The 57,450-nt window shown below is 62.2% G+C and carries 53 protein-coding genes and 1 tRNA gene (1 of these 54 only partly in view); 24 read left to right on the forward strand and 30 right to left on the reverse strand.

All coding sequences use genetic code 11. From position 1 onward, the window contains the following. Nucleotides 1-114 precede the first annotated feature (114 nt). From thiS to VIO10_RS09425, 3 genes are read left to right on the forward strand one after another with little or no spacing between them, the layout of a single operon-like run. Nucleotides 115-333 (forward strand): sulfur carrier protein ThiS, encoded by a 219-nt coding sequence (gene thiS, locus VIO10_RS09415; protein WP_331962834.1) that lies wholly within the window; start codon nt 115-117, stop codon nt 331-333. Between the two features lie 24 nt (nt 334-357). After that, nucleotides 358-1,134 carry a thiazole synthase gene (locus tag VIO10_RS09420; RefSeq protein WP_331962837.1) on the forward strand — a complete coding sequence of 259 codons (777 nt, stop codon included), beginning with the start codon at nt 358-360 and terminating at the stop codon, nt 1,132-1,134. 6 nt (nt 1,135-1,140) lie between these two features. After that, nucleotides 1,141-1,830 (forward strand): thiamine phosphate synthase, encoded by a 690-nt coding sequence (locus VIO10_RS09425; protein ID WP_331962840.1) that lies wholly within the window; start codon nt 1,141-1,143, stop codon nt 1,828-1,830. On the opposite strand, the gene VIO10_RS09430 is transcribed toward VIO10_RS09425, so the two are convergent. The 8 genes from VIO10_RS09430 to VIO10_RS09465 form a co-directional block, all read right to left on the reverse strand. Further along, a complete protein-coding gene (locus VIO10_RS09430) occupies nt 1,778-2,692 on the reverse strand; it encodes a peroxiredoxin family protein (RefSeq protein ID WP_331962843.1) in 915 nt (304 codons plus the stop codon). The two genes, VIO10_RS09425 and VIO10_RS09430, sit on opposite strands and share 53 nt — an antisense overlap. A 32-nt stretch (nt 2,693-2,724) precedes the next feature. Beyond that, nucleotides 2,725-3,630: a cation diffusion facilitator family transporter gene (locus VIO10_RS09435; RefSeq protein WP_331962846.1), complete on the reverse strand. Its 906-nt coding sequence runs from the start codon at nt 3,628-3,630 to the stop codon at nt 2,725-2,727. A 15-nt stretch (nt 3,631-3,645) separates the two neighbouring features. Further along, entirely contained in the window at nt 3,646-4,167 is a 522-nt protein-coding gene (locus VIO10_RS09440; protein ID WP_331962849.1) for an adenine phosphoribosyltransferase, read from the reverse strand. A 54-nt stretch (nt 4,168-4,221) separates the two neighbouring features. Then, nucleotides 4,222-4,941 (reverse strand): M23 family metallopeptidase, encoded by a 720-nt coding sequence (locus VIO10_RS09445; RefSeq protein ID WP_331962852.1) that lies wholly within the window; start codon nt 4,939-4,941, stop codon nt 4,222-4,224. 116 nt (nt 4,942-5,057) lie between these two features. After that, nucleotides 5,058-5,705 carry a protein-L-isoaspartate(D-aspartate) O-methyltransferase gene (locus VIO10_RS09450; protein WP_331962855.1) on the reverse strand — a complete coding sequence of 216 codons (648 nt, stop codon included), beginning with the start codon at nt 5,703-5,705 and terminating at the stop codon, nt 5,058-5,060. A gap of 243 nt (nt 5,706-5,948) precedes the next feature. Then, entirely contained in the window at nt 5,949-6,104 is a 156-nt protein-coding gene (locus VIO10_RS09455) for a DUF3309 family protein (RefSeq protein ID WP_331962858.1), read from the reverse strand. 24 nt (nt 6,105-6,128) lie between these two features. Continuing rightward, nucleotides 6,129-6,308, reverse strand: a complete 180-nt coding sequence (locus VIO10_RS09460; protein WP_331962861.1) for a CsbD family protein — start codon at nt 6,306-6,308, stop codon at nt 6,129-6,131. Between the two features lie 47 nt (nt 6,309-6,355). Further along, entirely contained in the window at nt 6,356-6,757 is a 402-nt protein-coding gene (locus tag VIO10_RS09465) for a hypothetical protein (protein WP_331962864.1), read from the reverse strand. A gap of 403 nt (nt 6,758-7,160) precedes the next feature. Here VIO10_RS09465 and alr point away from each other — a divergent pair, with 403 nt between their 5' ends. The 6 genes from alr to VIO10_RS09495 all read left to right on the forward strand — a co-directional run bounded on the left by alr (nt 7,161) and on the right by VIO10_RS09495 (nt 13,889). Continuing rightward, nucleotides 7,161-8,288 carry an alanine racemase gene (gene alr / locus VIO10_RS09470; RefSeq protein WP_331962867.1) on the forward strand — a complete coding sequence of 376 codons (1,128 nt, stop codon included), beginning with the start codon at nt 7,161-7,163 and terminating at the stop codon, nt 8,286-8,288. 30 nt (nt 8,289-8,318) lie between these two features. Then, entirely contained in the window at nt 8,319-9,887 is a 1,569-nt protein-coding gene (gene purH / locus VIO10_RS09475) for a bifunctional phosphoribosylaminoimidazolecarboxamide formyltransferase/IMP cyclohydrolase (protein ID WP_331962869.1), read from the forward strand. Between the two features lie 14 nt (nt 9,888-9,901). Further along, nucleotides 9,902-11,239 (forward strand): phosphoribosylamine--glycine ligase, encoded by a 1,338-nt coding sequence (gene purD, locus VIO10_RS09480; protein ID WP_331962872.1) that lies wholly within the window; start codon nt 9,902-9,904, stop codon nt 11,237-11,239. 78 nt (nt 11,240-11,317) lie between these two features. Continuing rightward, the gene (locus VIO10_RS09485; RefSeq protein ID WP_331962875.1) at nt 11,318-11,923 is read left to right on the forward strand and encodes an L-threonylcarbamoyladenylate synthase; all 606 of its coding nucleotides are present in this window, start codon (nt 11,318-11,320) and stop codon (nt 11,921-11,923) included. Then, nucleotides 11,920-13,215 carry a DUF1015 domain-containing protein gene (locus tag VIO10_RS09490; protein WP_331962878.1) on the forward strand — a complete coding sequence of 432 codons (1,296 nt, stop codon included), beginning with the start codon at nt 11,920-11,922 and terminating at the stop codon, nt 13,213-13,215. Before VIO10_RS09485 ends, VIO10_RS09490 begins: the two co-directional genes overlap by 4 nt. Before the next feature lie 26 nt (nt 13,216-13,241). Further along, nucleotides 13,242-13,889: a histidine phosphatase family protein gene (locus VIO10_RS09495; RefSeq protein WP_331962881.1), complete on the forward strand. Its 648-nt coding sequence runs from the start codon at nt 13,242-13,244 to the stop codon at nt 13,887-13,889. Between the two features lie 3 nt (nt 13,890-13,892). On the opposite strand, the gene VIO10_RS09500 is transcribed toward VIO10_RS09495, so the two are convergent. Beyond that, on the reverse strand, nt 13,893-14,681 hold the full coding sequence (locus VIO10_RS09500) for a class I SAM-dependent methyltransferase (protein ID WP_331962884.1): 789 nt from the start codon (nt 14,679-14,681) through the stop codon (nt 13,893-13,895). Between the two features lie 138 nt (nt 14,682-14,819). Between VIO10_RS09500 and VIO10_RS09505 the strand changes: the two genes are divergently transcribed. The 3 genes from VIO10_RS09505 to gpmI all read left to right on the forward strand — a co-directional run bounded on the left by VIO10_RS09505 (nt 14,820) and on the right by gpmI (nt 18,995). Further along, nucleotides 14,820-16,031, forward strand: coding sequence for a CoA transferase (locus VIO10_RS09505; protein ID WP_331962887.1), 1,212 nt, complete (start codon nt 14,820-14,822; stop codon nt 16,029-16,031). Between the two features lie 115 nt (nt 16,032-16,146). Continuing rightward, entirely contained in the window at nt 16,147-17,454 is a 1,308-nt protein-coding gene (gene eno / locus VIO10_RS09510; RefSeq protein ID WP_331962890.1) for a phosphopyruvate hydratase, read from the forward strand. Next, nucleotides 17,451-18,995 carry a 2,3-bisphosphoglycerate-independent phosphoglycerate mutase gene (gpmI, locus tag VIO10_RS09515; protein ID WP_331962893.1) on the forward strand — a complete coding sequence of 515 codons (1,545 nt, stop codon included), beginning with the start codon at nt 17,451-17,453 and terminating at the stop codon, nt 18,993-18,995. The genes eno and gpmI overlap by 4 nt, the downstream gene beginning before the upstream one ends. Here the strand turns inward: gpmI and VIO10_RS09520 are convergent. Then, nucleotides 18,982-21,063, reverse strand: coding sequence for a nitric oxide reductase activation protein NorD (locus VIO10_RS09520; RefSeq protein ID WP_331962896.1), 2,082 nt, complete (start codon nt 21,061-21,063; stop codon nt 18,982-18,984). The genes gpmI and VIO10_RS09520 overlap by 14 nt on opposite strands. A 121-nt stretch (nt 21,064-21,184) precedes the next feature. On the opposite strand from VIO10_RS09520, the gene VIO10_RS09525 reads away from it, so the two are divergent. Together VIO10_RS09525 and VIO10_RS09530 are read left to right on the forward strand one after the other, a co-directional pair. Continuing rightward, complete coding sequence (locus VIO10_RS09525) at nt 21,185-22,045, forward strand: DUF3800 domain-containing protein (protein WP_331962899.1); 861 nt, start codon at nt 21,185-21,187, stop codon at nt 22,043-22,045. After that, nucleotides 22,042-22,545 carry an HNH endonuclease signature motif containing protein gene (locus tag VIO10_RS09530; RefSeq protein ID WP_331962902.1) on the forward strand — a complete coding sequence of 168 codons (504 nt, stop codon included), beginning with the start codon at nt 22,042-22,044 and terminating at the stop codon, nt 22,543-22,545. Before VIO10_RS09525 ends, VIO10_RS09530 begins: the two co-directional genes overlap by 4 nt. Here VIO10_RS09530 and VIO10_RS09535 read toward each other — a convergent pair. Next, complete coding sequence (locus VIO10_RS09535) at nt 22,542-22,700, reverse strand: hypothetical protein (RefSeq protein ID WP_331962905.1); 159 nt, start codon at nt 22,698-22,700, stop codon at nt 22,542-22,544. The two genes, VIO10_RS09530 and VIO10_RS09535, sit on opposite strands and share 4 nt — an antisense overlap. A 77-nt stretch (nt 22,701-22,777) precedes the next feature. Beyond that, nucleotides 22,778-23,728, reverse strand: a complete 951-nt coding sequence (locus VIO10_RS09540) for an IS1595 family transposase (protein ID WP_331962908.1) — start codon at nt 23,726-23,728, stop codon at nt 22,778-22,780. Between the two features lie 145 nt (nt 23,729-23,873). Between VIO10_RS09540 and VIO10_RS09545 the strand changes: the two genes are divergently transcribed. The 3 genes from VIO10_RS09545 to VIO10_RS09555 all read left to right on the forward strand — a co-directional run bounded on the left by VIO10_RS09545 (nt 23,874) and on the right by VIO10_RS09555 (nt 27,242). Beyond that, the gene (locus tag VIO10_RS09545) at nt 23,874-25,298 is read left to right on the forward strand and encodes a pitrilysin family protein (protein WP_331962911.1); all 1,425 of its coding nucleotides are present in this window, start codon (nt 23,874-23,876) and stop codon (nt 25,296-25,298) included. A 17-nt stretch (nt 25,299-25,315) separates the two neighbouring features. After that, nucleotides 25,316-26,683, forward strand: coding sequence for a pitrilysin family protein (locus tag VIO10_RS09550; protein WP_331962913.1), 1,368 nt, complete (start codon nt 25,316-25,318; stop codon nt 26,681-26,683). A 70-nt stretch (nt 26,684-26,753) separates the two neighbouring features. Continuing rightward, on the forward strand, nt 26,754-27,242 hold the full coding sequence (locus VIO10_RS09555) for a DUF488 domain-containing protein (protein ID WP_331962916.1): 489 nt from the start codon (nt 26,754-26,756) through the stop codon (nt 27,240-27,242). A 9-nt stretch (nt 27,243-27,251) separates the two neighbouring features. Here the strand turns inward: VIO10_RS09555 and uvrA are convergent, their stop codons facing one another. The 5 genes from uvrA to VIO10_RS09580 all read right to left on the reverse strand — a co-directional run bounded on the left by uvrA (nt 27,252) and on the right by VIO10_RS09580 (nt 36,879). Further along, a complete protein-coding gene (gene uvrA / locus VIO10_RS09560; protein ID WP_331962919.1) occupies nt 27,252-30,086 on the reverse strand; it encodes an excinuclease ABC subunit UvrA in 2,835 nt (944 codons plus the stop codon). Nucleotides 30,087-30,092: 6 nt separating this feature from the next. Further along, on the reverse strand, nt 30,093-31,142 hold the full coding sequence (gene pdxA, locus VIO10_RS09565; RefSeq protein WP_331962922.1) for a 4-hydroxythreonine-4-phosphate dehydrogenase PdxA: 1,050 nt from the start codon (nt 31,140-31,142) through the stop codon (nt 30,093-30,095). After that, complete coding sequence (locus VIO10_RS09570) at nt 31,143-32,330, reverse strand: peptidylprolyl isomerase (protein WP_331962925.1); 1,188 nt, start codon at nt 32,328-32,330, stop codon at nt 31,143-31,145. It abuts the gene before it with no gap. Between the two features lie 49 nt (nt 32,331-32,379). Continuing rightward, nucleotides 32,380-35,955, reverse strand: coding sequence for a transcription-repair coupling factor (gene mfd / locus VIO10_RS09575; protein ID WP_331962928.1), 3,576 nt, complete (start codon nt 35,953-35,955; stop codon nt 32,380-32,382). Nucleotides 35,956-36,105: 150 nt separating this feature from the next. Then, nucleotides 36,106-36,879 (reverse strand): PDZ domain-containing protein, encoded by a 774-nt coding sequence (locus VIO10_RS09580; protein WP_331962931.1) that lies wholly within the window; start codon nt 36,877-36,879, stop codon nt 36,106-36,108. Between the two features lie 131 nt (nt 36,880-37,010). On the opposite strand from VIO10_RS09580, the gene VIO10_RS09585 reads away from it, so the two are divergent. Next, nucleotides 37,011-38,018: a D-2-hydroxyacid dehydrogenase gene (locus tag VIO10_RS09585; protein ID WP_331962933.1), complete on the forward strand. Its 1,008-nt coding sequence runs from the start codon at nt 37,011-37,013 to the stop codon at nt 38,016-38,018. 97 nt (nt 38,019-38,115) lie between these two features. Here VIO10_RS09585 and VIO10_RS09590 read toward each other — a convergent pair whose 3' ends face one another. From VIO10_RS09590 to VIO10_RS09635, 10 genes are all read right to left on the reverse strand, one after another. Then, nucleotides 38,116-39,567 carry a UDP-N-acetylmuramate--L-alanine ligase gene (locus tag VIO10_RS09590; protein WP_331962936.1) on the reverse strand — a complete coding sequence of 484 codons (1,452 nt, stop codon included), beginning with the start codon at nt 39,565-39,567 and terminating at the stop codon, nt 38,116-38,118. Continuing rightward, the gene (locus VIO10_RS09595; protein WP_331962939.1) at nt 39,560-40,690 is read right to left on the reverse strand and encodes a serine hydrolase domain-containing protein; all 1,131 of its coding nucleotides are present in this window, start codon (nt 40,688-40,690) and stop codon (nt 39,560-39,562) included. The genes VIO10_RS09590 and VIO10_RS09595 overlap by 8 nt, the downstream gene beginning before the upstream one ends. A 28-nt stretch (nt 40,691-40,718) precedes the next feature. Continuing rightward, nucleotides 40,719-41,645, reverse strand: coding sequence for an LD-carboxypeptidase (locus tag VIO10_RS09600; RefSeq protein WP_331962942.1), 927 nt, complete (start codon nt 41,643-41,645; stop codon nt 40,719-40,721). 125 nt (nt 41,646-41,770) lie between these two features. After that, a complete protein-coding gene (locus VIO10_RS09605) occupies nt 41,771-42,754 on the reverse strand; it encodes an NAD(P)H-quinone oxidoreductase (protein ID WP_331962945.1) in 984 nt (327 codons plus the stop codon). Next, nucleotides 42,751-43,215, reverse strand: coding sequence for a DUF2141 domain-containing protein (locus tag VIO10_RS09610; RefSeq protein ID WP_331962948.1), 465 nt, complete (start codon nt 43,213-43,215; stop codon nt 42,751-42,753). The genes VIO10_RS09605 and VIO10_RS09610 overlap by 4 nt, the downstream gene beginning before the upstream one ends. A gap of 175 nt (nt 43,216-43,390) precedes the next feature. Next, nucleotides 43,391-44,392: an LLM class flavin-dependent oxidoreductase gene (locus tag VIO10_RS09615; protein WP_331962951.1), complete on the reverse strand. Its 1,002-nt coding sequence runs from the start codon at nt 44,390-44,392 to the stop codon at nt 43,391-43,393. Nucleotides 44,393-44,511: 119 nt separating this feature from the next. After that, nucleotides 44,512-45,192 carry a class I SAM-dependent methyltransferase gene (locus VIO10_RS09620; RefSeq protein ID WP_331962954.1) on the reverse strand — a complete coding sequence of 227 codons (681 nt, stop codon included), beginning with the start codon at nt 45,190-45,192 and terminating at the stop codon, nt 44,512-44,514. Between the two features lie 684 nt (nt 45,193-45,876). Continuing rightward, complete coding sequence (locus VIO10_RS09625) at nt 45,877-46,689, reverse strand: hypothetical protein (RefSeq protein ID WP_331962957.1); 813 nt, start codon at nt 46,687-46,689, stop codon at nt 45,877-45,879. A 60-nt stretch (nt 46,690-46,749) separates the two neighbouring features. Beyond that, nucleotides 46,750-48,045: a diphosphate--fructose-6-phosphate 1-phosphotransferase gene (gene pfp / locus VIO10_RS09630; RefSeq protein WP_331962960.1), complete on the reverse strand. Its 1,296-nt coding sequence runs from the start codon at nt 48,043-48,045 to the stop codon at nt 46,750-46,752. Between the two features lie 709 nt (nt 48,046-48,754). Then, the gene (locus VIO10_RS09635; protein WP_331962963.1) at nt 48,755-49,264 is read right to left on the reverse strand and encodes a hypothetical protein; all 510 of its coding nucleotides are present in this window, start codon (nt 49,262-49,264) and stop codon (nt 48,755-48,757) included. Between the two features lie 229 nt (nt 49,265-49,493). On the opposite strand from VIO10_RS09635, the gene VIO10_RS09640 reads away from it, so the two are divergent. Further along, the gene (locus VIO10_RS09640) at nt 49,494-50,042 is read left to right on the forward strand and encodes a DUF992 domain-containing protein (RefSeq protein WP_331962966.1); all 549 of its coding nucleotides are present in this window, start codon (nt 49,494-49,496) and stop codon (nt 50,040-50,042) included. A 99-nt stretch (nt 50,043-50,141) separates the two neighbouring features. Here VIO10_RS09640 and VIO10_RS09645 read toward each other — a convergent pair. The 3 genes from VIO10_RS09645 to VIO10_RS09655 all read right to left on the reverse strand — a co-directional run bounded on the left by VIO10_RS09645 (nt 50,142) and on the right by VIO10_RS09655 (nt 53,139). Next, nucleotides 50,142-50,219: transfer RNA gene (locus tag VIO10_RS09645), tRNA-Leu, on the reverse strand. A gap of 162 nt (nt 50,220-50,381) precedes the next feature. Then, the gene (locus VIO10_RS09650) at nt 50,382-51,788 is read right to left on the reverse strand and encodes a sigma-54 dependent transcriptional regulator (protein ID WP_331962969.1); all 1,407 of its coding nucleotides are present in this window, start codon (nt 51,786-51,788) and stop codon (nt 50,382-50,384) included. Nucleotides 51,789-51,798: 10 nt separating this feature from the next. Next, on the reverse strand, nt 51,799-53,139 hold the full coding sequence (locus tag VIO10_RS09655) for a sensor histidine kinase (RefSeq protein WP_331962972.1): 1,341 nt from the start codon (nt 53,137-53,139) through the stop codon (nt 51,799-51,801). Nucleotides 53,140-53,218: 79 nt separating this feature from the next. Between VIO10_RS09655 and VIO10_RS09660 the strand changes: the two genes are divergently transcribed. The 5 genes from VIO10_RS09660 to VIO10_RS09680 all read left to right on the forward strand — a co-directional run. Beyond that, entirely contained in the window at nt 53,219-53,410 is a 192-nt protein-coding gene (locus VIO10_RS09660; RefSeq protein WP_331962975.1) for a hypothetical protein, read from the forward strand. A 165-nt stretch (nt 53,411-53,575) separates the two neighbouring features. Continuing rightward, the gene (locus tag VIO10_RS09665) at nt 53,576-54,673 is read left to right on the forward strand and encodes a type III polyketide synthase (protein ID WP_349259240.1); all 1,098 of its coding nucleotides are present in this window, start codon (nt 53,576-53,578) and stop codon (nt 54,671-54,673) included. A gap of 6 nt (nt 54,674-54,679) precedes the next feature. Continuing rightward, nucleotides 54,680-55,831, forward strand: coding sequence for an NAD(P)/FAD-dependent oxidoreductase (locus VIO10_RS09670; RefSeq protein WP_331962981.1), 1,152 nt, complete (start codon nt 54,680-54,682; stop codon nt 55,829-55,831). Nucleotides 55,832-55,838: 7 nt separating this feature from the next. After that, entirely contained in the window at nt 55,839-56,795 is a 957-nt protein-coding gene (locus VIO10_RS09675) for an ABC transporter ATP-binding protein (RefSeq protein WP_331962984.1), read from the forward strand. A gap of 11 nt (nt 56,796-56,806) precedes the next feature. Beyond that, a protein-coding gene (locus VIO10_RS09680) for an ABC transporter permease (protein ID WP_331962987.1) crosses the window boundary here: on the forward strand, nt 56,807-57,450 show its 5' portion. The gene runs 523 nt beyond the window's last position; 644 of the gene's 1,167 nt are visible here — the first part of the coding sequence; the start codon lies at nt 56,807-56,809; its stop codon lies off the right edge, out of view.

Below are 57,450 nucleotides of genomic sequence, written 5' to 3' on the forward strand. Positions count from 1 at the left end.
TCCTGCGGGAACCCCTCGAACCTGATCCGGGTAATGCCGGCGTAGGGAAGCCGACAGCGCAACCTTCACGGTTGCGCCCGGGCCGCTTCCCAATACGAGGGAAGCGGCTCAAAAATGTCAGACTCCATCGCAAGCTCAATCACGCTCAACGGCGACCCGTACCCTCTCCACGCCGACACCCCCCTGACCGCACTGCTGGAACGCCTGAACATGCGCCGCGGCCGCGTGGCCGTCGAGCTCAACCGCGAGATCGTGCCCAGGGCCAGATACGATGAGACTATTGTAAGGGCGGGCGACCATGTCGAGATAATCAACTTCGTCGGCGGCGGATAGCCGCCGAAACCGCAAGGCAAAAAAATGCAGGACACTTCATTTGAACTGGGCGGGATGAAATTCCACTCGCGGCTGATCGTCGGCACCGGCAAGTATCGCGACTTCGCCGAGACCAAGGCCGCCGTCGAAGCCAGCGGCGCCGAAATCGTGACGGTCGCCGTACGACGCGTGAACATCACCGATCGCGGCAAGGAAAACCTGCTCGACTATCTCGATCCCAAGCGCTACCAGATTCTTCCCAACACCGCCGGATGCTCCACCGCCGACGAGGCGATTCGCACCTGCCGCCTCGCGCGCGAGGTCGGCGTGGGCGAGCTGGTGAAGCTCGAAGTGATCGGCGACAACCGCACGCTGTTTCCCGATGTCGTCGCGACGATCGAAGCGGCACGCGTGCTGGTCAAGGAAGGATTCAAGGTGATGCCGTATGTCACCGACGATCCGGTGACTTGCCTCAGGCTCCAGGAGATCGGATGCGTGGCGGTGATGCCGCTGGCGGCGCCGATTGGCTCGGGCCTGGGAATCCGCAATCCATTCAACCTGGCGATCATCATCGAACAGGCGAAGGTCCCGGTGATCGTCGATGCGGGCGTGGGAACCGCGTCCGACGCCGCCGAGGCGATGGAATTCGGATGCGACGGCGTGCTGATGAACACCGCGATCGCGGGCGCGAAGGACCCGCTTGCGATGGCGCGTGCGATGAAGCTCGCGGTCGAGGCGGGGCGCCTGGCGTATCGCGCGGGCCGAATCGAGCGCAAGCTCTACGCGACCGCGTCCAGCCCGCTGACCGGCCTGATAGGGTAGGCGGCCTTGTCGTCGCCCCCGCGCGTCAGCTTTCGACTTTATCTGATCACCGATCGCCGCGTCGTAAGCAGCGGCGATCTCGTGTCGGCGTGCGAAGCCGCGCTGACAGCGGCGCGGGAAGCCGCGCCGCCCGGAACCGTCGCATTGCAACTGCGCGAAAAAGATTTATCCGCGCGCGCGCTCTACGAACTGGCGCTGCGCCTTCGCGAAATTTGCACGCGCGCCGGTGCGCCGCTGATAGTGAACGATCGCGTCGATGTAGCAATCGCCGCGGATGCCGACGGTGTTCATCTTCCTTCCGATTCCATCGGCATCAGCATGGCGCGCAAGCTGCTCGGGCCCGATCGGCTCATCGGAGTATCGACTCACTCGCCCCCCGAGGTAGCCGGCGCCGCGCGCCAGCGCGCCGACTTCGCGGTTTTTAGTCCCGTCTTCGATCCGCTATCCAAGCCGGCCGGCGGGTCCGCGCGGGGTGCGAGCGGTCTTCGGGCGGCATGCGGCGCGGGCGCGATCCCGGTCTTCGCACTCGGCGGCATCACGCCCGATCGCGCGCGCGAATTGTTCGCATCCGCCGACCCGGCCGCGCGGCCCGCAGGAGTCGCATCGATTGGAGCGATATTTGCGGCCGACTCGCCGGCCCTTGCTACTGCGGCGATGCTGTCGGCGCTCGACCCGTCGTGGACTCGCCGGCAATGACTGATTTTGCCGCGTCGAGCAGCGTATCCGGCCACGGCAGTTCACGATAATAGGGCGAAGTAAAAATCCATCGCACGACACCATCTCGATCGACGATAAAAAACGCGGGTATCGCGTTGTCGGGCTCGGCATTGCGATGATGTTGCACGAGGCCGAGCGGTGCGAGGATTGATTCGGGGGTATCGCTCAACAGCGGGATCTTCGTGCGCAGAAATCCCGCGAGCATCTTCGATCGTTCGATGGGATCGGCGCTGATGGCAACGGTATCGACGCCGGCGCGGCGAAAATCGCGGGCACGTGCGGTCAATTCAGCGAGCTCGAACCGCGCGAACGGGCAATAGTCTCCGCGATAGACGTAAACTAAAGTTGCGCGCGCATCGGAAGCCACCGGTCCGCGGCGGATCGAGTCGTTCTGATCGACGAGCGCGAAGCCTGGGAATCGCTGTTCCACCGCGAGCTTCAGCTTAAACGGCGGATTCAGCGTCCCGCGCATCGCGTAGCTGACGAATCGGCCGCCGCCCGCTCCAACGACGATGCACGCCAGGAATGCGAGCAGACCGAAGCCGAGTTTGGCGTGCGGCGAATCGAGTCCCAGCGCGAGCCGCAACCCCGCAATCGAGAACACAATCGCACCTGCCATGATCGCGAACGCCGGCCACGGGATTCGTTCGTGAATGCCCATCCACGGCACCGACCAGAACGACACCAGCACATATTCATAGAGCGCGAAGCCGCACGTGACCAGGATGATCGCGCCGATTGCGCGCAGCGGCTGAAATGGCGGAACCACCCAGGGCTCGTCGTACAACTCCGGCGCGCCCGCGTCGTCCACACCCGGATCGCGCGGTTCCGAGGTGGCCATCAGTCGAGTATTTGCAGCATCATGGGGTTGAATCAAAAGTGTTCCGGCTCGCGTTCGCGGCGATTGTCGCATTCAAGCTGCAAGGTTAGATGGTGGATGTCGAACTTGGTCTGCAGCAGATGGCACATCTCGGCGAGCACTCGATCGCGATCCGCATCCGGGGCGACCACCGCGTGCGCCGAAAGCGCGATCTGCCGGGTTGTCAGACACCAGACGTGAAGGTCGTGAACCTCTTCGGTGCCGCTGACGGCCAGCAGGTCGTTGCGCATTTCGTCCAGGTCAATATGCGACGGCACCGATTCCATCAGGATGTCCATGCCCTCGCGCACCAGACCCCACGAACCGTACAGCACCAAGCCTCCGATCAATATGCTCACGGCGGGATCGGCCTGCATCCATCCGGTAAAATAGTTGAGCGCGCCGGAAGCGAGCACGCCCACCGAGCCAATGAGATCGGAGATGACGTGCACGAACACCGCGCGTATCGCCATCCCGCGCCTTGGGCCGCCGGGCGCGTCGGTCGAGGTCGTCCACGCGGAGAAGGCATTCACGCCGATTCCGACGATCGCGACAGCCATCACGCCCAGCCCTGAAACCGGGCGCGGGTTTCGCAGCCGGCCGACCGCTTCGATCCAGATGAAGACCACCAGCAGCCAGAGAAAAAGCCCGTTGAGCAACGCGCCGAGGATTTCCGCGCGAAGATAGCCGTAGGTTTTCGCCGACGATGCGGGCCGCGCCGATATCCAAAGCGTCAGCAGGCCCAGGCACAACGCTGCGATGTCGGTGAGCATGTGGACCGCGTCGGAAAGCAGAGCCAGGCTGCCGGTCAGATAGCCGCCGACGAGCTCAGTGACGAAATAGACCGACGTGACGCCGAGGACGATTAGCAGGCGGCGCCGATCCGAATCCGCAGCCGCACGCGGTTGGCGATTATCCATCGGGCTCCCCATCGCTTAATCATAGTGGACTAGCGAGAAGCAGTTGACCGGCGCCAGGCGCTCGCGTCCCTTGAGCGCGTCGAGCTCGACCACGAACGCGCATCCGATCACATTTCCACCGATCTTTTTCACCAGTTGCAGCGCCGCCGCAGCCGTGCCGCCCGTCGCCAGCAGGTCGTCGACCAGGAGCACGCGACCCAAGCCTTCGAGCGCGTCCTGATGCATCTGCAACGACGCGCTGCCGTACTCGAGGTCGTAGGCCTGATCCACAGTATTGGACGGCAGCTTGCCGGGCTTGCGAGCAATGGCGAGGCCGACGCCCAATCGATACGCCACGGGCGCGCCGACGATAAAGCCGCGCGACTCGATTCCGAGCACCACGTCCACTTTACCGAGGTAAGGCTGCGCCAACTGATCGACTACTGCGGCGAAACCGCGCGCATCGGCGATTAGCGGGGTGAAGTCCCTGAACATTATTCCGGGCTTGGGGAAGTCCGGGACGTTACGAATCAGTTTTTTGATTTCTTCGGCAGTCATCGTTGATTCCGTCGCACTGGTTTCGGGCAATCCCGCGGGTGACGGTCAAAGATACTAGCTGCCGCCGGCCGCGGCAAAGCTGATTGTGTCGGAGGATGCGGGCTCGGGCAGATAGGCGAGCGGGTCTTTGGCGACATTGTCGCGGCGCACTTCGAAGTGGAGATTGGCTCCGGTGGTGCGCCCGGTGCGCCCGATCTGTCCGATCTCCTGTCCGCGCGCGACCCGGGCGCCCTCGCTGACCAGGTTGCGCTCGTTGTGGCCGTAAACTGTCGCGTAATCGTGGTCGTGACGAATGATCACAGTATTACCGTAGCCGTTAAGCGTGCCCGAAAAAATCACGATGCCGCTGTCGGCGGCATAAACCGGAGTGCCGGCTGGCGCCGCGATATCGACGCCGTCGTGCATCGCGCCGTTGCGGATTCCAAATCCCGACGACACCACTCCCTTTGACACCGGCCACTGGAATTGGCGCGACGCCCGCTCACCGGTGTATGGATGCACACCGGTCGACGCGGTACCGATCGACGCGGCCCGATACGCGCCCGGAATCGTCAGGACCTGGCCGACGCGCAGCTCGCGCGGATCGCTGAGTCCATTGGCCACCATCAAGCGCCCGACGCTGACGCCGAATTCATTCGCTATATGGTAAACGGTATCGCCCGCGACGACGACGTGAGTGACCGGGAGTCGCGAACCGGCGGGAGTGTAGGTCGAAGCTGGCGAGCCGCCACCGCATCCCGCCAGCGCGAGCGACGCGGCGAGCGCGATTGCCACGCTCGCGCGCGAAATCCAGCGCGTCCCTGTCAGCCACTCCCCGATCACATCATCCGCCGTCCGTCACCACCGCTACCCGCCGCACCGCATCCTGCGAGCCGCGCGAAACCAGCGCGCTAAGGTTGAAAGCCGTGCTTGCCCGTCATCTTTACGAATCGGCACTCGCCGAAATACTCCTCGCTCCAGTGTCCGGTCTTGTGGCTGATACGCACCAGGGTCTGGAGTTCATCTTCGCCAATCGGCGCGATCAATCGCCCATCCGGCGTCAATTGATTCAGCAGCGGAAGAGCGATTCCCGGCATCGCCGCCGTCACCATCACGACGTCGAAGGGTGCCTCCTCCGGCCATCCATCCGAACCGTCGGCGCATCGAAGATAGACGTTGGCGAAGCCCATCGAGTTGAGCAGCGCGCGGGCGCGATCGTGAAGATGCGCGTTGCACTCGACGGAATAGACTGCGCGCGCCAGACGCGCGAGCACCGCGGCCTGATAACCTGAACCGGTGCCGATTTCGAGAACTTTCTCCGTGCCTTGGAGCTCGGCGACCTCGCTCATCAGTGCGACCATGTACGGTTGCGAAATAGTCTGCGAGTCGCCGATTGGCAGAGGACCGTCATCGTAGGCGTGCTCGTGAAGTTCCGCGGGAAGGAACCGATGACGGGGGACCGTACGCATCGCGGCGAGCACACGCGGATCTTTTATGCCGCGGCGTTCAAGCTGCTCGAGCACCATCCGCTCGCGCGCGTTTTCGAGATCGATCGCCATAGCCGGCGCTATTATACAGATACGCGAGCCAACGATTAAGACATCCCGAGCAGGCTGTGCTCGAATCCCTCCGCACCGATCGTCGGCCAGGCGCGTGATTTCCGAGCTGACAGGTATTTAGTTGGTCGAGGTGGCCGGACTTGAAGCGGCGACTACACGCACCGCAAGCGAAAACGACGAACGGCTTCTGTTCTTCCCTCGGGAACTCGCCAGAGCCTCGTCGCTTCGCGGCATGCGGAGGTTTCAGGCCTGGCGCAGGACGAACAGCACGAGCCACACGAGCAGGATCGTCCCGATCAGGCCGCTGGGCATGTAACCCCATTGGTTACTGAAAGAATGAATCGGAAGCGCGCCGAATAGTGCGAGTGCAATCACTACGAGCAGAATTGTATATAGCACTTTTTTCGAAAGCCGGCGAAATTACTAGCGCTTGTTGTCGTGATTGACCGCCGCAACCGCCTTGTCGATCGTCTTCCCGATCGCATCCTTGACGTTGCCAGCAGCTTGATCCATCTTTCCGCGATTTTTCAGCTTGCGATCATTAGTCAATACGCCAGCCGCTTCTTCGACGCGTCCCTTAACTTTGTCGGTTGTTCCACTCATTAGTTGTTTCTCCTTTTATTGAACCGCGATTTCGATTTTATGCAACTTTACTTACTCGCCGCAGACGCCAGCGGCGTGATTGTCACCGGTATGAGCAACGGTCCGTCTGACAAGCTTCGGTCTATTGAACCGATGCGTCCCCAATCCTCACGCTGCCAGTGCTCCAGAATCACGCGCATCGACCACCAAACCAGGACGAACACGACCAGCGATACAAGCAAGGTGGGAATGGCGCCGTCGAGGCTGAACACTTCCTGATAGCGGCCGGATACGGTGCGGCGAAAGGAATCCGCTTCGACGAGATATCCGCTGACGGGAGTAAACGTGTTCGCAACAAAGCTCGCGAAGGTCGAGTACACGAGGCCGGCCGTCACTCCGGCGAGCAAGCTCACTTTCTCGGCCCCGGCCGATAGATTCGCGCAGACGGGGTCGCGACGAGGTCGTGCCATGCGGGCCTCCTCAAGCCTTGCGATAGTACGAATGGCGTTGGTCTAGCGCAACGTGGTCAAAGGCGAGCGGAAGGGCCACTGTAAGGCTGGATCAAGTCGGGACTCGACTCTTATATCGATTCCGGCTGTTTCTAGTTTGAAGTAGTAATTTACTAGTGTCAAGCCGGGGAAAATATAATCAACTGAGAAATACTACTAATATGTATTCCGCGGCACCCTTATGGTGTTTCAATGGAGGTGAGTGCGCGCCAGCCTAACCCCTTGCGCCCTCACCCGGGCCGGACACGCGGCCTGTGGCGGTGAAACCTTCCGGGTCAGCAGAACCCTCACCTATCCCCGCCCGTGAAATAAGCGCAGAGGCGGGCTTGCGTCCGTGCGCGCGGAGAGAGAGATTCAGCCTTCGATGGCGATTGAAACGCAACGCCCCACTATCGCCGAGATTGACCTCGGCGCGCTCCGCTCCAACTTCCGCGCGCTGCGGGCCGTGGCCGCGCACGGCGAATTGATGGTCGTGGTCAAGGCCGACGCCTATGGGCATGGCGCGGTGACGGTGGCGCGCACGTTGATCGACGAAGGATGCCGTCATTTCGGGGTTGCCACGCTCGACGAGGGGCGCGAACTGCGGGAGGCGGGAATTCGCACGCGCGTGTACCTGCAGGCGGGCTTCTTCGCCGAGCAGGCAGCCGAGATTGTAGCGCTCGACTTGACGCCGTTCGTCTTCGACGCCTCTATGATCGGACTGCTCGACCGCGCGGCCGCATCGGCCGGCCGCAGAGATTTTCCGATTCACGTCAAGATCGACAGCGGCGCGACGCGGCTTGGAGTGATGCCGGCGGATATTCCCGACGTCATCGAGGCGGTCCGGGCCGCATCGGCGGTGCGCCTGGAGGGCGTGTGCACGCTGCTGGCCAACGCCGGCGACCCGCAGAGTCCGATCACCGACGCGCAACTCCGGGTCTTTAATCAGGCGATCGATACGATGAACGCGGCCGGGATGAAGCCTTCGGTCATCCACGTTGCAAATTCAGCGGCGCTGGTGCTGCGGCACGACTCGCATTTCAACCTGGCGCGGCCCGGACTGGCGATCTACGGGCTGCCGCCGGTGGCCGCCGTGCGCGAGCGCGTCGAGTTGCGGCCAGTCATGACGTTCAAGACCCGGCTGATGCAAGTCAAGCGCGCGCCGGCGGGAAGCGGCGTGGGCTACGGGCATACCTTCGTCGCGCCGCGCGAAAGCCTGATCGGCGTGCTGCCGGTGGGCTACGCCGACGGCTACCGCAGGGGGCTGCAACACGGCGGCGAAGTGATAGTGCGCGGCGCGCGCGCACCGGTGGTCGGCGCGGTCTCGATGGACTTGACGACGATCGACGTCACCGACATCGCGGGCGCGTCGGTTGGCGATGAGGTATTCTTGTGGGGCGAATCGGGCGGCGAGACTATCAGCGTGAACGATGTCGCGCGGCTGGCGCAGACAATTTCCTACGAGATGCTTTGCACGGTCGGCAAGCGGGTGCCGCGCGTCGTTCGTAATTAGTTGCGTAGCTGGATGCGGAGCTAGATGGCGATGAGCAGCGACAGGGTAATGATCAGACGCGCGCTGATCGGCGTCGCGGACAAGTCGGGAGTGGCGGATTTTGCCAGGGTGCTGGAACGGCACGGCGTGGAAATAGTATCGACCGGAGGCACGATGGCGGCTCTGGAAGCGGCTGGCGTCAAAGTCAGATCGGTCGAGAGCTTCACCGGCTCGCCCGAGATGCTCGACGGGCGCGTAAAGACGCTGCATCCGAAGATTCACGGCGCAATCCTGGCGCGGCGCGGCGACCAAAGCCATCAGCGCCAGATGCTGCAGCATCGGCTCGAGCCGATCGACCTGGTGGTCGTAAATTTCTATCCATTCGAAAAAACCGTCGCCAAACCCGGCGTGAGTCTTGACGAAGCGATCGAAAATATCGACATCGGCGGACCCACGCTGGTGCGCGCGGCGGCGAAGAATCACGGCGACGTCGCGGTCGTGGTCGATGCTGCGGACTACGCCGCGGTCGCCGCCGAACTCGACTCGCACCAGGGCGCGATCGCCGCGGACACGCGATGGCGCCTGGCGCGCAAGGCATTCGCGCGCGTGACGGCGTACGACGCGGCGATCTCAAATTATCTGGGCACGCATACCGGAGACGGCGGCGAGTCGGCCCTCGGTGAGACCTTCAACCTTGCGCTCGCGCGCGAACAGGCGCTGCGCTACGGCGAGAATCCGCATCAGACCGGCGCGCTGTACGGCCGCTTTCTGGAGATTGCGCATCAGCTTCACGGCAAGGAATTGTCGTTCAACAACGTGGTCGATATCAGCTCGGCGATGAACCTGATGCTGGAGTTCGAGGGCGAGCGGCGCGCGGTGGTGGCAATCCTGAAGCACAACACGCCGTGCGGCGTGGGGGTCGCCCACACGCTCAAGGGTGCGTGGGACAAAGCGTTCGCGACCGATCCGGACTCGCCGTTTGGCGGTATAATCATCGCGAATCGGCCGTGGGACATGGAGTTCGCGCGCGCGGTCGATGAATTATTTACCGAGGTGCTGATCGGCCCGGCGTATCCGGACGAGGTAATTTCGTTCCTGCGCAAGAAGAAGAATCGGCGCGTGATGACGTTCAATCCCGGCGCGGTGGACCGCAAAGAGCTTGACCTCAAGAAGGTGCTCGGCGGATTGCTGGTGCAGACGCCGGACCTGGCGATCGAAGATCCGCGCACAGGCAAAATCGTGACGCGGCGGCGGCCCACCGACGCCGAGATGCGCGCGCTCACGTTCGGAATCAAGGTCTGCAAGCATATCAAGTCCAACGCGATCGCGTTCGTCGCGGAAGATCGCACGCTGGCGGTTGGCGGCGGCGCGACCTCGCGGATCGATCCGGTGTACGCCGCGCGCGAGAAAGCCGCGCGGCTCAAAGTCGCGCTCGCGGGCTCCGTGCTCGTCTCCGAAGCGCTGTTTCCATTTCCCGACGGCCCGACGCTCGCGGCCGAGGCCGGCGCGACGGCGATCGCGCAACCGGGAGGGGCGGTGCGCGACGATGAGGTGATCGCGGCGGCGGACAAGTACGGGCTCGCAATGGTCTTCACGGGGGTGCGCCACTTCAGGCATTAGCTGCGCACCGGGCGATGAAAGTACTGGTTATAGGCAAAGGCGGGCGCGAGCACTCGCTGGTCTGGCGGCTTCATCAGAGCCAGACCGTGCAAAAAATATTTTGCGCGAGCGGAAATCCGGGGATCGATCAGATCGCGCAAGCGGTGCCGATCGCGCCGACCGACGTTGCCGCGCTGGTGGAATTCGCGAAGTCAAAGGCGATCGATCTGACCGTGGTCGGTCCGGAAGATCCGCTCGCCGCCGGCATCGTCGATCGGTTCACGCGCGAGGGACTTAAAATATTCGGGCCGACCGCGGCCGCGGCGCAGCTTGAAACCAGCAAGTCGTTCGCGAAAACGATCATGCGCGAGGCGGGCGTGCCCACCGCCGGCTTCGCCGCATTCGACGACGCGCAATCCGCGCGGCGTTACGTGAAGGCGCGCACGGGATCGATGGTCGTCAAGGCGGACGGGCTCGCGCTTGGAAAGGGCGTGGTCATCTGCCACGACGCGAAGACGGCGCTGGATGCGATCGCGGATGCAATGGAGCGGCGGCGCTTCGGAGGGGCGGGCAATCGGGTAATCGTCGAGGAATTTCTGAGCGGCGAGGAAGTTTCATTTTTCGCGCTGTGCGACGGCGAAAACGCGATTCCGCTCGGCACGTTTCAGGATCACAAGGCCGTCTTCGACGGCGATCGAGGCCCCAACACCGGCGGGATGGGCGCGTATTCGCCGGTGCCGCAATTCGCGCCCGAGCTCGAAGCGCGCGTGATGCGCGAGGTGGTCGCGCCGACGCTGGCGGCGATGAACGCGCGCGGGAATCCGTTTCGCGGGCTGCTGTTCGTGGGATTGATGATCGACGGCGAAAGAATCAACGTGCTCGAGTTCAACGTCCGCTTCGGCGATCCGGAATGCGAAGCGCTGATGATGCGGCTGGACAGCGACCTGGCGCAGCACCTGCTCGCTGCGGCCGAGGGGAAAGTCGCCAATGCGGCGATCAGGCTCTCGCCCCGCAGCTCGGTCGCGATCGTGCTCGCGTCGGGCGGATACCCCGGCGACTACAAAAAGGGAATTGCGATCAGCGGGCTGGATCGGCTCGAAGGCAAACTCCCGTCGGACATCAAGATCAAATGGGCGATGGGCAGGATTCGAGTGAAGGTTTTCCATGCCGGCACCGCGATGCGCGATGGACAGTTGGTGACGGACGGCGGCCGCGTGTTGACGGTGACCGCGATGGCGCCGGAGCTGGCGACGGCCGTCGATGCGGCGTACCAGGCGGCGGAAATGATCGAGTTTGAGGGACGTCATTTCCGGCGCGACATTGCCCGGCGCGCACTGGTGCGCGCTTCGAGCGGCGGCGCCAGTTCCGTATAATCGCTGTCGCAGGAGTCTGATCGTCACTTGTCGCGCTCATCGCCAATCAAACCAAAAAAGCGGCGCACCCGCGCGGCGATGTTTGGGCTGGCGGATGGAATAGCGGCGTTGGAAGCCGGCGAGCTGGTCGTCTATCCGACCGAGACGTTCTATGCGCTCGGCGCCGACGCGTTTTCATCCACCGCGCTGCGCCGCCTGTTTCGAGTGAAGGGGCGCGAGCCGGGACGTCCGGTCGGATTGATCGCGGCGGACACTGCGATGGCATTTTCGGTAGCGCGCGAAATACCGATCGATGCACGGCGGCTCGCCGGCGCGTTCTGGCCGGGACCGCTGACGATCGTTTTGCCGGCTCGCGACGGCCTGGCGCCGGAGCTGACCGGACCCGACGGCGTCAGCGTGCGCGTATCGCCAAATCCGGTGGCACGCGCACTCAGCGCGGCAATCGGGCGGCCGATCACGGCGACCAGCGCGAACCTGAGCGGGAAGGCGCCGGCCAGCACGCTCGACCAAGCGCGCGCGGGGCTGGGCGAAAAAGTTAAAGTTTACCTTGAAGGTGGAAAACTGGCGGCCTCGGCCCCCAGCACGGTCGTCGCAGTCAAGGGAAGCGAATGTAAAATGGTGAGAATGGGAGCGATTTCAGAAGATCAGATCGCGGCCGTGTTGGCGGGAGACGCACTGAAATGAGCGCGCTCAGCAAACGGATCGAGCCATTTCGCGCGCTGATGTATAATCGTCAAATTGCCGGCGACCCGGCGCAGGTCGTGGCGCCGCCGTACGATTTGATCGGCGCGGCGCGCCAGAAGCAACTCTACGAACGCAGTCCGTACAACGTCGTGCGGCTCGAACTTGGCCGCGAAGCGGATCGCTACGGCGCGGCGGAAAAAACGCTGGCGGAGTGGCTGGCGGCGGGCGTCGTCGAGCGGTCGGCGCGGCCGGCGATTTATCAATACACGCAGACTTTCCAGGTCGAGGGCCGGCTGCTTCATCGCACCGGATTTATCGCGCGAGTCCGGCTCGAGGAATTCGATCGCGGGCGCATCGTGCCCCACGAGCGAACATTCCCAGCCGCGAAGGAGGACCGTCTGCGGCTGCTGACGGCGCTCCAGGTCAACACCAGCTCGATCTTCGCGCTGTACTCGGGCGCGCATCCCGAGCTTGACCGATTGCGCGAGCAGGTGGCCTCGCGCGAGCCGCTGATCGATCTCGTCGATGACCTGGGAATCCGCAACGAGCTGCGGCCGATCGAGGCAGCCGGTGAAATCGCGCTCGTTCAGCGCGAACTCGAATCGCCACGCTTGTTGATCGCCGACGGACACCATCGCTACGAAACCGCGCTGAACTATCGCCGCGCGCGGCGCCACGAGAACGCCTCGAGCGAGCCCGAGCCGTATGACTATACGATGATGACGCTGGTGGCATGCGGCGATCCGGGGCTGGTGATTCTGCCGACGCATCGGGTGGTGAAATCGCTGCCCGCCGGCGCGATCGCGTCGTTCACGCGGCGCGCGAGCGAAGTGTTCAACGTCGAGGAAATCGCGCATCGCGACACATTTCGCGCGCGCCTGAACGATTCGGGCGCCGGCGCAATCGGCGTGACGCTGAAGGGAAGTTCCAACTACCTGATCCTGCGGCTGCGCAGCCGCAGCGCGATGAAGGCCGCGATGCCCGGCGCGGCGGCCGAGGTTCGGCGCCTGGACGTGTCGGTTCTGCACGCGCTGGTGTTCGATCGAATATTCGGCCTCGGCGCCGACGAGATTCGGAAAGGCGGAAACATCGAATACACGATCGAAATCGGCGGCGCGCTCGGCGCAGTCGCGCAGGGACATGCCGACGGTGCGTTCCTGATGAATCCGCCGTCGATCCAGGATGTCGAGCGGGTGAGCGACGCGGGGGCGACGATGCCTGAGAAATCGACTTACTTCCACCCCAAGCTGCTGACCGGCCTGGTGATGAATCCGCTGTCCGACGGCGAATGATTTCCGCCGGGCGCCATCGCAGTTAAATGATCAAACGCCAAAGTCGCGGCTCGCGATTGGTCCTGGTTCGCCACGGCGAGACCGAAGGCGAGTCCAGCATCAGGTATCATGGCCGCACCGACGTGGCGCTGTCGGAACTCGGGCGCGCCCAGATGCGCCTGGCGGGCCGGGCGCTCCGGGCGCATCGCGAGGGCGGCGGAAATTTCGCGTGCATTTTTTCCAGCCCACTCGTTCGCGCCTCCGAAGGCGCGCGAATCATAGCCGGCGACCCGGCGCCGCTGATCACGATCGATGAGTTCGCCGAAGTTCACTTCGGATTGTTCGAAGGACTCACCGCCGATGAGATACGCGAGCGTTATCCCGACGAGTTCGCGCGATGGAACGACGACCGGCTCGCGCCGAGCTACACCTATCCCGCGGGCGAGAGCCGGGCCGGCTTTGCCAATCGCGTCGAGCGCGGCCTGGAACGCATGCTGGCTCTATGGACGCCGCGCGGCGATTCGGACGCTGACGACGCGCTGCTGATTGCGCATCGTGGAGTGATTCGCGCGATCGTGCAAAAGCTGACGAGTCAGGAGCCGGTCGTCGAGTTAGGATCGATTCAGGTTATCCGCTTCGACGGCGGTTGGCATGCCGAGATGCTTGATTTGATCGATCATCTGGGCGGCTCCTGAAGCTCACACGCGGCGCAGCACGCCCGTCCAGCGGTAGCGGCATTTGTCCAGCGGCTTGGTGAATGACAGGTCGCAGTAGGCGGCGGCCATTTTGAACATCCCCGACGCCAGCGCCGCGAGTTCCAGCGTGGATGGGAGCGTGTAGCGCACCGGAATCAAATCGCGAGTGGTCACCGCGCCCGCGGGAAAGTTGATGGTGCATTCGAGTTCGTAGATCGAATGCAGCGGCGAGTGCCACGCGACGGGGCGGTGGAACTCGCGGATGTCGAGTGTAACCCCGGCGGCGCGCGCGGTGCGTTCGCGCCACATCGTCCGCCGCGGCGCACGCGGAATCGGGTCCTGGCGATCGATGTCGATGCAGTACAAGCCGCCGCGCTTGAGCGCGCGGCCGACAGATCTGAGATGCGAGAGCAGATCCACGTTCTCGACGATTACCGGAAATGTTTCGGACATGAAGATTGCGGCGTCGAAGCGGCGCTCGGGAAGAGTGAACTTTTCGATCGGCCGGCGGTAAAAGCGAAGATTCGCAATTGCCTTCGCTTTGCGCCGCCCCGCCGCGATCATCGCCGGTGAACGATCGATTCCGACGACCTCGAATCCGCTGCCGTTGCCCGCCAACAGACGCCCGTGGGGTGAGTCGCCGCACGCGATGTCAAGGATGCGATGCGTCGGACGCTTGCGATGGCGCTTCCATAGCTGTTCCAGGAAAACCACTTCGGCCGGAATTTCGCCGGGACTTTCCAAATGCGCGCGGCGGAAGACGTCGGGATATTGATAGATGCTCGGTTCCATCGGCGATGAGCGTACAAGCGGCGCGCATTCAGGCCAATGGCAGTGCGGGAATGAATCGAGACTTGAGATTGCGCGGCGAACCGCGGGATAATGCCCGCGCGTCCGAGTTCCTGAACGACCATTTCGGGGAAAGCCACGATGAGCAAGCCGCTTGAGGGAATCAAGGTCGTCGAGATCGCGCAGGAAATCCAGGGGCCATTTGCGTCGCTGATTTTGGCCGACATGGGCGCCCACGTAGTCAAGGTCGAGAACAAGGAGACCGGAGATCTGAGCCGCTGGATGCTGGCCGCGCTGATTGGCGGACTGGAGGTCAAGAACGCGCTGCTGTCGCATTACTTTATCGCGATGAATCGCGGCAAACGGAGCATCACCGCCGACCTGAAAAAACCCGGCGCGATCGAGATGATCCGCCGGATGCTGAAATCGTACGACGTGCTCGTCACCAACTATCGGCCCGGCGTGCTGGACAGGCTCGGACTCGGCTACGACGAAGTGCGCAAGATAAATCCGCGGATCGTATACGCGCAAGGCAGTTCATGGGGGCCGAAGGGGCCGTGGGTGACGCGGCCGAGCCGCGACACGCTGGCGCAGGCGGCCAGCGGCCTGATGGCGAAGACGGGGATGCCGGCCGACCCGCCGCTGGCGGCGGGGATTTTCGTCGCGGATCATTCGGGAGCACTGAGCCTGGCGAGCGGAGTTCTGGCGGCGCTGTTCGCGCGCGAGCGCAGCGGCACGGGGCAAAAGGTCGACGCGTCGATCTACGGCACGATGATCGCGATGCAGGGGATGGAGATCAATTACACGTCGCTAACCGGCGTCGAGCCAGAGCGCGCCGGCCGCGGGCATCAGTTTCTGCGCGGGATTTGGGGCGCGTTCCCCACCAGCGACGGGCACATCTGCATTGCGGGCGTGGATGAGCAGCGCTGGCCGTCGTTCTGCAGGATCGTCGGAATTCAGCACCTGGAGAAAGATCCCGAGTACTCGGACAACGTGATTCGTAATTTTCATGGCGACAAGATTCAGAAAGTGCTCGACGAGATCTTTCCGACGAGAACGACCAGGGAGTGGCTCAAGGAACTTATCGACGCCGATATCCTGGCGACCGAGGTCGTCGATTACCGCGCGATGCTGAAAAGCGAGCAGGCGCGCGTCAACGGATACCTGCTCGAACTCGACCATCCGGTGGCGGGCAAAGTGCTCGTGTCAGGCGCGCCGGTGACGATCAACGGTGAAGTTGCGACCGCGGCCGAGCCTGCGCCCGAACTCGGGCAGCATACCGAGGAAGTGCTGCTCGAACTCGGCTACACGTGGGAAGAGATCGGCGCGCTGCGCGACAGCGGCGCCGTTTAACTGTCCGGCGATTCTCGGCATTGGCAGGGTTGTCTCTCCCGGAGCCGCGCGTGACAAGCTGGCCCGGCCTGCTCTAGAATGCGGGACTTCCGCAAATGCGGTGAGGTTTGAGTCGATGGCGGCATCCACGGAAATCGCAGAGATCAAGGCGCGCGAGATTCTCGACTCGCGCGGAAACCCTACAATCGAAGTTGACGTGCGGCTTCGCGGCGGCGCGCTCGGCCGCGCCGCGGTACCGTCGGGCGCATCGACCGGCGTCCACGAAGCGCTCGAGCTTCGCGACGGCGACGCCAAACGCTACGGCGGCAAGGGCGTGCTGAAAGCGGTCGCCAACGTTAACCAGACGATCGCGGCCAGGCTCAAGGGCGCCGACGCGGCCAATCAGAGCGCGCTTGACCGGGCGCTGATCGAACTGGACGGCACCGCGAACAAATCGAAGCTGGGCGCCAACGCGATGCTCGGCGTATCGCTCGCGGCCGCGTACGCATCTGCCGCAGCCAACGGAATGCCGCTGTATCGGCATCTCAATCCTGACGCGCGCGTGATGCCGGTGCCGCAGATGAACGTGGTCAACGGCGGGCGTCATGCGGACTCGAACGTCGATATGCAGGAGTTCATGATCGTGCCGGCGGGCGCGGGAAATTTCGCCGAGGCAATCCGGATGGGCGCGGAAGTCTTTCATGCGCTGGCCGCCGTGCTCAAGAAACGCGGCCATTCGACCAACGTCGGCGATGAGGGCGGATTCGCGCCGAATCTCAAAAGCAACGAGGAGCCGATCGAGGTGATCCTCGAAGCGATCGCGAAGGCCGGCTACCGCCCCGGCATCGACGTGTCACTCGCGCTCGATCCGGCGTCGAGCGAATTTTACGAAGATGGCAAGTACGTGTTCGCGCGCTCGGACAAAAGCGCGCGCAGCGCGGAGCAGATGGTCGAGTTCTACGCGGCGTGGCTGAAGAAGTATCCGATCGTCTCGATCGAGGACGGGCTGGCCGAAGACGATTGGGCGGGATGGAAAATCCTGACGCGCGAGCTCGGGGCGAAGACGCAACTGGTCGGCGATGACATATTCGTCACCAATCCGAAATTTCTAAAACGCGGAATCGACGAGCACGTCGCGAATTCGATTCTGATCAAGCTCAACCAGATAGGCACGCTGACCGAGACGCTCGCCACGATCGAGATGGCGCGCACGGCGGGATACACCAGTGTGATTTCGCATCGCTCGGGCGAGACCGAAGATACGACGATCGCGGACCTGGTGGTCGCCGCCGGCACGGGACAAATCAAAACCGGATCGATGAGCCGGGGCGAGCGCACCGCGAAATACAACCGGCTGTTGAGAATTGCCGAGGAGCTGGGCGCAAAGGCGAAGTATCCCGGCGCCGCGGTTTTCAAACGCGGTACGGCGGGCGGGAAATCGTGATCGCCACGCGGCCGCCGGTTGCAGCGCTGGTGATTTTCGACGGATGGGGAGTCAGCAAGAGCGTCGCGTCAAATGCGATCGCCGCGGCGAAGACTCCCGTGATGAACCGACTCTACGCGACGCAGGCGCATACCGAACTCGACGCGTCGGGCGAGGCGGTAGGCCTGCCGCCGGGCGTGATGGGCAATTCCGAAGTCGGGCATCTCACCATCGGCGCGGGCCGCGTGATCTACCAGGATTTGATGCGAATCACGAAAGCGATCGAGAGCGGGGATTTCGCCCGCAATCCGGCGCTGGCCGATGCGATAAAACAAGTCGTCGCAAACGGCGCCACGCTGCACATCTGGGGACTGCTTTCCGACGGAAGCGTGCACAGTCATATCGATCATTTGATGGCGCTGCTCGACGTCGCTGCTGCGAATGGCGCGGGCAGAATTGCGGTTCACGCCGTGCTCGACGGGCGCGACAAACCGCCGCGCTCGGCGCTTGAGTTTATCGACCAGCTCGAAGCGAAGCTGAAGCAGCTTGGGCGCGGGCGAATCGCGACGGTCACGGGACGCTACTACGCGATGGATCGCGACAAGCGATGGGAGCGAATCGAGCGAGCGTGGCGCGCAATCGTTGAAGGGGATGGCTTGGCCGCGTCGAGCGCGCGCGAGGCAGTGGAGAACTCGTACGCCGCCGGCAAGAGCGATGAGTTCGTCGAGCCGCACGTGATCGGGGAGCGAGCGCCGATGGCGGACGGCGACCAGGTCATCTGCTTCAACTTCCGCGCGGACCGGGCGCGCGAACTGACGGCCGCGGTCGCGCTGGACGGATTTTCCGGCTTTCGGCGTTCGCGCACCCCAAAAGTCGGCTACGTGTGCATGACCGAGTACGACCGTTCGTTCGCACTCGCGTTGGCGTTTGCGCCCGAAGACGTGCGCAACACGCTCGCCGAGGTGCTGGCGCACGCGGGGCTCAGGAATTTGCGCGTCGCGGAGACCGAGAAATATGCGCACGTCACCTATTTCCTCAACGGCGGGGTCGAGCAGGCGTTCCCGCTCGAAGAGCGCGCGCTGATTCCGTCATCGAAGGTCGCGACCTACGACCTCGAGCCGGCGATGAGGGCGGCGGCAATCGCAACCCGGGCCGGCGAGGGAATCGAAGGCGGCAAGTTCGACGTGATCGTGATGAACTTCGCCAATCCCGACATGGTCGGCCATACCGGCAAGTTCGAGGCGACGGTGATGGCGGTCGAGGTGGCGGACGCGGCGTTGGGCGTCGTGATCGAGGCGCTCGCAAAGCGCGGGGGCGTCGCGCTGATCACAGCGGATCACGGCAACGCGGAATTCATGGCCGATCCCGCGACCGGACAGGCGCATACCGCGCATACCACGAATCCGGTGCCGCTGATTCTTTACGATCCGAAATTCAAAGGGCGGCTCAAGGACGGGGGGACGCTCTCGGACGTGGCGCCGACGCTGCTCGCGATGCTTGAAGTGAAAGCGCCGGCCGAGATGACGGGGCGCGATTTGCGGATCGCGGCTACCAGCGGATGACTTGCTCGTAAATCTTGGGCAACTGGCGCGGCAGCGATGCGATGTCCTCGATCACCAGGTAGCGCGACGATTGGCACATCTGGCGCAAGTAGTCGTGGCCGGTTTTGTCGACCGTGATGCAGAACGGCAGCACGCCGGCCAACTCGAGTTCCTTCAACGCGACCATCGTGTCCTGAATGCCGTAGGCGTTCGAGCGGCGATCGTGGCCGTAGTCGAAATCCTGCGGGAAACCGTCGCTGAGCAGGATCATGTGCTTGGCGCGCGAGGACACGTCCTTGAATTTCTCGCGCACGTGGCGAATCGCAGCGCCCATCCGGGTTGAGCGCTTGGGTTCGACGGCGCCGACGCGGGCCTTCACCTCGTCGGTGAGTTCCTGATCGAATTCCTTGATCACGTAAAACTCGACGTTGTCGCGGCCGTGTCCGGAGAAGCCCATGATCGCGTACGAGTCGCCGATTTCCTCGAGCGCCTGCGCCATGATGACGAGCGCTTCCTTGTTTACGTCGATGATGCGGCGGGGACGATTGGCGGTCTGCGGGCGGCGCTGCCACGCCTTCATCCAGTCGTCGGTGTCGTCATCGTCGGTATGCTTGCGCGGCTCGCGATGGACCGGCTCGTCGGTCGAAGCCGACATGTCGAGCAGGAACAGGGTGGCGACGTCGCGCGCCTCTTTCTTGCGCGCCTTGTAGAAGCGGCCGTCGGGCGTCTCGCCCATCAGACGCGCCACGCGAGCCTCGATGGTGCGATCGATGTCGATTTCTTCGCCGTCCTCGAGTCCGCGGACCATCCGGTACGATGCCGGGCGGATGCGCTGGAAGTTGCGCCGGACGCCGGGCAGCATCTCGGCGTAGCGAACGAGCGTGTTCTCGAAAAAATCGCCCTCGTCGCCGGCCAGCGGAATTTCGCGCAGCCGGCACCAGTTGCGGCGGTAATCGTTCAGCACGTAGTCCCATTCGTCGTAGGCGTAGTAGGAATCCTGGCGGCCGCGGCCGATCATCAAGCGTCCCTGACCGGTGACGGAACCGACCTCGCCGAGCTGCTCGCGCATCTGCTCGAGCTCGCTGAGCTGCTTGCCCGTCAGTTGCGTCAGGTACATGCCGTCGCCGTCGGCGCTGCCGTTGCCTTGCGACGGTTTGAGCTCGGCGCCCTGCTCGATGAGCTTGCGCAATTCCTCAGGCGAGAGCGCCCTGCCCTTGCCGCCCTTGGATTGCTTGCCCGAGACGTCCATCTGAACGTTCTGATCGGGCTCGCCGCCGCCGTCGCCATCTTCGCCTTCATCGCCTTCGCCGGCGGTCTGCGTTTCCGACCCCTTGATTCCCTTGATCAGGTCGTTGCGCATCATCTCGGCTTCTTCTTCGCTTAGCGGATCGCCTTCGCCGCGTTCGCGCGCATCCCGAATCAGCTCCTGGAGCCAATTGTAGAGCGAGATGACCTGGCGGACGCTGGTCATGACGTCGGCGCCGCGCTCGCGAACGGGAGCGAACTGTCGCGCGGCCATCCGCACCAGCGGGGAATCCAGCCCTTCGCCGGTCGCCTCGAGATCGAGCGCCGCGCGCACCAGCATCGTACTCAAAGACTCGGGATGAAGCCGAGCCAGCAGCGAGCGATTGAGGCCCGCGATGCGCGGTGCAAGTCCGCGATAACGGCGCGCCAGTTCGGCGTCGATTCGCGCCGACTCCGCCAGCCGCATCAGAGCGCCAGCCAGGCCCGGGTCGTCGAACGACGCGACGAAGCTGTCGATCGCCTCGACGCCGGTCTCGCCGCGCTCTTCGAAGCCTGCGATGTCCGCGAGCTTCAGCTTGAAGGTGCCGAAGTCATGACGCGCCGCCAGATGGGCGGTGGTAACGAAATAGTAGATGTAGGCGTCGCCGCGAGTGCCGAACGGTTCCAGCCGCTCGGGCAGATAGATCATTTCGCCCGGCAGGAGCGGATAGTGAAACGGCAGCATCGGGCCGCTGTTGGCAAGCGAGTCGATGCGGAACTCAAGCGGAAACAACATCCGCATGAACTTCGTCAGCACGCCCTTGATTTCGAACAGGTCCTGCGCTTTTTCGGCAATTTCAGGCATCGTCTTACAACATAATCATTGTTACAAAGAGCGCTCTACCGATGCAATTTAGGGCAATTATATACTTGACTCACCCGCCGTTAAGCGGGTATGGTCAGGGCCAGAACGGGAGGGCCGGTAGATGCCCTCTCTACAAGCTGAGGCAATGCGGGCGCTTCATGGGCTCTTCAATCACTCCTGTTTTGCGATTCCGAGGCGACCGCTGAAAGTGGCCCTATACGTCTATCTAGATGAAAGCGGCAAGTTCCATGATGGAACAGGCTTCATCTGCCTGTGCGGATACATGGGCGAGGATGCGCAGTTAGCAAAGTTCAATGGACGTTGGGCGCGGCTACTTAAGGACTCCCATCTTTCAAGTCTCCACACAACGAAATTTCCTTCTCAAAGCAAAACACTTGGCCTAGACAAAACGGAAGCGGACAAACTTCTGACGAAGTTCGTCGATATAATTCGCGAGTCTGAACTGTTCGGATTCGCCGTGGGTGTGGACGGAAAATACTTCAAACAGAAACTGAAATTGGCGGGCCGTCCAGACGTAGACCCCGCGCTGTTCGCAATTCATCGCATCTTGCGCGAGATGCGCGAGGCGTGCGCACAAGTGCACAACCACCAACCGCGCATCATGCTCACGTTCGATGAATCCGAGGACTATTCGATCACGTGCTACAAACTAATTTCGCGACTACGAAAGGCAAATCCAGAAGTCAGAGAAATGATTTTGGCAATCACCTTTGCCGACGATGAGCATTTTTCTCCGCTTCAAGCCGCCGACCTGCTCGCAAACCTGACGAACAAATATTGGCGCGATAGTCTGACTGAGGCATCGCCAAAAGTGCCTGAATTGCTTAAGCGGCTTCTGACTCCGCCAGCACCTGGTAAGGGTGTAGCCATGTGGCATAAGCCCGAATTTTGGAACGCCGCAGAGATCGATGCGCACTTGGCGGCCATCGTCGCTGCCAAGGGGATGCCGAATAAGCTGTGACCAAACCACGACCACCGCTATCGAAAGAATTGCAGTTGCGCGTTTTTCGGCGCGACAAATGGGTCTGCCGCTGGTGCAACCGGCCCGTGATCTTCGCGCCGGTCATGCGACTCATAGAAAGCAAGGTGAGAAACGCGGGCAGGGTTGAACCGCTTTCGTATTATCACACCCATTGGACACGCGACGGCGCGCCGCTGCTCGACGAACTGGGCGCGGTGATTGATCACATCGAAGCGCACTCCACTGGCGGATCGAGCGAAGAACCGAACCTCGCGACGGCGTGCTGCAGATGTAACGTGCGGAAAAGCGCCGCTTCGATGCACGAATGGGCCAAGCGCCCTCAGCGAAAACCGATCAAGGGAAAGTACGGAGAACCGCAACACTGGGACGGCCTGTCGGCGTTGTTCGTCGTTCTCGCAAAACGTGATCGGAGTGGCCTGACAGCTTCCGAGAAAGATTGGCTGAGAGTTCTCGCCGGAGCGACTGCCGATGCGCGCTAAGCGATCTTCTTCGATGCTTTGCGCTTTCTGCGCTTGCGCCGATGCTCAGCGGCCTTCGCGTCCACTTCCGCTTTCGGAACCGCGAACAGCGCCTTTCCCAGCTTCTCGAATCGCTGGAAAGGCGAGAGGGAACTGGACGGGTCGGCTTTTGTCACGTTTCCAGATTACCTATGTTCCGCATGCCGTTGGAAGCTGCTCGCGCTTTTGTTTTTTCCCGCGTTCTTGCCGACGCTCAACTAAGCGCGCTGGCCGATTCGTCCTTGCCGGTCAAGTGCTGATAGGTCAGACGCTTTCCAGTAACGCCCGCAAGCGTTTCGACGAAACGGCTACCGTCATCGGTCTTACGATTGTTGTATCGGAACGCCTGCTCATCCAGATAGCGGAACAGATGGAACGGCTCGACGCTGACGTAAGTTCCCTTCAATCCGCGCTTCAACAGCGACCAGAAGTTTTCAATCGTGTTCGTGTGCACGTTGCCCTGAACGTAGGCTTCCGCGTGATCGATTACGTTGTGTACGTACTCGCGATCCAAACCGTGGTATCCAAGCCAAGCATCGGTGAAAACGTAGGAACCGCCCTGAACGTATTTTCTCACCTGAGTCTGCAAGGTATCGCGCTGAACATTGGGCACGTGCACTACGCGAACCTGCTTGCTCTTGCGATCCACCAATCCCATCACGACCGCTTTACCGGCCCCGCCCGTGCCCGTGATCTTGACCTTTTTGTTCTTGTGCATATTTCGGGCGAGGCCACCGATAAAAGTTTCGTCTGCTTCCACTTCTCCGGTCAGCTTTTCAAAGCTGCCAGTGTTCATCGCCAAACGGATGCGATGCAGCATGAACCAAGCGGTCTTTTGTGTGACACCCAGATCGCGCGCGATCTCGCAGGAGCTAACTCCGTTCTTGCAATTGGCCATCAGCCAGATCGCGGTAAACCACTTGTCCAAGCCGATAGGCGAGTCCTCGAAAACCGATCCCACTTTGGCGCTGAATTGCTGCTTGGGATGTTTGCTCTTGCACTTCCACACGTGGCGCGTGGAGAGGAGCGTGACTTCTTTGCTTCCGCACGTTGGGCAAGTGACGCCGTTCGGCCAGCGCAAAGCAATCGTGGTCTTCAGGCAATTGTCCGGATCGGCGAAGTGGCGGATCGCCTCGTTCAGGGTTTTTGGAATGTTCGCGTTCATGATCAAAATATAGCGCAAATCGCATGGTGAGTCAAGTATATAATTGCCCAATTTAGCTTGATCGCCGGCGCGCTGCGCAAGGCGGTGGTCTTGAGTTTAATTCCTTGACTTGCTTGCGGGCGGCGGACTTAGATGATCGCAAGCTATGCGCATCACGATCTTTGGCAATCATCGCCGCCTCCTTCCGATGGCGGCGCTCGGTACCCTTCTATGCCTGGCCGCCGCGGCGCCGGCGCGCGCGGGAATCGCGGACGCGGTCAAGGCCCAGACTCTTCCCAACGGGCTCAGAGTGCTGGTGCTGGAGAATCACAAGGCGCCGCTGGCGCTGTTGAGCGTCTTCTACCGCGTCGGCTCGCGCAACGAGCAGATGGGCAAGACGGGACTGTCGCATCTGTGCGAGCATCTGATGTTCAAGGGCACCAAGAAGCTGGGTCCCGAAGAGTTCTCGCAGATCATCCAGCAAAACGGCGGGATGGATAACGCGTTCACGGAAACGGACTTCACCGACTATTTCGAGAAGATCAACAAGGATCACCTGGACGTGCCGATCACGCTCGAAGCCGATCGGATGGCCAACTTCGAGCCCAAAGAGTTCGACAAAGAGAAGCACGTCGTGCTCGAGGAGCGGCGGCTGCGCACCGACGACAATCCGGAGGACGCGCTCGACGAGATGGTCCGCGCGCAAGCGTACGTGGCGCATCCGTACCACTGGCCGGTGATCGGATGGTTCCACGACGTTGACGGGCTGACGCTGGCGGACGCGATGGCTTATCACAAAACTTATTACTCGCCGCAGAACGCGCTGATCGTGGCCGTCGGCGACTTCAACGCCGACCAGGTGCTCAAGCAAATCAGCGAGGCGTTCGCGGGAATCAAGAACGGGCCCAAGCCGCCGCCGGTGACGGAACTCGAACCGCCGCAAGCAGGGACCCGGCGCGTCGAACTGCGGCACGCGGCCAATCTTCCGGCGTTCGAACAGGCGTATCACGTGCCGAATATTTCCAGCCCCGACAGTTACGCGCTCGAAGTGGCTTCTGAAATTCTGAGCGACGGGCAGAGCTCGCGGCTCTACAAGAAGCTGGTCGTCGAAAAGCAGATGGTGGTCGATATCGGCGCCGGCTACGAGATGACCTCGTTCGATCCGGGATTGTTCATCGTGTCGGCGCAGATGCGGCCGGGCGTGACTGCGGCTAACACTCAGGCCGAGGTCGAAAAGGAGCTCGCCGCGCTGCGCGATGCTCCGGTCGGCGCAGAGGAATTGCAGAAGGCCAAGAATCTCGAGCAGGCAGAATTCGTTTTCGGGCAGGACTCGATCATGCGCGAGGCCGAACTGCTCGGCGCGTACGAACTGCTCGGCGACTACCATCTCGTTGACAAGTACCTGGACGGAATCGACAAGGTGACCGCGGCTGACGTGCAGCGGGTCGCGAAAACTTATCTGGTCGCGGCGAACATGACTGAAGGCGTGCTGGTGCCGACCGGCGTTCTGCCGCATGGAGGCGGCGGACTGAGCGGCGGAGAGTTGCGCCATGCTCCCGACGTGGGCGAGAGCGCCGAGGTGATGCGATGAGCGGCGCGGCGGATCGGATGAGAATGTTTGCTTTCGTTGGCGTCACGGCAATCGCGGCGTTGGTCTTCGCGGCCTCGCCGTCGCATGCACTCGAGATCAAGCGGATGACGCTCAGCAACGGCGCGGTCCTGCTCGTCTCGGAAGAGCATCGGCTGCCGATGGTCACGATGATGATCGAGTTTGACGCGGGCACGCGGCGCGATCCCAAGGGCAAGGAAGGGTTGGCCGAGCTGACGGCGCGATGCCTTTCGCAGGGCACCAAGGAACTCACCGCGCCGGAGTTCGATCAGAAAGTCGATTTCATGGGCAGTTCGGTCGGGGTGTCGGCCGGCCGCGACTATTCGACCGCCGCGATGACGACGCTGATGAAGTACCAGGGCGACACGCTCAAACTGCTGGCGGGAATCCTGACGGAGCCCGGACTTCGGCAGGCCGACATCGAACGCAAACGCGCCGAGCAGGTCGCCGAAATCAAAGCGGCGGAAGAACAACCGGGCTACACCGCGGACGTGGAATTCACGAAGGACTTGTTCGGCGACTCGCCGTACGGCCATCCGGGCGAAGGCTCGTCCGAATCGGTCGGCAAACTCAGCGCCGACGACGTGCGCGGCTTCTACCGCGACAATTACAAGCTCGGCAGCGCGATCATCGCGGTGGCCGGCGATGTGACCGCCGACGAAGTTAAAGCATCACTTGAAAAAGAGCTGGCCGGCCTTTCCGGCGCCGTCGCGCCTCAAGCGCAACCGCCGCCGATCACGGTCGCGCCGGGTCTTCATGTGAAACTGATCGATCGAAACGTCGCGCAAGCCAACATCATAATGGGTTCAGCCGGCGTAGCGCGTTCCAATCCCGATTTTTACCGGCTGAAAGTGATGAACTACATACTGGGCGGTGGCGGATTTTCCTCGCGCCTGGTGAAGGTCGTTCGCAGCGAGCACGGACTCGCCTACTCGGTCGCCAGCAGCTTCGAGCCGGGCAAGTTCCAGGGCGCGTTCACCATCAGCCTTCAAACCAAGAACCAGAGTTCGAACCAGGCAATCGATTTGATTCTGCAGCAGCTTCGCGAGATCCAGGAAAAACCGGTCAGCGACGCCGAACTGAATGGCGCGAAAAAGTTTCTGATCGGCAGCTTCCCGCTGGGGCTCGAGCGGCAGAGCGCGATCGCGTCCTTCATGGTGCAGGTCGAGTTCTACGGCCTGGGGCTCGACTACGCGGAGCAGTATCCGAAGCTGATCGGATCGGTCACCAAGGATGAAGTGCTGGCGGTTGCAAAAAAATATCTGCACCCCGATTCGATGATCGTCGTCGCGGCCGCGAACCAGGGCGAAGCAAAGATCAAGACCGCGCAGATGGAGAAAGCCGCCGACGCCGCCAGCGCGCAATAGGGCCGCAATTGAGCAGGATCCGAAGGCGCTGATCTTCACGATCGGACACTCGACGCATCCGATCGAGCGTTTGCTTGAATTGCTCGGCGAGCATCGCATCGCGATCGTCGCCGACGTGCGATCGTTCCCGAGCTCAAAACGCTGGCCGCAGTTCAACCAGGCGGAACTTTCCACGTCGCTCGAGCGCGCGGGAATCGAGTATCGATGGATCAAACGGCTCGGCGGCCGGCGTCATTCGAAGCGCGGCGACTCGCCGCATACCGCGTGGGAGCATCCCGCGTTCCGATCGTACGCGGACTATACGGAGAGCGCGGATTTCGAAGATGGCATGCGCGAACTGACGCAGGCCGCCGCGGCCGCGCGAACCGCGTACATGTGTTCCGAAGGATTATGGTGGAGATGCCATCGGCGAATCATCTCGGACAATCTTGTGATTCGCGACTGGACGGTCGAGCACATCATGCCGGCCGGGAAATTGTCGCTGCACGTGCTCGCGCCGTTTGCGCGCGTCACGGACGGACGGATCATCTACGACGGTGCGGCCGGGACGGAATCGTGAATGCGCGGACTATGCGGCGGCGCGATGGTTGAGCGCCTGGCGCAGAAAGCCGGCGGTGTATGACGCCTTCACGCCGGCGACTTCCTCGGGCGTGCCCTTTGCGACTACATTGCCGCCGCGATCGCCGCCCTCGGGCCCGAGATCGATCAGGTAGTCGGCGGTCTTGATAACGTCGAGGTTGTGCTCGATCACGACGATGGTGTTGCCCGCATCGGCGAGGCGGCCGAGCACACCGAGCAACTTTTTGATGTCGTCGAAATGCAGCCCGGTCGTTGGCTCATCGAGGATATAAAATGTGCGGCCGGTCGCGCGCCGCGCGAGTTCCTTGGCAAGCTTGATGCGCTGCGCCTCGCCCCCCGACAGGGTCGTCGCGGACTGGCCGAGATGGATGTAATCGAGGCCAACGTCGCGCAGCGTTTCGAGCTTCTGGCGAATCGGCGGAACTGAGCCGAGGAATTCGACCGCGTCGAGCACGGTCATGTTGAGAACCTCGGCGATATTCTTGCCTTTGTATTGAATTTCCAGCGTGTCGCGATTGTAGCGCTTGCCGGCGCAGACCTCGCAGGTGACGTAAACGTCGGGCAGAAAGTGCATCTCGATTCGAATGATGCCGTCGCCTTCGCACGCTTCGCAGCGTCCGCCCTTGATGTTGAACGAAAATCGCCCCGGCCCGTAACCGCGCATGCGCGCCTCGGGCAATTGCGCAAACAGCTCGCGGATATGGGTGAACAGGCCGGTGTAGGTCGCGGGGTTCGAGCGCGGCGTGCGTCCGATCGGGCTTTGATCGACGTGAATGACCTTGTCGAGATGCTCGACGCCGTCGAGCGTCTTGTACGCGCCGGCACGTTCGCGGCTGTGATTCAGCTTCTGCGAGAGCGCGCGATAGATGGTGTCGAGCAAGAGCGTCGATTTGCCGGAACCCGAAACGCCGGTGATGCAGGTGAAGACGCCGAGCGGAATCGCGACCGTGAGATCGCGCAGATTGTTCTCGTGCGCGCCCTTAACGGTCAGCCATCGGTTCGAGAGCTTGCGCCGCCGCGACGGCACGGGAATCTCGACTTGTCCCGAAAGATACTTACCGGTGAGCGAGTTTTCATCGCGCATCACCTCCTCGGGAGTGCCCTGCGCGACGACGTAACCGCCGTGAATTCCGGCGCCCGGTCCCATGTCGATCAGATGATCGGCTTCGAGCATCGTCTCGCGATCGTGCTCGACCACCAGCACGGTGTTGCCGAGTTCCTTGAGCCGCTTGAGCGTCGCCAGCAGGCGCCGATTGTCACGCTGATGAAGTCCGATCGACGGCTCGTCGAGGATGTAAAGCACGCCGACGAGGCTCGATCCGATTTGAGTGGCGAGACGGATGCGCTGGCCCTCGCCGCCGGAGAGACTTCCCGACGGGCGATCGAGGGTCAGGTACTCGAGTCCGACGCCGGCGAGAAAATTCAGCCGCTCGCGGATTTCCTTCAAAATGAGTTTCCCGATTTCAGCTTCCTGCGCACTCAGCTTCGGCGCGGCGAAAAACGTGAGCGCCTGCTTGATCGACATGGCGGTCACTTCGGAAATCGACTTGCCGTTGAAGCGCACGTACAGGCTTTCCTTCTTGAGCCGCGCGCCGTTGCAGGTCGGACACGGCCGCATGTTCATGTACGCCTCGAGGAACTCGCGCACGCCTTCGGACTCGGTTTCCTTGTAGCGCCGATCCAGCCACTGCAGGACGCCCTCGAACGTTTTCGAGTACTCGGCGCGATGATGCCCGCGCTGGTAGGCGAACTCGACCTCCTCGGTTCCCGAGCCGTGCATGATCGCCTTGCGCACCTTGGCCGGGATTTCCTTCCACGGCTGATCGAGGCTGAACTTGTAGTGCCTGGCGAGCGCGTCGAGCACCGGCTGCAGATAGTTCATCGTCGCCCACGGAGCGATCGCGCCATCGGAGATGCTCAAGTCCTCGTTTTGCACGACCAGTTCGGGATCGAAATACATGATCGATCCGATCCCCGAGCATTCCACGCAGGCGCCGTGGGGGCTGTTGAACGAGAACATCCGGGGCGCGATTTCCGGATACGAGATTCCGCAATCGACGCACGCGAAGCGCTGGCTGAAATAGATCTCGCTCTCGTTGTTGGGCCCGTCCAGGCGCTCCACCTTGAGCAGGTCCTGCCCGTACTTGAAGGCAACTTCAAGCGAGTCCGACAAGCGCTTCTCGATTCCCTTGCGGATCGCGAGCCGATCGACCATCACTTCGATGGTGTGGCGCTGGTTCTTGTTCAGCGCCGGCTCCTCGCCGAGTTCGTAGAGCATGCCGTCGATCTTCACGCGCACGAAGCCCGCGCGCTTCATCTCAGACAATTCCTTGCGATACTCGCCCTTGCGATCGCGGACAATCGGCGCGAGCACGTGAATCCTCGCTCCGTCGGGCCATCCCATGATTCGGTCAACGATCTGCTGCACGCTCTGCTGAGTGATTTCGCGGCCGCAGTTGTAGCAGAACGCGTGTCCCACCCGCGCGAAGAGCAGGCGCAGGTAGTCGTAGATTTCGGTGATAGTGGCCACCGTCGAGCGCGGATTGCGCGAGGTGGTCTTCTGCTCGATCGAGATTGCGGGCGACAATCCTTCGATCGAATCGACGTCGGGCTTTTCCATCTGTTCGAGGAACTGGCGCGCGTAGGCCGACAGCGATTCGACGTAGCGTCGCTGACCCTCGGCGTAAATCGTGTCGAAGGCGAGCGACGATTTTCCCGAGCCGGAGAGTCCGGTGATCACGACCAGTCGATCGCGCGGAATCTCGAGATCGATGTTCTTGAGATTGTGCTCGCGCGCGCCCTTGATGACGATTCGATCGGCCATCGTTGCTTACGCCGACGCCCGCCGCCCGGTCTTTTCACGTCCCGCCGCGGCCCGCCACGCGTATTCGATCGCGGCAATCATGCTCGACGGGTTTGCAATTCCCTTCCCTGCTATGTCAAACGCCGTTCCGTGGTCGGGCGAGGTGCGGACGAATGGCAACCCGAGCGTGACGTTCACCGCACGATCAAACTCCAGCGCCTTGACCGCAATCAAGCCCTGGTCGTGATACATCGCAACCGCAGCGTCGAAATTAAACGACCCCGCCGTGCGGATGAACGCGGTGTCGGGTGCGAGCGGACCGTACGCGTCGATGCCGTCACGCTGCGCGCGTCGAATCGCCGGCGCGATCACGCGGATTTCCTCATCACCGAACATCCCGCCTTCACCCGCGTGAGGATTCAATCCGAGCACCGCGATTCGCGGCCGTGCAACGCCAAGCGCGCCGCGCAAGTGCGCGCAGAGCAGACGAATCGTGTCCAGGACATTGCGCTGCGTCAGTGCGGACGCCACTTTTGCAAATCCCATATGCGCGGTCACCAGCACCACCGTCAGCTCGCCGGCCACGAACATCATGCGCCACAGCCGGGTTCGCCCCAGATGCGCAAGCAGTTCCGAATGCCCGGGAAAATGATGGCCCGCGCGGTTCATCCAATCCTTGCTGATCGGCGCGGTCACCAGCGCGTCAGCCTCGCCGCTCATCGCCATCCGCGCGCCTGTGACGATATAGTCATATGCGGCGCCGCCGCCCTCAACCGTGGGATGCCCCGGGCGAATTGCGCGCGCCGGCAAACTCGAGATGGAAAGTACGCCGAGTCCTTTGGTCAGACGAATCGGCGGCTGACCAGGATGCCATTGGTACGGAGCCGGCGCGCCGCTCAGGCGGGCAGCGGCCGCGCGCATCGCGGACAAATCGCCGACTACCGCAATCGACGGCGCACCACGGCGGCGCGCGAGCGCCGCTGCCGCCTTGAGGATCACCTCGGGCCCGACGCCCGCCGGATCGCCCATGCTGATCGCCAACAGCGGCGGCGTCTTTCGTCTGAGCGCCGTCATCATCTAGTACATGGTCTCGACGTAATGCTGCTTGACAAGATCGGAGTCAACCCACTTCTCGAGCTGCGCGCCGGATTGCTGATCGATCAGCTGAGCGCGAATCGGCGCCTTGACCTCGTTGAGCGGCTGCACGCCCGGCACTTCGTGTTCTTCGAGCTTGACGATATGAATGCCGTGGCTGGTGCGAACCGGCGCCGAAATTTCACCGGGCTTGAGCGGCTTTACCGCGGCCAGAATCTGGTCCATGACGTCGGACGGCGCGAACCATCCCAGTTCGCCGCCGTTGGACTTCGACTCGTCGTCCGAATACACGCGCGCGAGCGCGCTGAAGTCGTCGCCCTTGGCGGCGCGCGCACGAATCATGTCGGCTTTCTTTTGCGCGGCGGACACTTGCGCGGCGGTCGGGTTGGGCGGCAGCGCGATCAGAATCTGCGCGAGCTTGAAACGCTCCTTGGTAATCGTGAAGTCTTCCTTGTGGGCATCGTAATAGGCCTTGATCTCGGCGTCGGACACGTCGATTTTCGCGCGGACTTCCTGCTCGATCATCATTGCTTTCTCGATATCGAGGCGCGCTCGCTTGCGCAATTCGTCGTAGCTCATCCCGCTCGCCTGGAGTTGCGCGCGGAACTCCGCATCGCTCAGGTGCTTGTCCTGGCGCAACTGCTGGATGTACTTGTCGATTTGCGCGTCGTCGACCTTGTCATCGTACTTTTTCACTTCCTGTTCGAGCAATTTCTCCCCGATCAACGCCTTCACCGCGGCCTTGGCGGCGTCCGAAGAAGCGAAATCGTCGGTCTGGATCGGCTGGCCGTGCTGCGCCGCAAAATCTTTGACCTCCCGCATCGTGATCGGATCGCCATCAACGCTGGCGACGACCTTATCCAACGCCGGCGTGCTCGGTTCCGGCGGCTCATCCGAGGCAACCGGCGCTGGTGGAGGCGGCGGTTCGTCCGTCTGCGCCTCGCCGGCCGGATTCGGAGCCGGCTTCGCCTGCCCTGCGAAAGAGGCCCCAGGAGGATTGGGATGTAACGGGTTGGCGCCCCCTGGTGACGCCGATGGCGCCGTCGCTGTGGAAGAAGCGGCCGCCTGTTTGAAAGCATCGAAAGCGCCGGGTTTGAGGAGATCCATCGAGCAACCCGAAAACCCGCCCGCCAGGACAATTCCCAGCGACGCCGCCAACGCCGTCGCCACGGCGCATCGCGCGCCGGCACGCGGGGACAATCTTCCGTTCTGCATCAATCTAATTGACGGCCGGCCCGACTTTCGCGGCCGTCCAGTTTTCCAACTTTTCACAGCCCGCCAGGGCCTGCAAGACGCCGTCGAGTTGCGCGAACAGTTGCTCGTATTCTCCGGGTTCGATTCGCGCGATCACCTGGTACGACGGCGTCAGCCGCAGCGTACGCCGATTCTGGTCCGCGAGCTTCACCAGCCGCGCGGTTTCCACGGGCGCATCGGGATGAAATCTGATTTCGAGCTGCGAGCCCTTGAGAATCGCGCTCAGGATCATCAACTGTTTCATCTGGCGCCGAACATTCATCGCCGCGATCAAATTTTCGATCAGCGTCGGCACCGGACCGAACCGATCGCGCAGCTCGTCGCGAATCTCGCCGAGATCCTCCTCGCGCTGCGCACGCGCGAGCCGCCGATAGAGCGCCAACCGCTCGTTCTCGTCGGAGACGTAAGCCTCGGGAATGTACGCGGGCACTGCGATTCGAAGCTCGGGCTCGAAGTCGGGGCGACTGGGCTGGCCGCGCAGTTCGGCAATCGCCTCTTCCATCATCTCGGTATAAAGCTCAAACCCAACCGCCGCGATCTGTCCGTGCTGCTCGTGGCCGAGCAGGTTGCCGGCGCCGCGATGCTCGAGGTCGGCCATCGCGAGCTTGAAACCGCCGCCGCTTTCGGACTCGACCAGTTCACGAAGCGCATCGATTCGCCGCTTGGCGTCGCGCGTGATGATGTGTTCGCCGGGAATCAGCAGGTATGCGTACGCTTTTTGGCGCGAACGGCCGACGCGGCCGCGCAACTGATATAACTGCGCGAGACCGAAATGATCGGCGCGATTGATGATCATCGTGTTCGCGTTGGGAATATCCAGGCCCGATTCGATGATAGCGCTGCAGACCAACACATTGACCCGCTTTTCGATAAAGTCGCGCATCACGTCCTCGAGCTGCCGCTCCTTCATCTGGCCATGCGCGATTGCGGTCTTGGCCTCGGGCACCAGCGCGCGCAGATGACTGGCCATGTAGTCGATATTCTCGACGCGATTGTGAACGAAGAAAACCTGGCCGCCACGGTTCAACTCGCGCAGGATTGAATCGCGGATGGTGGCGTCGTCGAAATGCGCGACGAAGGTGCGAATCGCCTGGCGGTCCGGCGGCGGCGTCTGAATCACGGAGAGGTCGCGGATGCCGAGCATCGCCATGTGCAGCGTGCGCGGAATCGGCGTCGCGGTCATCGTCAACACCGGCACCAACTTCTTGAGCTTCTTGATTCGCTCCTTGTCCACCACGCCGAATCGGTGCTCCTCGTCGATCACCAGCAAGCCCAGGCGCGGGAACTGAACGTCGCTCGAAAGCAGCCGATGGGTCCCGACGATGATGTCGACCTTGCCGCGGCCGGCCTCCTCGATCACGGCCCGATTTTCCTTGTGGCTGCGAAACCGCGAGACCATCTCAACGCGAACCGGATAATCCTTGAAGCGCTCGCGAAACGTGTTCCAGTGCTGCTCGGCGAGGATCGTCGTTGGCACCAGCACGGCGACCTGCCGGCCATCCATCACGGCGATGAACGCGGCGCGCAGCGCGACTTCAGTTTTGCCGAAGCCGGCGTCGCCGCAGATCAGCCGATCCATCGGCTTGGCACGCGTCAAGTCGCGGATGACGTCGTCGATCGCCGACTGCTGGTCCGGCGTCTCCTCGAACTCGAAGCGCGACGCGAACTCCTCGTAGTCCGCGCCCGGTGGCGGATACGGGTGCCCCTCCATCACTTCCCGCGCCGCGTACACGTCGAGCAACTCGGCCGCCATCGCGAGCACCGCCTGCCTGGTGCGCCGCTTTACCTTCTCCCACGAGCCGCTGCCCAGCTTGTCGAGCTTGGGTTCCGCGTCGTCGCCGCCAATGTAACGTTGAACGAGATTTATCCGCTCGACCGGCACGTACATCGTGTCGTTGCCCGAGTATTCGAGATTCAGAAAGTCGCCCTCGACGTCGGCGACCTTCATGTGGCGCAGGCCGCGGTACTTGGCGATGCCGTGATCGATATGCACGACGAAATCGTCGGGCTTGAGCTGTTCAAGATTGAGCAGCGCACCCTTGGCGCTCGGACGCCTGCGCCGATGCGCCCGCGGCTCGCCGAAAATTTCCTCTTCGCTGTAGATGTAGAGACCGTCGGCCTGCAAAACGACGCCGGCGGAAATCTCGCCTTCGATGATCGCGGGGCGGTAGTCCGCCCATTCCAGCAGCGCCGACAAACTTTTGCATTCGACGTTGACCTCGAGGTCCCACGCCTCCAGATGACGGCGCAGGCGCGCCACCTGATGCGGCCCGTCAACGATCATCAGCGAACGTCCCTGCCCGCGCTGGACTTCGCGCAGTTCCGTCGCCAGCGGCTCGAAGCTCGGCGGCGTCCGCACTCCACTGAGTTGGTTCGATCCCAGTCGCAAACTGGCCTGCGATTTGACCTCAACCGGCACCGCCCATCCCTCGCGCGGCGCGATCATCGTAACCAGCGAGCCGACCTCGACGGCGGTGAAGTTTCCCAGCGCGCGTTCAAACGCGTCTGCGCCGACGAACAGCGAATCCGGCGCGGGATGAAACGCGGGCTTGCGCGCCGCCGCTGCCGTCTCGACGGATACGGTATCGGCGAAGCGATTTGCCTCGGCGAGAATGCGCCCCGGATCGACCAGCCACAGCAACGCGCCCGCCGGCATGTAATCGAACACGCTGTCGAGCGCGCGTCCGTACGCATACGGCATCAGCAGTTCCGCGCCTGGAAACAACAGCCCGTTCTCGAGCGCCTCGGCCAGTTCCGCGGCCTCCTTGCGCACCATGCCGATTTCCGCGGCCCGCAACGCGACCTGCTCGCGCAGCTTCGGCGCCTTCAGCGCAGACGGCGGCACGTAGCGAGTGCGCGTTATCGTCGCCTCGAGCAGTTCGCCGCCCGAGCGCTGGCTGTGCGCGTCGAAGTGGCGAATCGAGGTGATCAGGTCGTCTTCGAGCTCGATGCGAATCGGGTCGCGGTACAATGGCGAGAACGCATCGACGATCCCGCCGCGCACACTGAAGTCTCCCGCCTCTTCGCTCTGCGGCACGCGCTGATAGCCGCACGCCACGAGCGCTTCGACCAGCGCCTCGAGATCCAGCCGGTCGCCAATGGCCACTTTAACGATCGATTCGTTGAACACCGTGCGCGGAATCGTGCGCGTCATCAGCGCTTCGGCCGACGTAACGACCAGCGGCGACTCATGCCGAAGCATCGCGAACAGCGCCGCCAGTTGCGACGCCTGCGCGTCGGTCGGTGGCGACAATTGCGCCATCGGTTTCACTTCCCACGAGCGGAGCAGATGCACCCGGCGCGTGGCGGCGCCGGCGTCGGGCTCCTCACCGAGAAAAAACGCAACCTCTCCCGCCAGCGCCTCGGCTTCCGACGGCGTTGACGCGACCGCGACGATTGGACGCCGCAGCCGGATTCCCATCTCGCGAATCATCAGCGCGCCAGCCGCGCCGCGCAATCCCATCACCGGGAATCGGCGTTCGGTATTTGCCGTGAGCCGCGCTTCGAGTTCGCCGGCCGCTTCTTTGAGGCTGCGTTGCAAGTTTTTCCGGTCCGAATACGCAAAAATTCGCCCTGCGGCGATGCGCGCGAGGAGCGCACATGCCGCTGGCGTCACCAGAATGATAGCAGAAAATCGCGCCCGAACGCGCCGGCCGTACCGAAGGAGCCACCGCGAAATGAAATCGCGAGGCTAGTGCCGGTTGCCGCCCGTCGGCGCCCCATTCGCGATTGGCTCGCCCACCGCGCCGACTTTCACCGCGATTTTGATTGTCTTGTGCGAGTTGCCGTCCGGCCTGATCACCGTCAGGTACATCGTGTCTCCCGGCTTGAGCCGCGCCATCGCGCTTTCCAGATCGCTCTGGTCGCGCACGCGCCGATCGTCAACCGCGACAATCAGATCTCCCCCATGGCCCATCGCTCCCGAACTCCCCAGCGCCTTATTAGCCAGAATTGATCCGCCGGGCAGTATTCCCGTCAGCGTGGAAACCGCCGCGCCGATCGCGCTCATTCCAGAGCGCGCCTGCAGGCCCGCTTGGGCGGCCGGACTGTTGGGATCGATGGTCAGCACTTCGAGCCCATGCTCCTCCTTTCCGAGGTAGCACTGCGTCGTGTATTGCACGGTGATGCCGAGGTAGGGTGGAGGATGCGGCCGGTTGCTATCGCCGTTGCCGTTCTCTGTTTTCGGGCGGAAGTTGGGTTCGATCGACGTGCTGTTCTCGCCCGGATTAAAATTCCGGCCGCCGGGAATTTCCTGAACGCCGGGTTTCGGCGCCGCCAAGCCGGGCTGCGGAGCTATCTCGAGCGTCGCGTCGCTGCCGCCCTGCCCCGCAATCCCGGGATTGGCGGAATTCCCGCCGCCCTGGGAGCCCGTTTGCGCGTTCTGCGCCTGCGCGATTGCAAAATGAGACAGCGCGAACAGCACGGCTGTCGCCACGCCCAGCGTGAGCATCTTCTGCAGCTTCATTTCATCACGTTCGGCGATCGATCCAGCGACGCAGGAACTCTGCAAATATAAGCCCGCCGCGCGATCTGCTCAACCTGCACGATTTCTGCTTGAAGGGCGCGCGAACCCATGCGAAAGTTTTTCTGGCGTTCATGAAAATAATATCCACGGTTGCGCTGCAACCCGCGCATCGCGCCGCAATTACCAGCGCAGTGCCCGGAGCCGAGTTGGCCGATCGCCAATGCCGAACCGCCGAGGAAGTCAGCGAGTTCGTCAGTGGCGGATGCGACGTGCTGCTCACCTTTCGGATGCCGCTGGACATCATGAATCGGGCGCGCGGCCTCAGGTGGGTTCAACTGCTCAGCGCTGGCGCAGACCACGCGCTCGGCGGACCACTCAAGGGGATCGCGATTCCAGTCACGACCGCGAGCGGAATTCATGCGACGCCGATCGGGGAATACACGATCGCCTCGATGCTCTCGTATGCGCATCGGATTCATCTCGCGATTCGGGCGCAGATTCGCCGCGAGTGGATGCGCTCGGGCGCTTTCATGGCGAGCGTGGACGAAATCCGTGGGCGGACCCTTGGCATCATCGGCTACGGATCGATCGGCAGGGAAACGGCGCGGCTCGCGGCCGCATTTGGGATGAACGTGCTTGCGCTCAAGCGCAACCCGGCCGAGCGCGCCGATCCCGGATGGTGTCCGGCGGGGCTCGGCGATCCCGAAGGCAAGCTTCCCGCACGCTTCTTCGGTCCCGGCGAGCGCGAAGCGATCCTCCGCGACAGCGATTACGTGTCGGTCACGCTGCCGCTCACCGACCACACGCGCAAGTTCATCGGCGAGCGGGAATTCGCCGCGATGAAGCCCGGCGCGTACCTGGTAAATATCGGGCGCGGCGAAGTGATCGACGAGCGCGCGATGGCCGCGGCGTTGACCGCGGGAAAGATTGGCGGCGCGGGCCTCGACGTGTTCGAGCATGAACCGCTCGAAGCCAAAAGCCCGCTTTGGGACCTGGAAAATGTCATCCTGACGCCGCACATTTCCGGCGCCAATCGCGGCTACATGGACAAGGCATGCGAACTGTTCGCGGAGAATCTGAAAAAGTTCGCCGCAAACCGCCCGCTGCTGAACCTGGTCGATCCCAAACTCGGCTATTAGGGATTGTTCCCCTTCTGAGATTACCTCGCCCGTTATTTCACGGGAGAGGAGGCCGAGCGCAGCGAGGTAGGTGAGGGTTCTGGAGGGCCTTCCCCCGCTACCGCGCCTGCAACGCCGTTAGAAACCGTTCCTTCAAGCCATCGAACGGCCCGTTCGACATGAAGATCGCCACGTCGCCCGCGCGCGCGTCGGAGAGCATCCGCTCGAGGATCTGATCGTTCGACGCGCATGCAATCGCATGAGGCCCACGCGCACTGATCGCACTTGCCAGCGCGCCGGTTTCCAGCCGCTCGCCCGGTGCGATCGGATCGTTTTCCTTGAAATAGACCGGGCCCAGATAGACGCGCGAGGCGCGATCGAATGCGGCCGCGAACGCATTTTGGAAAACGTTGCGCCGCGCCGTATTCGAGCGCGGCTCGAACGCCGCAAGTATCCGCCGGCCAGGGAACCGCTCGGCAATCGCCTCGAGCGTGACGCCGATCGCGGTCGGGTGATGCGCAAAGTCATCGACCACCGTCACTCCCGCCGCCTCTCCGATCACCTGCTGGCGGCGCACCACGCCCTTGAACGTGCGCAACCCGCCGGCAATCTCGTCGCCGGACAGTCCAAACGCGCTCAGCAGCACGTAAACGCCCAGCGCGTTGGCGACATTCATTCGGCCGCCGATCGGAAGATGGATTGAATCCTGGATTCGGTCGCCGTCGCGCGTTACCGAAAACCTCGCGCCGTCTGCGCCCACCGTAATGTCCGCCGCGCGGTATTCGCCCCCGCGCAGCCCGTACGTGAGCCGCCGCGAGCGCGCCGCCGCGCTGACTTCGAGCGCGTGCGGAAAGTCGGCGCATACCGCGAGCACGCGCGACGAATCCATCTGATCGACGAGCGCGCGGAAACTCGATTTCACATGCTCGAGATCGCGATAGATGTCGGCGTGATCGAATTCGACCGCGGTAATAATCGCACCGATCGCCCGGTAATGCAGAAACTTCGGTCCTTTGTCGAAAAACGCCGTGTCGTACTCGTCGCCCTCGATGACGAAATCGGCGCCCCGGCCAAGCCGGTAGTTCGATCCGAAATCGCTCGCCACTCCTCCCACCAGCATCGAGGGATCGCGCCCCGCCGCGTCGAGCACGTGCGCCATCATTGCAGTCGAGGTGGTCTTGCCATGCGTTCCCGCGACCATCAGCACGCGCCGGCCCTTCAGGAAAAAATGCCACAGCGCTTCAGGCATCGAGAGATACGGGATCGCGGAATCGAGCAGCGCCACGGCTTCGGGATTGCCCGGCACGATCGCATTGCCCACCACCACCAGGTCGGGCGCGGGCGACAGGTTCGCGGGCGAAAATCCCGTCATCAATCCGACCCGCGAGTTCCTGAGCAGCGACGCCGTCGGCTCGTAGAGCTGATGGTCGGAGCCGGTGACCGACAAGCCGCGTTCCACCAGCATCCCGGCCAGTGCGGCCATCGCGGTGCCGCCGACTCCGATCAGATGCACGCGCCGGGGGGACGCCGGGATGCGCGCGAGGCGCGCGGTGCTGCCGGAATCAGCCACCGCCAAGCGCGTCCATGATCAAATCGTGAATTTTCGGACGGAACTCGCGAATCTTTTGATTGTCGCGCCGCGGATGAACGCGGTTGGTCAGCATCGAGATCGCAACTTCGCTTTCCGGCTCGATCCATATCGAAGTGCCGGTGAAGCCAAGATGGCCCACTGCCGCCGGCGAGAATCGATGCCCCGAGCTGGAATGCTCCGCCGACGGCGTGTCCCATCCAAGCGCCCAGGTCGAGCCGGGCACGGTCGGGTCGCGCGTCCAGAACTCGCGGATTATTTTTTGCGGCACGAAATCCGAACGTCCGGCGTAACAGGCGATCAGCTCGCGCGCGAGGCGATCGACCTCGCGCACCGGCGCGAACAGTCCGGCGTGACCCGCCACTCCACCCATCGCGAACGCGTTCTCGTCGTCAACTTCGCCGACCAGCAGCCGCTTGCGCGAAGGACAGATTTCGGTGGGCGCAAACATGTCGGCGACCGGTTCCAGCCGCCGCGAGCGGACCAGTGAGATGTCTATATAGTCGGTCGCGCGCAGGCCCAGCGGGCGGAAGATTTTCTCGCGGCAGAATCGGTTGAGCGCGACGCTGGCGACCTTTTCGATCGTCTCACCCAGCACGATGAACCCGAGATCCGAGTAGATAGTTTTGGTCGCGGGCGCGGCCTCGGGTTTCTCGCGATGAATCTCCTCGTAAGCGAACTCCTTGGCGCCGTGACTCGCCATGAAGTTGACCCGCCCGCTTTTTTCAATCTCCGCGATCCGCTGGTAGAACGGCCGCCACGCCGCCAGGCCCGAGCAATGCGCCAGCAGATGGCGAAACGTGACGGTGATCTTGCCGTGCACGCCAAAGTTCGGAAAGAAGCGCGTCACTCGATCATCGAGGCGAAACTTGCCGTCGCGCGCCAGGATCATCGCCGCGACCGTCGTCGCCAGCGCCTTGGTGAGTGACGACAGATCATAGACGGTTTCTATTTTGGCCGGCGAGCGGCTCGGCTCGATCGATCTGAATCCGAATGCGCCCTCGAACGCGACCTCCGCGCCGCGCCGCACGACGACCGTCGCGCCGGGAATCACCCGCTCCTCGACCGCGTCGTTGAACGCCCGCTCCACATCACTCCATCCCAACGCTTAATCCTCCGGAAAACTTGACCCGTTACCGCGTAACGGCCGGCTCGGTAAAGATGATTCGGCGCGCGGCGGAATCGATTCGCGCCACCACGCCGAACGGAATCGTAAAATTCTCGGTGCCATGCCCGGCCTCGACGCCGTACAGCACCGGGCATCCCAGCCCTGCGGTCTGCTCGCCGGCGAAGCGCGCGATCAGCCGCGTCTCCTGCTCGTTTCCGTCGATCGCGCGAATCGCGCCGAAAACAATTCCCGCCACTCGGCCGAGCGCGCCGGTTTGGCGCAACTGCACGAGCATCCGGTCGATTCGATAGGCTTTCTCACCCGTGTCTTCGAGGAACAGGATTCGGCCGGCGAAGCGCGGCTCATACGGTGTGCCTATCGTCGCGACCAGCACCGACAGGCAGCCGCCGATCACCTCGCCATGCGCGCGCCCAGGATGCATCGTCTCGCGCGCCTCCAGCTCGAAGCCGCCGAGTTTGCCGCCGAGCAGATCTTGCATGTGCCCGAACGCGCGCGGGCTCAGGCCTCGCGCAAAATCCATCGCGACCATCGGCCCGTGAAACGATACCATCCCGGCGAAATCGACCAGCGCATTGAGGATAAAGCTTGCGTCCGAGAAGCCGACGAAGATTTTGGGCGTGCGGGCCATCGCTTTGAAGTCGAGCAGCGGCAGTAGCCGCCCGCATCCGTAACCGCCGCGCGCGGAAAAGATCGCCTTGACCTCGGGGTCGGCAAAGTATTCTTGAAGCTCGCTCGCCCGCTCGCGATCGTCGCCGGCCAATATCCCCGAACGCGCCAGCACCCGCTGCGAAACTTTGACCCGAAAGCCCATCGAGGCGAGCACGTTGACGCCGCGCTCGAGATGCTCCCGTTCGACCGCCGCGGCGGGCGCGACGACCGCAACTGTATCGCCCGGTTTGAGCGCGTTGGGTTTGATCGGTTTGCGGTTCACGCTATCTCGCTCCGAATCCTACCAGAAGGCGCGCGCGAACACCCATCAGTTGCGCGAATTGCGCCACTTCCCGCGGCGCTCAAGCAGGTCAGGAAACCGGCCGCATTGAATTGCGAGCGCCGGGATCAGTCGAACTTGAGAATGATTTTCCCGAAGTGCTCGCTCGCTTGCATCATGCGATGCGCCGTCGGCGCGTCCGCGGCCGGGATCACCTTGTAAATTGGCGGACGCAGCCGGCCGGCTTCGAGAGCCGCGCCAAATCGCTCGAGGAACGCCGCGACGATCCGCGCTTTCTCGGCGGCTGGGCGTGTGCGCAGCGTCGAGCCGAAGATTTTCAGATGACGGCGCAGAACCGCGGCCAGATCGAGCTCGGCGCGCGTCCCGTTCATCAAGCCAATCAGGATCAGCCGCCCGCCGTTGGCCAGCGACTCGATATTTCCGGGCAGGTAGGCGCCGCCGATGCTGTCTAAAATCACATCCACCCCGCGCCCGTCGGTCGCGGCCTTCACGCTCGGCGCGAAAGGCCCGCGCTTGTAGTTGATCGCGACGTCGGTGCCAAGCTTTCGGCATTGCTCGCATTTCTCATCCGCGCCCGCGGTTACGATCACGCGCACGCCCGCTTCCTTGAGCAATAGAATCGATGCGGTGCCGACGCCGCTGCCGCCACCGTGAATCAACGCGGTCTCGCCGCGCTCGATCCCGGCGAGCATGAAAAAGTTCAGGAACGCGGTCAGAAAGACCTCGGGGATTCCGGCAGCTTCCTCGAAACTCAGCGCCGCGGGAATCTTCATCGCGGATCCGTAATGCACCGCAGCTTTCTGCGCGTAACCGCCGCCCGGCAGCAATGCCATCGCGCGATCGCCGGTTTTCCATCCGATGGCGGCGGCGCCGGCGGCGGCGACCTCGCCGGCACATTCCAGGCCGATGACTTCCGACGCGCCCGGCGGCGGCGGATAGAATCCCTGGCGCTGAAGAATGTCCGCGCGATTCACCCCGGCGGCTCGGACGCGAATCAGTATTTCGTCGGGCTTGATCGCCGGCTCGGCAACTTCACCGATTTTGAGCGCATTTTCATCGCCGGGTTTTTCAACGATTACCGCTTTCATCATCTGTAAATCATTTGGACCGATATCTGCTTCGTGCCCCTGCCGTCATAGTGAAATTTTGTCTCGTCGAATGACGGCGCTTTGAACCGGGCCTTGGCGTTGTTTGAGAATCCATAGCCCTCGAGCGGGTAGCCGACGAAATTCGAATCGAATTTGCCGTTGCCGTTCTCGTCGTGAAAAAGCGTGACGGCATAATCGCCGGCCCGGACTCCGCCGAAGACGCACTCGCCGCGATTGCCCTGAATCTTTGCCCAGATGCGACGTAGTATATGAGAGTCGTCGCGCGGAAATCCTTCAGGACCCGGCCACAGCGAGCATTCCAGTTGTCCCTTGTCGTTTCGAAAGCCTGTCACTTCAACCTTGATTCCGTCCGCTTTCGCCGCGTCGCCCGCACGCGCCGAGGCAGGCAACGCGGCCGCGGCGAGCAGCAGTGCGAATGCGATCAGCCGGATTCTGATTCTCATTGAATTGCCCATCCAAAAACGAAGAGGGCCCACCGGGACCCTCTCACGCGTTCAATTCTCACAAATTACGAAACGCCGCGTCCGGTGCACGATCGGACCGCCGCTCGATTGCGACGCGGCATCCAGCCTCGATATGGCGACTTTGCCGGCGAATCGGCAAATTCCGTCGGCACGATCATCCGAGCAACCGTGCAACGGTCTTCTCGAACTCGCCCGGCTCGCCGCCCGCGTCGATCTCCACCGGATGCAGATCGACGCCGGCTTCGTCCTGCGCCTTGAGCCGCTCGATCGCGCCTTCGACTCCGCCGATATAACCCAACTCGCCCAGTAGCTTGGGCGATAGCGCCGCGGTGCCCGCCTTCGAGCCGCCCCCGTCCCACGCCTGTTTGACCTTCTGCACCTCGTCGCCGAAGCCAAAGCGCATGAGCTGCTCGGAATAGAAGGTGCCCATGCGCGCGGCGTAGAACGCGACGTTGGCGGCATGTCCCGCAACCGCGCGATCGACGTTCGCCGTCACCGTCACGTGTCCGGGCGCTTTGACGGCGACCGCGCGCGGCTCGCGGCCGGCGGCCGTCGCAATCGCGCGGAAATCCGCGATCGCTTTCTTGAGCGAGTTAATCGGGATCATCACCGGCAGCCATCCGTCGGCTTTCTTCGCGGTGAACTCGACGCTCTTTTTGTTGAGCGAGGCGATCCAGATTGGAATATGCTTGCGCGGAGTCTCGAAGCGCATCGTGAAGCCGCGCTGCAGCTTGAACAGCTTGCCTTCGTAGTTCAGCGGCGTCTGCGCCATTATCATGTTGATAATTTCCACGTACTCCTTCATCCGCGTCAGCGGCGGATTGAACGGAATACCGTGGAAATGTTCGATCACCTGCGGACCGCTGGTGCCCAACCCGATGATCATGCGGCCGTTGCTCAGCTCGTCGAGCGTGCCGAAATGCTGCGCGAGCGCGGCCGGCGTGCGCGAGTAGATATTCACGATCGAGGTCGCAAGCTGCACCTTGCTGGTGTGCTCCGCGAGCAGCGTGAGCAGCGTGAAGGCGTCGCGGCCCCACGCTTCGGCCACCCAGATTGAATGGATTCCCGCGGCGTCCGCGATTTTTGCCCGTTCGATCGCCGCCTTGAAGTCGAGCTTGCCCTGCCAATTGACTCCGATTGATAGCTTGCGCGCCATTAAATTTCCTCCTGACTACAACTACACGAAATCGCGAATCCTTTTGTACCATCGCAACGCGGAAACAGCATCGTGCGCCGTGGAATCTTCCGCCGAACGCTCACGGAGGCCGTGCTTCGCTACTTGATGCCGCAGTAAACGGCGAAGATCAGATTCTTGTACGCGCAATCGATATCGCGGAACCCCGCCTCGCGCAGCCATTTGAGCTGATCCTCGAGCGTCGCCGCGCGATCGAACTTCATTCGGTCCAGCGCCGCCGCCAGGTCGCGATCGTCCATCCCCAATTCGCGCACCCGCGTGATCCATCGCTCGTGATGAAACCGGTGCCGCTCCGGGGTCGCGCCGCGAAACTGCTCGGCGTTGACGAATACACCGCCGTCGTTGAGTGCGCCGTGGATTCGACTGAACAATAAGCGCTTTTGCTCGTCGCTCAGGTGATGAATCGACAGCGCCGAAACCACGGCGTCGTATTTTTCCTGGATCGGGTCAACGCCGTAGTCGGAAACCTCGAAGCGGAAGCGCTCGCCGCCCAATTCGAAGCGCGCACGCGCCCGCTCGAGCATCTCGCTCGAGATGTCCACCATCGTGATTCGCGCCTGCGGAAAACTGTACGCGATGAACGCCGCCAGCAAGCCCGTGCCGGCGCCGAGATCGAGAACCTTGAGCCGACTATCGTGCGGAAACCGAATCAAATCGATCGCCGCGCGATAGAAGTCGTCGAATCCCGGCACCAGCCGGCGCCGCGTGCGGTCGTAGTCCTCCGCCGCAAGATCGAACGCGCGCTGTACTGAATTCGCCATCTGAAGATTGTGCGGACGCGACGGTCGCGAATCAACCGCACACTCGATACGGGTGGCGATCCAGCCGTACCGCTATTTGCTAAGTTTTGTCAGTCCCTTCCTTCTGCGCTCCGCCCACCGCTTCTTCATAAGCTCCGACAGCCGCTTTCTGCCCTCTTTGGTGATACCGCCGCGTCTCTTTCCTTTCTTGGCGCCCGGCTTGGGAACCGCGATCCGGCCTCTTCGGCCGGCAGCCGCCGATCCCGCTCCTACCAAGGCCGTGATCGCATGGATGAGCCGATCCCTTTCCTTCTTCAAGTCTGCAACGATTCTATCAATCTCCAAGTAAGTGCTCCTTTGGGTCCCCTAGGTCCCCGATGTTTTGTTCAGCTCCCAACTCTAAACATATCCAAGAATTATAATTGCTGGAGTTAGCATGAATTGCAATTTGTGTCAGCTAGGTTGTCCAATGCCCCGGATAGGCCGCAGGGCCGGTCGTATCCATGTACTGCGCGACGAAAACGAAGGAACCCTGCTGCCCGGCCTGGACAGCTATCAGCGGTCTTCGTTAGGTGCTCGCGGACTCAAACCAGAATTGGAGTTCAGGCGGCGCCACCTGGACGATCCTGCGCTGCGCGCCTGCGCGGCGCCACGACGCCAACGCTACGGCTGCGCGCAAGATTTACCCGGCGCCGTAGAGTTTCCTCACGGCATCTTGCACACGTTCGCATCCGATGACGCCGCCGGCGCGGAGCTTCCTATAGGCGCGAAACTCCCCGGCCATTGGGGATAGTAGGCCGACGACCAGACGAGCCCGTCGCCCGCATTACAGTCGCCATGATCGGTGCCGAGTTCATGCGGGCCGCTGAACATCGGACATGAACAATCTACTATTCCCGGCGTCGCCGTGCGGCGGCATGGCGCCGTCATACATCCCGCGTACGGACTCGAATCGCATCGCGAGTGTCCGAACGGGATTTTGCCCGCGCATTCGAAGCTGAACGCCGAGATCAGGTCGGCCCCCGGAACCAGGCTGTGATCGTTGACGTACTTGCAGGCTGGGGCCTTGTTCGGATGTCCGGTGCAACGGCTCCCGTCCTTGCCGCACACTTTCACCGTTTTGACATAGACGTCGTGGTTCAGGATCGCATTAATGTTGACAAAGTAGCTGCCGCTGGGAATTTCAAAGCACTTGCAGTCCGCGAACTCACCCGCCTTGTCCGCCTTGCAGCCCATCGGCGCGGCGCCGGAATAAGCGCACAGCGCGAACGGCCCGCCGCTGCACGGCATGTTATTCGAGATCTTCTCGATGATTGTGGCGAATGCGGGACCGTACGGAGTGGTCCAGTGATCGTGCTCCGACCAGAAACTCAGCGAGTCCGGCACGAAGTGCGTGAGCGGCGCAGGCTCGGCCGGGCCGTGGTCCGCGCCGGCGGCAATCGCGCGGCCGTTCAGCGCGATCGCGATGGCAAACAGCGAGCATCCCGCAACCGCGCACACCAGTTTGGTCAATTTCATCGCAGCTCTTGTGAACTTGCGGTGCGCGCCGCATCTTGATTAACCGAAATTCGAAAGGTCTCAGCTCCCCTCAGCCGTGGCGCGGACCGAAGGCAGGAATCGCGCCTTGAAAGCCGCGGCTGAGAGCTTGGTGTGTCCAGCGAGCCTCGACAGCGCCGGCTCGTCAAAGTCCTCCGGCTCGAGCCGGATCATGTAAGAACGCGCCACCTGGTATGACTCGGTGGAGACATCCACTGTCCGCACCCGAATCCGGCCCGTGCTCGGGTCGAGCAGTTGCTCGAAATTGACTGGCGTCACGCGGCCGCCCGCAATAGCGATCAGCACATTGGAGCCGCCGCTTAGCAGGTGGCGCACCGCGCCGTAGCCCAGCGTTCGCGTATATGCGACGTCGAATGGCAACGGCTTCGCGCAGCGCAACTCGTAGCCGATGTCCTTGGCGACCACGGTAGCATCGATGCCGAGTTGCTTGAGCGCCGCCCCCACCTGATCGCGCAAGACAATGCCCAGCGGGATATCCGCGATGTGCACATGGCCGTAAGCGTCGGGGTGCGAGCCCGCCGCCGCAGCCAGAGTGCCTACGTCCATGCGCTCTGCGATCCCTTCGGCGATGACCGCGACGCCGTGGTCGTGGCCGCTGGCGCGACGCTTGATTATCGCGCCCACGATAGTGTCGACGACCAGCGCGAGGTCAAACTTCTTGCCGCGAAATTCCTCGGGAATCACCGCCAGCGTAGCGCCGGCTGACTTGCACATACCGAGCGCGAGCGACCCCGATTTCCGGCCCATCGAGATCGTCAGGTACCACCTGCTGGTGGTGCGCGCGTCTTCCATCAGCGATTCGATGATCCCGGCGCCGATGGCACGAGCGGTTTCGTAGCCGAACGTCGCCGCATTCTCGGGCAGCGGCAGATCGTTGTCGATCGTTTTCGGCACGGTCACGATGCCGATCCTGCCTCTGGTGCGCTCGGCGATTCGCGCCGCACCGTAGGTGGTGTCATCACCACCGATACAGATCAAGTAGCGAACGCCAAGCGCTGTCAGCGCATCGACCACGCGCCCCAGGCTCGCTTCGTCGCGCGCCGGATTGGTGCGCGAGGTGCGCAGGATCGAACCACCGGTGAAGTGGATCCTGCTGACCTCCTCGATTTTGAGTTCGACGACGTGCCCGGTGTCGCCTTCCACCAGCCATCGATAGCCGTCGCGTATCCCCACGACGCGCAGTCCGCACTTGATAGCCTCAATGGCAGCCGCGGCGATCACGCTGTTGATTCCGGGGGCGGGACCGCCGCCGACCAGGATCGCGAGGGTCTCTCGCTGCTTATCGTCGCTCTTCATCGTCACAATGGGCACCGTCATCGGTCATGTTTATTCCTACGCGCACGCTACTTGTAAAAGCCACGCCGAGGCCGGTTCGATCTGCTCAGATTTAAATCCGCGATTCGGACACTTGGCGGGCTGCACCATTAAGGTGGGATTCCCATTTTTATTCCTGCTCTAAACTCGCACCAACAACGATCCGTCTGCAAATGCAAAGTTCAACGCGAAAACAGAGTGCGATAAAAAATTACAGCAGACTAATCAGGCAGCTCAGCGCGCGAGCGATTCTAATCCGGCCGGCGATTGCTCTGGCCAGCCTGGCAATCGCATGGCTTCCGGCTACAGGCGCGGGGTCTCGAGACTGATGAATCCTCGCGGCTTCACGAGCTAATGCGCGGGCGATCCAAATATCTAGTTCGAGTTCGATCCGAACGCCTCACCAATAAGGTGAAACGGAAATATAATTACAGTTCCAATCGCGCTCATGACCCCACCGGAATCATTAGACGAGCTTGCCGACGGCGCGGGTGTTGGCGCGCTGGCCGGATCCCCCGCTTCGTCCGAGATAGACGCGTACGGGGGAATCGTCTGATCGATCTCCTGCGTCGTGCATCCCGCCGCGAGAGCGATCGCGCCGCCAACGATCGCGGCTGCAAGAGTCCATTTCCGCCTTCCAGTCACTCGCTTCGTTTCGGCGCCCGCGCCGGTGCGAGAGCCGGGAGGAATCGCGAGAAGGCTATCGCAGCGATTATTGAGCAACCTCGCCCGGCGATTGCGCCAGCGGCACCAATTGCGCGAGGTCGCACTGGATCAACGCCTGGATCTTGTTGTCGATTTGATAGAACCGCGTCACCTTCACTTGCGAGACGACGGCGCGGAACTGCGCAATGAATTCTTTCTGCACGTCAAGCCGCGCCTGCTGGATGGCGATTACCTCGTCGAGCTTCTTCTTGGCATCGGCGTCGGTCAAATTATTGTACTTGGCCGCGAATTCTTTGAGCTCTTTGATGTGGCGGTCTTCGATGCGATCCATCTTCGCTTCGTAGGCGTCGTAAACCGGCCAGAACTTGGCCGCTTCATCGGCGGTCAGGTTCATGTTGGCGCCGACCGTTGCCTTGCGCTGTGCGCGGGTGGCCGCGATGTCGAGCTGCTTCTGCGAGGCCGGCGGGTTCTGCGCTGAGGCCGGACCGCTCAGGCCGAGCGTGCAGACCACCAGCGAAGCTGCGGTGAAACTTGCGAGAACAGTCTTGAGGCTCATCGATGGATTCTCCTGGGTTTTTGGCTTCAGCAAAGACCGCAGGATGGTGCTGCATTAGGAGATCATAGTCAAGTAGATAAGTACAGGTGCTCGAACTCAGACGGCCCGTATTGCGTTTGGGCCAGCAAATATGCGAGTTTCCATCCTCGACTGCGCAAATCAACGTGAGGAATTTTCCGCGGGGTCCGGCCAGCCGGAACGGAAAGCCTCAGCATAGACGGAGGAAAAAATGAATTCGAAAGTACGAGCAATGGTGATCGGACTGGGGTTGGCGGTGGCACTGGCCACGGGTGCGCCATCGGCACGGGCCCAAGGCGCAGCGCCCGCAGCGGCGCCTGCATCCGGCGGGGGGGCAGCCGTTCGGGCAGGATACGTGACTTGCCACGTCGCGTCCGGATGGGGATGGATTTTCGGCTCGTCGCGCAAGCTACAGTGCGCGTATGCCCTGCAGCCGGGATACACCGAGTATTACACCGGTTCGATCACGAAGTTAGGCGCTGATATCGGATACCTTCAGTCGGCCGTGATTATTTGGGCAGTTCTCGCCCCGACCACCAACCTCGGCCAGGGTGCACTTGCGGGTCACTACGGCGGAGCGACCGCGAGCGCAGCGGTCGGAGTCGGTGCGGGCGCCAACGTATTGGTCGGAGGCTTGAAGAACTCGATCGCATTGCAGCCGGTCTCGATCGAAGGACAGAACGGCTTGAACATCGCGGCAGGGGTTGTCGAGATGACGTTAAAGTTCAACGAAGCGAAGCCGGCGAAGAGCACTCCGTAGCCGGCACTTTCGTTTACTCGGAGTTATATACAGCGGGGGCGGCCCTCATGGCCGCCTCCGTTTTTTTGCGCCTTCTCAAGAAATCGCACTTGGTCGCGATGCCGGGGGCGGGACTCGAACCCGCACGGAGCTTTCGCTCCAGAGGATTTTAAGTCCCTTAAGTTTAGCTCTAACGGCCTGAAATTATTGGTTTTATTTCTTCGGTCATGTGAAAATGTGCAACTTTATGTGTAAGTTTTGAAGGGCATCCGGCTTGTCTTAAGGGCATATTCGGGCAGTTAGAGGAACCGGGGTTCGTGCTAGCCGCGACGGATGTGCAAGCCATTGCTGGATTACGGGTCAGTTCGCCGCATCTTTGATGCGATGTTTGCCGAGCTTGTATGAAAGATCGCTTCGCGACATTCCAAGCCGGCGCGCGACTTCCGCCTGGGCGCCATCGGCTATTTTCAGCGCGCGCTGGATGACCGCCTTTTCCAGGGAGGCCAGAAAGTCTCGAAGATTGTGCGTCTCGGGCATCATTTCGGCGAGCTGGTCGGGAGTGAGCTCGGCGGAGTTGCGGGGCACGATACCGTTTGCGTTGCGAGGCGTTGACACCGGGAAGTGCTCCGGAGTGATTTCCTCCTCAGTTGAGAGAATGCATGCGCGCTCGATAAGGTTACGAAGTTCGCGGATATTCCCTGGAAAATCGTAGCTGAGGAGCGTGCGCACCGCCTCGGCGCTGATTCTGCGAGGCGGCGTGTTCAGATCGCGCACAGCTTGCACCAAGAAGAGAGCGCAAAGCTCGGGTATATCCTCGCGATGGTCGCGCAGAGGAGGAACCGCGAGCGGAACCACCGCCAGCCGGTAGTACAGGTCCTCGCGAAACTGACCCTCCTGTACGCGCCGCTGCAAATCCCTGTTGGTCGCGACCAGCAGCCGCACGTCGGTGTGGCGGGGCTTGGTTGATCCGAGCCGAGTGACCAGCCCGTCGGTCAACACGCGCAGCAGCTTGGCCTGCGCCGCCAGCGACATTTCGGCGGCCTCGTCGAGAAACAGAGTACCTTCGTGTGCCGCCTCGAAAACTCCCTCGCGCGCGCGGTCGGCGCCAGTGAACGCTCCCCGCTCGTGTCCGAACAGCTCGCTTTCCAGAAGCGTTTCGGTAAACGCCGCACAATTGACGGCGATGAGGGGCTTTTCGGCCCGCAGGCTGTTGCGATGGATTGCACGGGCGACCAACTCCTTGCCGGTTCCAGTTTCTCCAGTGACGAGAACGGTGGCGTTGGTTGGTGCAACGCGCGCAATTTTCTCGCGAAGTTGGCGAATTGCGAGACTGCGCCCGCTGATCTCTGATGAGCCTTCAAGGCGTACCACCGTGTCGCGAAGCCTGCTGTTCTCACGCACGAGCCGCGTGTGCTCCATCGCGCGCGTGGCTGACGCCAGCAATACTTCAGGAACGAAGGGCTTGGTAATGAAATCAAATGCGCCGCGGCGCATGCTCTCCACCGCGAGTTCAATTGTCGCAAACGCGGTCAGAAAAACGACTGACAAAGTCGGATCGGTCTCCCGCACCGCGGCCAGGACGTCCAATCCTTCACCATCGCCCATTTTCTGGTCAGTTATGACGGCGTCGAACGTGTACTCGGCAAGCGCGCCGCGCGCGTCGTTGACACCGGCAGCCTCGATTACTTCGTGATGTTCCTGCTTCAGATTGGAGATGAGTATTCGCCGCAGGTGCGGTTCGTCATCCACAACGAGTATCTTGCCCATAGTCTGGCCCCTATCTGAGGGATTGGTTCGGGGAGTGTGCCGGTATCTCAACGGAAAAGCATACCCGTTGCGTTTCGTTGATTCTCAATACGATATCGCTGCCGTGCGCGCGCGCGATGTTGCGCGCGATCGCGAGACCAAGTCCGTTGCCACCCTGCTTAGTCGTAAACAGTGGCTCGAAAATGCGCGCCACAATTTCAGCGGGAATCGGTCCAGCCGGATCGACTACATCGATTCGGATCTTGCCATTTCCGTTCATCTGAGCGTTGAGTTTCACTAAGTCGCCGTGATTGCATGCATCGATTGCGTTCAGCACCAGGTTCAAGAGCGCCTGATGCATCTGGGTTGCATCGAACTCCCCCTCAAGTGCGCTATCGGCGGCCACATCGATCGTCACACCTTCATTGGCCGCGTGCGCGCGAGCGACCGTAGCGACGTAGTTCAGCGTGTCGGCGAGGTTTGCCCGCGCGATCTGCACTGGGCGCGGACGTGCGTAAACCAGGAAGTCGGTGGTGAGCCGCTCGAGACGCTGGGCTTCTTTCGCGGCGATCGAGAACATTTCTTCGCGTTCTGTTTCGTTTTGACCCGGCCGGGTGGCGGTTGCCAGTGAGCTGGAAATCATCGCAACCGGATTTCGGATCTCGTGCGCGATTGCCCTGGATAATCGGCCGATCGCGGCCAGTTTCTCTTCAGAGAGCAATTGCTGACGGGTACGATCGAGTTCCTCGAGATTGTGCACGAACCTGGCCTCGCGCGTGCGAAGATTGTTGACCAGGAGCCACACCAACACTCCCATCACGCTGTAAATCACCGACATTGCGCCGGCTTCGATGTACTCGCCGAATTTCAAGCCATAGGCGCCCATGAAGCTGATGAGGTCCGCCAGCCCGATCACTGCGATCGTGGCGCCAAGGCCGAGCCTGAAAGACGCTTCGAGTATGGGAAGCAGCATCAGGGCGTAGTACGCAGTGTCGCCTCTGACGGTTAACGAAGTGAGCACCAACGCCAGCGTCGAGTTGAATCCGAGAGACCAGAACGTGAGCCACCGTCGCGTCCGTCGAGAAATTGTTGCGTTCTTCCTGCGAAGCCAGACGAGGTGAGCTGCCTGGACCGTCAGACCAACCGCCAGGACGATGATGACCGACGCGGAAGGCCTGTCGCGGACGAACCTAGAAATTGCCTGCAGCGCCAACAGCGCACCAATTAGCAGCAGGTTGAGAGAGGCAAAAACGAATTCCTGCCGGCGAAAAGATTCTTGGTCGTCTGCAGCGAAATCCGCGCCGCCCTCGCCCATAGTGCTTGCCAGCGAACTAATCGCCCAAAGTTTATCGCTCGGCTTATGCTCGGTCATTTTTGGTCAGCGCTGGTGAACCGCCGCGACGGATGAGGCCATCGATGGCCACGTATCTATCTCCGAAGGCGACAGGACCATGAGCAAACGCGATGCCGCCATTTTTGATGAAATCCTTCTGACAATGACGCAGATTCCGTTAGGCCTGTCTGATTTCGTTCAAAAGTTTGTACCCAAGTTTTTGTCGCGTTCGAATTTTCGGACAACCGGCATCGTCCTAAACGAGCGCGGGGATGAGAAGCCTTGTGATTACCTGATGATACCAGCGTAAACGGATGGCAGGCGGTTTGCTAGGAACATGCACCTGTCGCTGGTGCTTTGCCGCATACCAAGAACATCGCTTTTACGCGCGGACGACATGAATCGTGCGCTGAAGTTCTAAGGATACTGCCGGCTCACAATTCGGACAGTCCGGAGGCGCGAAATCCCGACTAATATGCACAACCCTGCAAGGAATCAGCCTTCCGCCCCGAAGCACCCGGTATTGCGATCGATCGGCCGCGCTCTTCCGGAAAACTACTATCCGCAGGAAGTGATTTCCGCGGCGCTTTGGAAAGAATGGCACGGGAGCGACGAAGGCCGCGCCCGCTTCGAGCGGCTCCATCGCTCGGTCGGTGTTCGCGGTCGTCATCTGGCGCTTCCGATGGAGGATTACCGCGCACTCGATTCGTTCTCGAAGATGAACGACAAGTGGATCGAACGCGCGACCGATCTCGGCGAAGAAGCGGCCTTATCGGCGCTCTCGCAAGCAGGCCTGTCGCCGACGGACGTTGACCACATTTTTTTCACTACCGTGACCGGCATCGCGTCCCCAAGCATCGACGCCAAGCTGATCAACCGCATATCGATGCGACCAGATATAAAGCGGACTCCCATCTTCGGGCTCGGTTGCGTCGGCGGAGCAGCCGGCCTCGCACGTGCCGCCGACTATCTGCGCGCGTTCCCGAGCCATACCGCACTGCTTGTTTCCGTCGAACTTTGCTCGCTCACACTCCAGCTAAAAGATCAGTCGGTTGCCAACGTAATCGCATCGGGGCTTTTTGCAGATGGAGCGGCGGCGGTGATCGTAAACGGCGGAGAGAGAAACAACGAGCCGCACTGGCCGAGGACAATCGCCTCGCGATCAATCTTCTTTCACCACACCGAGCAAATGATGGGCTGGCACATAGGGGACGCCGGCTTCGAAATCGTGCTGTCGGCTGGGGTTCCGGACCTGGTCCGCAACAAACTGCGCCAAGGCGTGGATTCCTTCCTCAGCGACCAGGGTTTGTCGCGGCGCGATATCAAGCACTGGATCGCTCACACTGGTGGACCGAAAGTGCTGCAGGCCATGGAGGCGGCGCTCGAAATTCCGCGATGTGCTCTCGCTCGATCATGGAAATCGCTTGCGTCGATCGGAAATTTGTCCTCCGCGTCGGTGCTGTTTGTCGCGGCTGACTTTCTGGAGTCGAATGTCGCGCGTCCCGGTGATTACGGGATGCTGCTATCGATGGGCCCCGGCTTCTGCGGCGAGTTCGTTCTGCTGCAATGGTGATGCTCAATGGCTAGCACTCTCGCCGCGAGCTGCGTATCGGCTCCCGCGAGCGAGATATGGGATCTCGTCGTAGTCGGCGGCGGACCGGCCGGGCTCGCCGTTGCAATTGTAGCCGCGGAACAGGGACTCTCCGTGGTGGTCGTCGAACGCCGCGATTTCCCGCCGGATAAGGCTTGCGGCGAAGGCGTGCTGCCGCCGGGCGTGCAAGCTCTCGAGCGCCTGGGGATCGCCAATCGTTTCGATCACTCGACGTCTTTCCCATTTGCCGGAATTCGCTTCATCCAGGAAAACGGCTCCGCGGCGGAAGCGCTGATGCCCTCCCACGGGATGGGCATCAGGCGCACGGTACTGGTCGAGGCGCTGGCCCGGCGCGCCGAGGAGCTCGGGGCGGTATTGCGTAATCGATGTTCAGTCACTGGTTACAAGGCGACCTCAAGCGATGCGGTGGTGTATACGACCGAGGGCGAAGTTTTCGGGAGGCTGGTCGTGGCGGCAGACGGACTCCACTCGTCGCTCCGAAAGGCATCCGGTCTCGAAGCGGCTCCGGGCTCCCGGCGCAGGTTCGCGCTGCGTCAGCATTACAAAATTCGCCCTTGGACCGACTTCGTTGAAGTTTACGTGGACGCCAAGGGCGAAGCGGTGGTGACTCCGGTCTCCGACGAAAGCGTCGGAATCAATTTTGTCTGGGAAGATGGGGCCATCGAGCAGCCGAAGATACCCGTTCTAGCGAACCGCTTTCCCGCCCTACTGGCGCGGCTGGGCGACGCCCCGGCGATTTCATCGGTCAGAGGAGCCGGGCCGATGGCGCGCGCCGCGACTCGCCGCAACACCAATCGCATGGTGCTGGTCGGTGACGCGGCAGGATTCGTGGATTCAATCTCCGGCGACGGGCTGTCGATCGCGTTCAACTCGGCGCTGATACTGGGCAGGCATCTGCCTGAAATTCTCAAGCGCGGGGCTACCCGGGAGAGCATGCAAGCCTACGAGCGCGAGGCGCGCCGGGTCTATCGCGGTTACTGGTTCGTCACCAGCGCCTTATTAATGATCGCGCGCCATCCTCGAGCTCGGCAAACAATAATCAACTCGCTGATGCGCCATCCGCGGGCATTCAGCGCCCTGATGGGCGGCGCAATGCGAATGATGGTAACGGCGGCGTAGTACGCACATGAGTCTGGCTGAGGCGCCAATCCTCGAGGCGATCGAAATATCGAAGAATTACGGTACTCGTCTCGCGCTCGACAATGTCAGTCTCGCGGTTAGGCCCGGTGAAATTGCCGGGTTGCTGGGACCCAACGGTGCGGGCAAGACCACAACGCTCTCGATCCTCGCCACTCTGCTTCGACCCGATCACGGTCGGATTCTGATCAATGGCAAGCCGCCAAACACCGACCGGCGCGGGCTGGGACGCATGCTTGGGCTGGTGCCGCAATCGCTCGCGCTCTACCCGACGCTGAGCGCCGCACAAAACGCCTGGCATTTCGCCCGGATGCAGGGACTGTCGCGCGACGACGCGACCGAGTCCTGCCGGCGGGTGCTGGAAGAGGTGGGCCTCAGGGACCGGGCGGACGATCCTATGCATGCATTCTCCGGCGGCATGAAGCGCCTTCTCAACCTCGCCTGTGGAATTGTTCATCGGCCCCCTGTGCTCTTGTTGGACGAACCAACGGTAGGCGTCGATCTCCAATCGCGTGAACAGATATTGACGCGGATTCGGCACTACGCGGATGCCGGCTCGGCGGTGATCTACAGCACCCATTACATGGAGGAGGCGGAACGCATTTGCGATCGCGTGCTGCTTATTGATCGCGGCAAACTAATCGCCGAGGGCGACCTCGAAAAGGTGATTTCGCTCGGAGGTGGCCGGCCTCGCATCGAGCTGACCTATCGCGGCCAGTTGCCGCAAGGGCGCTTCGGCAGGCTTGCCGGTGTGCGTGAGATAGGCGCGATCGGAATCGAAGGCAGAGCAACCCTCGAGATGAACAGTCTCGCCCAGGTCGCCGAGGTGCTCCATGGGCTTCGGACTTTGGACGTGAATGTTATCGATTTCAACTTACATAGTCCGAATCTGTCTGACGCCTTCATCGCGCTGACGGGCCACACACTGCGCGATCAAGTGCTCTGAAAGTGTCGGCTATGCTTCGTGCACTATGGCTCACCGCGCAAAACGAGGCTCGGCTCCTGGTCAAGGATCCGATTGTCCTGTTCATGCTGCTGTTCGCGCCGGTCGTAATCATCACGGTTGCAGGATATTCGCTCGGTAGTTTGTACGGCGGTGTTGCGAATTCCTTTCGGCTGCCCGTGGTCAACCTGGATAACGGACAAGTGTCCGACGGAATAATTCAAGCACTGCACCAGGAGCGCAACCTCACTTTGGAAATGCTCGATGACCCGGCTGAAGCGCGGCGCCGCGTAAGTCAACGCGACCGGACGCCGATTGCGATGGTGATTGCGGCGGGGACCAGCGCGGCAGTCGCCGCAGGACGTCAACCGCGGCTGATTCTATTCGTCGATCCCGTCAGGCGGGTTGAGGTCAACGCGATCGAGCTTCGCATCGGCGAATTGTGCCGAAGAGTCACCGACCAAGCGCGGGCGACGGCACAAACGCAGATCGAGTCCTTCGCGGCGTCTGGAGCGCCCACGCTCCCCGGAGACCTCGGATTTGTCGAGCAACCCGCGATCGAAGGCGAAGCGGTGGCGGTGAATGCCTTCGATCAATATGTCCCCGGATTCGGAATCACGTTTCTCCTGATTGGCATGATGCTGGGAATCGCGCTGAC

The organism is Candidatus Binatus sp. (assembly GCF_036567905.1).
Lineage (GTDB): Bacteria > Desulfobacterota > Binatia > Binatales > Binataceae > Binatus.

Bases quoted from the DNA above. Each gene is read 5' to 3' on its own strand.
- VIO10_RS09665 (WP_349259240.1), top strand. From the start codon at position 53,576: ATGCACAACCCTGCAAGGAATCAGCCTTCCGCCCCGAAGCACCCGGTA.
- VIO10_RS09610 (WP_331962948.1), bottom strand. From the start codon at position 43,215: ATGAGAATCAGAATCCGGCTGATCGCATTCGCACTGCTGCTCGCCGCG.
- VIO10_RS09460 (WP_331962861.1), bottom strand. From the start codon at position 6,308: ATGAGTGGAACAACCGACAAAGTTAAGGGACGCGTCGAAGAAGCGGCT.
- VIO10_RS09585 (WP_331962933.1), top strand. From the start codon at position 37,011: ATGAAAATAATATCCACGGTTGCGCTGCAACCCGCGCATCGCGCCGCA.
- VIO10_RS09605 (WP_331962945.1), bottom strand. From the start codon at position 42,754: ATGATGAAAGCGGTAATCGTTGAAAAACCCGGCGATGAAAATGCGCTC.
- purH (WP_331962869.1), top strand. From the start codon at position 8,319: ATGAGCAGCGACAGGGTAATGATCAGACGCGCGCTGATCGGCGTCGCG.
- pfp (WP_331962960.1), bottom strand. From the start codon at position 48,045: ATGACGGTGCCCATTGTGACGATGAAGAGCGACGATAAGCAGCGAGAG.
- eno (WP_331962890.1), top strand. From the start codon at position 16,147: ATGGCGGCATCCACGGAAATCGCAGAGATCAAGGCGCGCGAGATTCTC.
- VIO10_RS09635 (WP_331962963.1), bottom strand. From the start codon at position 49,264: ATGAGCCTCAAGACTGTTCTCGCAAGTTTCACCGCAGCTTCGCTGGTG.
- VIO10_RS09640 (WP_331962966.1), top strand. From the start codon at position 49,494: ATGAATTCGAAAGTACGAGCAATGGTGATCGGACTGGGGTTGGCGGTG.
- VIO10_RS09660 (WP_331962975.1), top strand. From the start codon at position 53,219: ATGAGCAAACGCGATGCCGCCATTTTTGATGAAATCCTTCTGACAATG.
- purD (WP_331962872.1), top strand. From the start codon at position 9,902: ATGAAAGTACTGGTTATAGGCAAAGGCGGGCGCGAGCACTCGCTGGTC.
- pdxA (WP_331962922.1), bottom strand. From the start codon at position 31,142: ATGATGACGGCGCTCAGACGAAAGACGCCGCCGCTGTTGGCGATCAGC.
- VIO10_RS09625 (WP_331962957.1), bottom strand. From the start codon at position 46,689: ATGAAATTGACCAAACTGGTGTGCGCGGTTGCGGGATGCTCGCTGTTT.
- VIO10_RS09520 (WP_331962896.1), bottom strand. From the start codon at position 21,063: ATGCCTGAAATTGCCGAAAAAGCGCAGGACCTGTTCGAAATCAAGGGC.
- VIO10_RS09655 (WP_331962972.1), bottom strand. From the start codon at position 53,139: ATGACCGAGCATAAGCCGAGCGATAAACTTTGGGCGATTAGTTCGCTG.
- VIO10_RS09525 (WP_331962899.1), top strand. From the start codon at position 21,185: ATGCCCTCTCTACAAGCTGAGGCAATGCGGGCGCTTCATGGGCTCTTC.
- thiS (WP_331962834.1), top strand. From the start codon at position 115: ATGTCAGACTCCATCGCAAGCTCAATCACGCTCAACGGCGACCCGTAC.
- VIO10_RS09450 (WP_331962855.1), bottom strand. From the start codon at position 5,705: ATGGCGATCGATCTCGAAAACGCGCGCGAGCGGATGGTGCTCGAGCAG.
- VIO10_RS09670 (WP_331962981.1), top strand. From the start codon at position 54,680: ATGGCTAGCACTCTCGCCGCGAGCTGCGTATCGGCTCCCGCGAGCGAG.
- VIO10_RS09540 (WP_331962908.1), bottom strand. From the start codon at position 23,728: ATGAACGCGAACATTCCAAAAACCCTGAACGAGGCGATCCGCCACTTC.
- VIO10_RS09430 (WP_331962843.1), bottom strand. From the start codon at position 2,692: ATGGCCACCTCGGAACCGCGCGATCCGGGTGTGGACGACGCGGGCGCG.
- VIO10_RS09435 (WP_331962846.1), bottom strand. From the start codon at position 3,630: ATGGATAATCGCCAACCGCGTGCGGCTGCGGATTCGGATCGGCGCCGC.
- VIO10_RS09580 (WP_331962931.1), bottom strand. From the start codon at position 36,879: ATGAAGCTGCAGAAGATGCTCACGCTGGGCGTGGCGACAGCCGTGCTG.
- VIO10_RS09485 (WP_331962875.1), top strand. From the start codon at position 11,318: ATGTTTGGGCTGGCGGATGGAATAGCGGCGTTGGAAGCCGGCGAGCTG.
- VIO10_RS09495 (WP_331962881.1), top strand. From the start codon at position 13,242: ATGATCAAACGCCAAAGTCGCGGCTCGCGATTGGTCCTGGTTCGCCAC.
- VIO10_RS09615 (WP_331962951.1), bottom strand. From the start codon at position 44,392: ATGGCGCGCAAGCTATCAATCGGAGTCAATTGGCAGGGCAAGCTCGAC.
- VIO10_RS09620 (WP_331962954.1), bottom strand. From the start codon at position 45,192: ATGGCGAATTCAGTACAGCGCGCGTTCGATCTTGCGGCGGAGGACTAC.
- VIO10_RS09500 (WP_331962884.1), bottom strand. From the start codon at position 14,681: ATGGAACCGAGCATCTATCAATATCCCGACGTCTTCCGCCGCGCGCAT.
- uvrA (WP_331962919.1), bottom strand. From the start codon at position 30,086: ATGGCCGATCGAATCGTCATCAAGGGCGCGCGCGAGCACAATCTCAAG.
- VIO10_RS09675 (WP_331962984.1), top strand. From the start codon at position 55,839: ATGAGTCTGGCTGAGGCGCCAATCCTCGAGGCGATCGAAATATCGAAG.
- VIO10_RS09420 (WP_331962837.1), top strand. From the start codon at position 358: ATGCAGGACACTTCATTTGAACTGGGCGGGATGAAATTCCACTCGCGG.
- VIO10_RS09650 (WP_331962969.1), bottom strand. From the start codon at position 51,788: ATGGGCAAGATACTCGTTGTGGATGACGAACCGCACCTGCGGCGAATA.
- VIO10_RS09550 (WP_331962913.1), top strand. From the start codon at position 25,316: ATGAGAATGTTTGCTTTCGTTGGCGTCACGGCAATCGCGGCGTTGGTC.
- VIO10_RS09465 (WP_331962864.1), bottom strand. From the start codon at position 6,757: ATGGCACGACCTCGTCGCGACCCCGTCTGCGCGAATCTATCGGCCGGG.
- VIO10_RS09505 (WP_331962887.1), top strand. From the start codon at position 14,820: ATGAGCAAGCCGCTTGAGGGAATCAAGGTCGTCGAGATCGCGCAGGAA.
- alr (WP_331962867.1), top strand. From the start codon at position 7,161: ATGGCGATTGAAACGCAACGCCCCACTATCGCCGAGATTGACCTCGGC.
- VIO10_RS09490 (WP_331962878.1), top strand. From the start codon at position 11,920: ATGAGCGCGCTCAGCAAACGGATCGAGCCATTTCGCGCGCTGATGTAT.
- VIO10_RS09545 (WP_331962911.1), top strand. From the start codon at position 23,874: ATGCGCATCACGATCTTTGGCAATCATCGCCGCCTCCTTCCGATGGCG.
- VIO10_RS09440 (WP_331962849.1), bottom strand. From the start codon at position 4,167: ATGACTGCCGAAGAAATCAAAAAACTGATTCGTAACGTCCCGGACTTC.